The following is a 57002-nucleotide window of genomic DNA, read 5'->3' as shown; positions in this document are numbered from 1 at the left end:
CGCCGCCAAGCGGCAGATCCAGAACCAGGCCTCGCGCTATGGTTTTTTCGCCGGGCGCTTCACCCGCCAACGCCTGAGTATCGATCCGCGTGCCGGGTTCGCCGACATCGAACTGATCTACGCCAGCGGCCCGCGCTACCAGTTGGGAACCGTGAGTTTCGCAGGCGACGCGCCGTTTGAGACGCAACTGCTGCAACGCATGGTGCCGTTTGCCGGCGACACGCCCTATGACTCCGAGCTGATCGCCGAGCTGTACCAGGCGCTGCGTTCCAGTGGTTATTTCGAGTCGGTGAGCGTCGATGCCAATCCGAACGCCGCCGAGCAACAGCGGATTCCGGTGAATGTTCAACTGCAAACGCGCAAGCCACGCAGCATGGGGCTGGGCCTGGGGTTTTCCACCGATGTCGGCCCGCGTGGTCGCGCCAACTGGACCCGTCATTGGGTCAACCCGCAGGGCCACAGCTACGGCGCCGAGATGGAGTTGTCGGCGCCGCGGCAGAACGTCGGCCTGTGGTACGACGTGCCCGGCGACCCGCCCCTGACCGACAAGCTGCGTTACGCCGGCGGTTACCAATATCAAGAGTTGGCCGACACCGACAGCCTCAGCCGCTTGCTGACCCTGGGGCCGGAGTGGCACAGCAAGCTGGACAGTGGCTGGCAGCGGGTTATCTCGCTGAAGTGGCAGCATGAGCAATACCAGCTCGGCGATGACTCCGGGCTGAGCACCTTGCTGATGCCCGGCATCAGTTATGCGTACCTGCACAGCGACAATCAGGTCGATCCGCAGCATGGCTATCGCCTGCAATTCGATCTGTCGGCGGCCAAACGCGGCTTACTCTCCGATGCCGACGTGCTGCACGGCAATGTCCTGCTCAAAGGCTTGACCACCCTGGCGGACAAGCATCGCTTGCTCGGGCGGGTGCAGTTCGGTGGTACCGAATCCGGTGGGTTTGCCGCGGTGCCGCCATCGCTCAGATTCTTCGCTGGCGGCGATCAGAGCGTGCGCGGTTACGACTACCAGAGCCTGTCACCGGAAAACGCCCAGGGCGACAAAATCGGCGGCCGCTATCTGTTCGCCGCCAGCGCCGAGTACCAGTACAGCGTGGCCGAGCGCTGGCGCGTGGCGACCTTTGTCGACCAGGGCAACACCTTCAACTCACTGGATTTTCCCTCCTTGAAAAGCGCTGTGGGCATCGGCCTGCGTTGGGTCTCGCCGGTCGGTCCGCTGCGCCTCGACCTGGCGCATCCGCTGGATGACCCGGGCGGTGTGCGGGTGCATTTCTCCATGGGGCCGGAACTGTGAGGCGCGGGCTCAAATACAGCCTCTATGGCCTGCTTGGCGCCTTGTTGATACTGGTGTTGACGCTGACCTGGATACTCGCCAGCACTACCGGCAGCCGCTGGGCGTTGGCCCGGGTTGCGGGTTTGCAGGTGAGCAATTTCAGCGGCCAGTTGGGCGGACAGTGGCGCGCCGAGCAGTTGCGCTGGCAGCAAGGCGAGCGGCTGGTGGAGATCCGCCTGGCCGAGGTGGCTTGGTCGCCGCTCTGCCTGCTGCGTATGACCCTGTGCGTCGAGCGCCTGCAGGTCGAGCGCATCGAGCTGCTCTTGCCGCCTGGCGAGGAGGAGGGCGACGCGCCCTTGGATTTGCCGCAGTTGCAGCTGCCTTTGGCCCTGGAGTTGGGTGAGGTGCAGATCGGCAGCGTGCAACTCAATGGCGATGAACAGCTGCAAGGCCTGCACCTGGCGGCACGCTGGACCAGCACCGGTGTGCAGTTCGACAGTCTGCGCCTGCAGCGCGGCGACTTTGCCCTGGATCTCAGCGGCCAACTGCAGCCCAGCGGTGACTGGCCATTGCGTATCGTCGGCAAGGTGAAACTACCGGCGCCCGAGCAACAGGACTGGCAGCTTGCCGTACAGATTGACGGTGATCTGCAGCAAAGCCTGCAGGTCAGCGCCGATAGCACGGGCTACCTGAATGGACGTTTGCGCGGCGACGTGCAGGCGCTGGCGGATAACCTCCCGGCCAACCTGCAGTTGCACGCCGACGGCTTCAAGGCCAGCAGCGAGCTGGCGGATACCCTGCGCCTGAACAAGATAACGCTGAATGCCAGCGGCGATCTGGCCGACGGCTACCACGTCAGCGGCAACGCCGAGTTTCCGGGTGAGGGCGGGCCACTGGCGCTGACCCTGCAAGGGCTGCTGAAGGCCGATGGGGCCGAGATTGCTCACTTGACTCTAGGCGCCAGCGCCGAGCAACAGCTGCGCCTCAGCGGCCAGTTGGACTGGCGCGAGGGGTTTGGTCTGGACAGTCGTTTCGACTGGCAGGACTTTCCCTGGCGCCGGCTGTATCCCGATCTTGCACCACCTGCGGTGGCATTGCACCGGCTGAACGGTGAACTGAGCTATCGCGACGGCAACTACCTGGGCCACTTCGCCGCCGAGCTGGATGGCCCGGCCGGGGCTTTCACTCTGGCGAGTCCGCTCAGTGGTGATGTGCAGCAGCTACACCTGGCCGATCTGCAGCTGCGCGCAGGTCAGGGCCGGGCCGATGGCCAGCTGACCCTGGGTTTTGCCGATGGCCTGCGCTGGGATGCGCGCCTGCAACTGCATGAGTTGGATCCGGCCTACTGGCTGGCGGAACTGCCGGGCACTCTGGACGGGCCGCTGGATAGCCAGGGCGAGCTGAAGGATCAGCAACTGAGCCTGAGTGCGCAGATCGACCTCGACGGCCGGTTGCGTGGCCAGCCGGCGCAGTTGCAGGCTCAGGTCACAGGGGCCGGGCAGCGCTGGGGGCTGCAGCGATTGGCGCTGCGCCTGGGCGACAATCGCATCGACGGCAGTGCTGAGCTGGATCAGCGCCTGAGCGGGCAATTGCGCCTGAAGCTACCGCACCTGGTCCAGCTATGGCCGCAGTTGCAGGGGCAACTCGAGGGCCAACTCGACCTGGCGGGCAGCCTGCAGGCGCCCCAAGGCCAGCTGACCCTGCAGGGTCAGCGCCTGGCATACAGCGACCAGCGCCTGCAGCGCCTGCAGCTCGATGCCAGTCTCGATAGCGGCCAGCACGCGCGGGTCGAACTGGACGCTCAAGGCATTGCCCTAGGCGAGACCGAACTGGGCCGGCTGACGGCCAGTGGGCAGGGTGATCAGCGTCAGCAACGCCTGCAGCTCAAGCTCGCGGGCCCCTTGCTGCAGAGCGCCTTGGCCCTCGATGGCCGTCTGGATCAAGGTGCCTGGCGCGGACGCCTGAGCAGCGGCGAGGTACAAAGCGGCGGTCAGGATTGGCGCTTGCAGCAACCCGCCGCCCTGGTGCGCTTGGCCAACGGCCAGCTCAGCCTCGCGGCGCACTGCTGGCGTTCCGGCGCGGCCAGCCTGTGTGGCGAGGATCAACGTCTGCAGCCTGAGCCCAAGCTGCGCTATCGTCTGCGCGATTTCCCCCTCGACAGCCTGGCCCAATGGTTTCCCAAGGACTTCGCCTGGCAAGGCAAGCTGAATGCCGAAGTGCAGCTCGACATGCCGGCGGCAGGGCCGAGCGGGCAGGTCGTGCTGGATGCCGGCAGCGGCACCTGGCGCATCCGTGACCGGGGCCAATGGCTGGACTTTGCCTATGACAGCCTGCGTCTGGAGAGCCAGTTGCGGGCGCAGCAAATCGATACGCGGCTGAATTTGCGGGGGCCGAAAATCGGTGAATTGTCCCTGCAAGCCCGTCTCGATCCGCGTCCGGCGAGTAAACCATTGACCGGCGATTTCCGCCTGACGGGCCTTGATCTGGCTCTGGCGCGGCCGTTCCTGCCGATGGTCGAGCATCTGGCTGGGCGGCTCGACGGTAGTGGCAGCCTGTCCGGCAGCTTGCTGGCGCCGCAAATCGATGGTCGCTTGCAACTCAGTGGCGGCGAACTGTCCGGCGGTCAATTGCCCGTGACGGTCGAGGCGTTGCAGGTGGACGCGCGGATTGCCGGGGAAAGCCTGCAACTCAGCGGTGGCTGGCGCAGTGGCGAACGTGGGCAGGCCAGTCTGGCCGGCGAGCTGTCCTGGCGCGATGGGCTGCTCGGGGAATTGCGCCTGCGTGGTAGTGGTCTGCCGGTCAATATCGAGCCCTATGCGCAGCTGCAGGTCGAACCGGATCTCACCCTGCGCATCGCTGCCGAGCAACTGTCCATCGCCGGCAAGGTGCTGATCCCGCGCGGCAAGATTGTCATCCGCGAGTTGCCGCCGTCGACGGTCAAGGTTTCGGAGGATGCGGTGATCGTCGGCAGTGCAAGCAATAAGCAGCAGCCGGTGGCGATCGCCATGGATATCGATGTCGAGGTGGGGCAGGAACGCCTGAGCTTCAGTGGTTTCGGTCTCAATGCCGATCTGGCCGGACGCGTGCATGTCGGCAATGACCTCGACACCCGCGGCGAGCTGAGCCTGAACAACGGCCGTTATCGTGCTTATGGCCAGCGCTTGACCATTCGCCGCGCACGTTTGCTGTTCGCCGGGCCGATCGACCAGCCCTATCTGGATGTCGAGGCGATTCGTCGGGTCGATTCGGTGGTCGCCGGTTTGCGCCTGAGCGGCAATGCCGAACAGCCCACCACCGAGGTGTTTTCCGAGCCGGCCATGAGTCAGCAGCAGGCGCTGTCGTACCTGGTGCTCGGCCGGCCGCTGGGGCAAAGCAGCGGCGATAACAACATGCTGGCCCAGGCGGCGCTCGCCATGGGTTTAGCCGGTAGCGCCTCGGTGACCGGCAGCGTGGCGCAGGTGCTGGGTATCACTGATTTCCAACTGGACAGCCAGGGCAGTGGCATCAGCACCAGTGTGGTGGCCAGCGGCAGCCTGTCGGAGCGCCTGAGCTTGCGCTATGGGATCGGCGTGTTCGAACCGGCAAATACCATCGCATTGCGCTATGAACTGAGCAAGCGCCTCTATCTTGAGGCTGCCAGCGGCCTGGCCAGTTCTCTTGACCTGTTCTATCGGCGCGATTTTTAGTCACGTTGGGGCGTGTCGAGTGGTCGCTGGCGCTTGATGGACAAGGTTGATCGCGGAATATGCGGTGTCTTTTCGGTACACGGCTATCTATCTCTGGTTTATTCGCCTGTTAACGGTAAATACAGCTAAGTATTAGCTTCTAAACAGTTAAATAGACTGCAATTCTCTTCTTATACTGGCGCCCGCTATAGCTAAGCGCATGCATCTTCATGCATGCGCCCTTGCTGAATCTGTAGCTGATGGCGTCAGTCGGTCAAACAGCACTGCCTACCCGGCGGTCGAGCATGCGAAGGGTACCCAACCTCGCGACTACTACAAGAATAAGGAATCTTAGATGGAAACCCTCAACAGTTTGGTCAATCAACTCAATGGTCTCGTCTGGGGCCCGCCGATGCTGGTGATGATCCTCGGCACCGGCCTGTTCCTGATGCTGCGCCTGAAATTCATGCCGCTGAGCAAGGTTGGCGCCGGTTTCAAATTGATGTGGCAAGGCCGCAAGAAAGGCGATAGCGAAAGCGGCGAGATCACCCCGTTCCAGGCACTGATGACCTGCCTGGCGGCGACGGTCGGTACCGGTAATATCGCCGGCGTAGCCACTGCAATCTTCCTCGGTGGCCCCGGCGCGCTGTTCTGGATGTGGTGTACCGCATTGGTTGGCATGGCCACCAAGTACGCCGAAGTCGTACTGGCGGTGCATTACCGCGAGAAAGACGAACGCGGCGAGCACGTCGGCGGGCCGATGTATGCGATCAAGAATGGCCTGGGCAAGAAGTGGCTGTGGCTGGGTACTGCGTTCGCCATCTTCGGCGGCTTCGCAGGCTTCGGCATCGGCAACATGGTGCAGGTCAACAGCATGGCCGCGGCCCTCGAGGCGACATTCGCCGTGCCGTTGTGGCTGACCGGTCTGGTCACCATGTTCTTCGTCGGCCTGGTCATCCTCGGTGGTATCAAGCGTATCGGTAAGGTCGCCGCAACCCTGGTTCCCTTCATGTGCGTGGCCTATGTCATCGCCGCCATCGTGGTGCTGGTGGTCAATTCGGCACAGATCCCGGCTGCGTTCGAGATGATCTTCACCTACGCCTTCACCCCGGTTGCCGCGACTGGCGGTTTCGCCGGTGCGGCGGTCATGGCGGCGATCCGCTTCGGTGTGGCGCGCGGTATCTTCTCCAACGAAGCGGGCCTCGGCACCGCCGGTATCGCTCAGGCGGCCGGTACCACCAACAGTTCGGTGCGCTCGGGCATGATCGGCATGCTCGGTACCTTTATCGACACCATCGTCATCTGCACCCTGACCGGCCTGGCGATCATCTGCTCCGGCGTCTGGACCAGTGGCCTCAGCGGTGCGGCACTCTCGGCCGCAGCCTTCGAATCGGCCATGCCGGGAGTCGGTGGTTATATTCTGACCGTTGCCCTGGTGGTGTTCGCCTTCACCACCATCCTCGGCTGGAGCTACTTCGGCGAGAAATGCTGGGAATACATGGTCGGCACCAAGGCTATCCTGCCGTTCCGCATTCTCTGGGTCCTGGCTGTGCCGTTCGGCGCAGTTGCCCACCTGGACTTTGCCTGGTTGGTCGCAGACACCCTCAACGGTCTGATGGCCATCCCCAACCTGTTGTCCCTGCTGCTGCTCAGCCCGGTGGTGGTCAAGCTGACCCGCGAGCACTTTGCCCGTGAGGCTAGCGTGGGTGGCATCGCAAGCCAGCAGCGCTAGGTCGCTCATGGCCAGGTTCTGAATAGACGCTGGTTATCCGCTGAAATGAAAAAGCCCTGCACTGCAGGGCTTTTTTGTGGGTGTCCCGTCCTGAACAAGGTTGCCACCTGCTGACCTGACTAGCAGGAGGATGCGCTGGGTTTGAAGAATAGGCGCAGTTGGGCGATTACCCGCAGGTCTTTATTGGCCGGTCGTCGATCCGGTCGATAAAGACTTACGGGGGCCTGCACCGCTCTAGACCGCGGCGTAGGAGGCGAGCCCCGGTCTGGGCGTTGGCCTGTCCTCCCAATACCAGTCCGACTTCCTCCCAAAGTACCATTCTGTCGCGCGCTGTTTGGGTGCATAACTAGCACTACCGGAATTTGCCGGCTTGATGAGAAGAGGACCGCGCCATGTGGACTAAACCCGCCTTCACCGATATGCGTATTGGTTTCGAAGTCACCATGTACTTCGCCAATCGTTGATTGGCTTTGCCCCGGCACTGTCGGGGCATATCACCCGGAATTCGCCATGCATATCCAGATTCTCGGTTCCGCCGCCGGCGGCGGCTTTCCCCAGTGGAACTGCAATTGTCGCAACTGCAGTGGCGTGCGCAGCGGTAGCCTGCGCGCGCAGCCGCGCACCCAGTCCTCGATTGCCCTGAGTGACAACGGCAAGGACTGGATCCTGTGCAACGCTTCACCGGATATCCGCGCGCAGATCGAGGCGTTCCCGGCCCTGCAGCCCGCGCGCAAGCCGCGGGACACGGCGATCGGCGCGATCATGCTGATGGACAGTCAGATTGATCACTGTACGGGTTTGCTGACCCTGCGCGAGGGTTGTCCGCATCAAGTCTGGTGTACCGAGATGGTGCATCAGGATCTGACTACGGGCTTTCCTCTGTTCAACATGCTCGAGCACTGGAACGGTGGCTTGCGGCACAACCTGATCGAGCTGGATGGCGTGCCGTTCAGCATTCCCGTCTGCCCGGATTTGCAGATCACCGCGATTGCCTTGCGCAGCAGCGCGCCGCCGTATTCGCCGCACCGCGGCAACCCGCACCCAGGCGACAACATTGGCCTGTTCGTCGAAGACCTGCGCACGGGTGGCAGCTTGTTCTACGCTCCCGGTCTGGGCCAGATCGATGATCGGCTGCTGGCCTGGATGCGCCGCGCCGATTGCCTGCTGGTCGACGGCACCTTGTGGCGCGACGACGAAATGCGCCAGTGTGAGGTCGGCGACAAGCTCGGCAGCGCAATGGGCCATCTGCCGCAAAGCGGTCCTGGCGGCATGATCGAAGTGCTCGACGGCCTGCCGGCCAAACAGAAAATTCTGATTCATATCAACAACACCAACCCGATCCTTGATGTCGATTCACCAGAGCGCGCCGAGCTGAATGCGCACGCCATCGACGTTGCTTGGGACGGCATGAGCATCCAGCTGTAAGGAGCCAGGCATATGAGCCAACCCGCGATGAGCCCTGCCGAGTTCGAGCAGGCATTGCGCGCCAAGGGCGCCTACTACCATATCCATCATCCATTTCATCGGGCGATGTACGCCGGCCAATCCAGTCGCGAGCAAATCCAGGGTTGGGTGGCGAATCGGTTCTATTACCAGGTGAACATCCCGTTGAAGGACGCCGCGATCATGGCCAACTGCCCGGATCGCGACACCCGACGTGAATGGGTGCAGCGCATCCTCGACCATGACGGCGCGCCCGGCGAGGAGGGTGGTATCGAAGCCTGGCTGCGGCTGGCCGAGGCCGTGGGCCTGGAGCGTGAGCAGGTGCTGTCGCAGGAACTGGTGTTGCCGGGGGTGCGCTTCGCCGTCGATGCTTACGTTAATTTCGCCCGTCGCGCCAACTGGCAGGAAGCAGCCAGCAGTTCGTTGACCGAACTGTTCGCACCGACTATTCACCAATCGCGTCTGGATGCCTGGCCGCAGCATTACCCCTGGATCGACGCCAGCGGGTACGACTACTTCCGCAAGCGCTTGAGCGAGGCGCGCCGCGATGTCGAGCACGGGTTGCGCATCACCTTGCAGCACTACACGACCTACGAGGGTCAGCAACGCATGCTGGAGATCCTGCAATTCAAGCTGGATGTACTGTGGAGCATGCTCGATGCCATGAGCATGGCCTACGAGCTGGAGCGTGCGCCTTACCACACGGTCACCAGCGCGCGGGTCTGGCACCGAGGTATTACCCTATGAATCAGTTGAACATGCAGCAAGTGCCCAAGTTGCGCCGCGGCTTTCGCCTGCAATGGGAGCCCGTGCAGAACTGCCATGTGCTGCTTTATCCGGAAGGCATGATCAAACTCAACGACAGTGCCGGGGAAATTCTCCAGCAGGTCAATGGTGCGCAAAGCGTCGGCCAGATCATCGACACCTTGAGTGAGCGCTTCCCGGACGTGCCGGGACTCGATGAGGACATCCTGGCCTTTATGGAGGTAGCCAATGCTCAGTTCTGGATCGAGTTACAGTAAACCGGGGCATGAGCCGGGCCCGCCACTGTGGTTGCTGGCCGAACTGACCTACCGCTGCCCGCTGCAGTGCCCGTATTGTTCAAACCCGTTGGATTTTTCCCAGCAAGGTCAGGAACTGACGACTGCCGAATGGATCGAGGTGTTTCGCCAGGCCCGCGTGTTGGGTGCGGCGCAGCTGGGATTTTCCGGCGGCGAACCGCTGGTTCGCCAAGATCTCGCCGAGCTGATCAAGGCCGCGCGGGATCTTGGCTATTACACCAACCTGATCACTTCCGGCATCGGTCTAACTGAAGAGCGCATTGCCAGTTTCAGCGAAGCCGGCCTGGATCATATCCAGATCAGCTTTCAGGCCGCCGATGAGGAAGTGAACAACATGCTGGCCGGCTCGAAGAAGGCCTTCGCCCACAAGCTGGCGATGGCCCGGGCGGTCAAGGCGGCCGGTTATCCCATGGTGCTGAATTTCGTCACCCACCGGCACAATATCGACAATATCGAGAAAATCATCGAGCTGTGCCTGGAACTGGAGGCCGATTTCGTCGAGTTGGCCACCTGCCAGTTCTATGGCTGGGCCGAGCTCAACCGCGCCGGCCTGCTGCCGACCCGCGCCCAACTCGAGCGTGCCGAGCGCATCACCAACGAGTGGCGCGCCAAACTGGCGGCCGAGAATCACCCGTGCAAGCTGATCTTCGTCACCCCGGATTACTACGAAGAACGGCCGAAGGCCTGCATGAACGGTTGGGGCAATCTGTTCCTCGACATCACCCCGGACGGCACCGCGCTGCCATGCCACAGCGCCCGCCAGTTGCCGGTGCAGTTTCCCAATGTGCGCGAGCACAGCATCGAGCACATCTGGCGACACTCCTTCGGTTTCAACCGTTTTCGCGGCGACGACTGGATGCTCGAACCGTGCCGCTCCTGCGACGAGAAGGCCAAGGATTTCGGTGGTTGCCGCTGCCAGGCTTTCATGCTCACGGGAGATGCCAGCAACGCCGATCCGGTGTGCAGCAAGTCGGCGCACCATGAGGTGATTGTGCAAGCCCGCCTGGAAGCCGAAGAGGCGCCAGGGGCATTGGATACGTTGCAGTTCCGCAACGAGAAAGCCTCTAAGCTGATCTGCAAGGTCTGAGGGAGTAACTATCGCCTTGAGCAGCACTAGCGCCGCTTATGGATTTTGGCACAGCGCCTGGTCGAGCGATCAGGCGGCTGCGGCCGGTCGCGACTTCGCCGAGCTGCGCGCCGGGCTGGGTGGTGTGGTATGGCTGCAATATGACCCGGCCGATGCTCGTTCGACGCTGTGGCACTGCACACCGCAGCAGCGTGAGTGTCTGACGCCAGCCACGATGTCGGTGCGCAGCCGGGTGTATGAATACGGCGGCGGCGCGTTCTGTTTGACCGATGATGGCCTGGCGTTCGTCAACGAGGCCGATCAGCAGATTTATTGGCAGCGTCTGGGGGCCGTCCCCGAGGCGCTGAGCCGGCAAGTCGACTGCCGCTTCGGTGATCTGCAATTCGACCCGGTGGCCCAGGCGATAGTCGCCGTCGAGGAAAACCACGGAGCAGGGCAGGTCACCCATCGCTTGGTCAGCATCGCCCTGGCCGATGGGGCGCGGCAGGTGGTGGCCGAGGGTGGTGATTTCTATGCCGGGCCGGCAGTCAGCGGCGATGGACAACGCCTGGCCTGGATCGAGTGGGATCGCCCACACCAGCCCTGGATCGCCACACGCCTGTGCAGCGCCCGGCGCGATGCCACGGGTGCTTGGCGCGATGCACGGGTAGTCGCCGGGCAAACGGCTGAAGAATCACTGCAGCAACCCTGTTTCGACATGCAGGGACGCCTGCTGGTGCTCAGCGATCGCCACGGTTATTGGCAACCCTGGCGTGAAGCGGCCGAGGGCCAGCTGATGCCATTGCCCTGCGCAGTCGCCGACCACGCCAGTGCACCCTGGCAGCTGGGCAATCGCAATTACCTGGCGCTGGATGGCGACAGTCTGCTGCTGAGCTGGTTCGAGGAGGGTTTCGCGCTGCTGGCCGAGCGCGAACTCAGCGGTGCCGGCGGGCCGCGCCTGGCTCAGGGCTATAGCCGCTTTCGCCAACTGGCTGCCGATGAGACGAATTTCTACCTGATCGCCGCCTCGTCTGAACGTGGCAGTGCGGTGCTGGCGATCGACCGCAGCAACCGCCAGTGCCGGGTGCTGGCCGGTGCCGAGGTCGCCTTGCCCCAGGCCGAGGTCTCACACCCGCAGCCGCTGCTGTTCGCCAGTGGCAGTGAGGAACCCTGCCGTGGGTTCTTCTACCCGCCGCATAACAGTGGCTTTCGTGGGCCGGTTGGGGAAAAGCCGCCGCTGCTGGTGTTCCTGCATGGCGGGCCGACCTCGGCGTGTTACCCGGTGTTCGATCCGCGCATCCAGTTCTGGACTCAACGCGGCTTTGCCGTGGCCGACCTGAACTATCGCGGCAGCACCGGCTTTGGCCGTGCCTATCGGATGCGTCTGCATGAGCAATGGGGCGCGCTGGATGTCGAGGATGCCTGCGCGTTGGTCGAGCACCTGGCCGGCCTCGCTCTGATCGATCCGGCCAAGGCCTTTATCCGTGGCGCCAGCGCCGGCGGCTACACGGCCCTGTGCGCCTTGGCCTTCAGTCGGACTTTCCGCGGCGGCGCGAGTCTCTACGGCGTAAGTGATCCCTTGGCCCTGCGCCAGGTGACGCACAAGTTCGAGGCCGATTATCTCGATTGGCTGATCGGCGATCCGCTACGGGATGCGCAGCGCTATGCCGCGCGCACGCCGTTGCTGCATGCCGAGCAAATCGAGGCGCCCGTGATCTTCTTCCAGGGCGGCCAGGATGCGGTGGTGCTACCGGCGCAAACCGAGGCCATGGTTGCCGCCCTGCGCGCGCGCGGCATGGTGGTGGACTACCACTTGTATCCGCAGGAAGGACACGGCTTTCGCCAGGCCCGCAACCAGGCCCATGCTCTGGAGCAGGAGTGGCGCTTCTACCAGCGGCTGCTGCAACAGCCTGCTTGAGCCGCCCGCAATTTCGTCTGCATTTGCAGTGTTTTGCAGTCCGCGGCCAACACCGCTCCCACCTGAACAGCACTACTGCGCAACGACAGCCAGCCGGCTCAGGTGGCATTGCATTGGCAGGTGAATCCAGTACGCTGAGCGGTAGTCAGAACAACAAGCAGTAGGCAGTGGCATGAGCGCCGATATCAGTTTTCATCGTAAATTCGTCTCGCCGGAAATCGTCTTTGGTGCGGGCTGCCGGCATAGCGTGGGCAACTACGCGGCCAACTATGGCGCGCGCAAGGTGTTGCTGGTTTCGGATCCGGGCGTCTTGGCCGCCGGCTGGGTCGCCGATGTGCAGGCCAGTCTGCAGCGTCAAGGCATCGAGCACTGCCTGTACACCCAGGTATCGCCCAATCCGCGCAGCGAAGAGGTGATGCTCGGCGCCGAGACCTACCTCAGCCAGGGCTGCAACGTGATAGTGGCAGTGGGTGGTGGCAGCCCGATGGATTGCGCCAAGGGCATCGGCATCGCCGTGGCCCATGGCCGCAATATTATCGAGTTCGAGGGTGTCGATACCCTGCGCGTGCCGAGTCCGCCGCTGATCCTGATCCCTACCACCGCCGGTACCTCGGCCGACGTGTCGCAGTTCGTGATCATCTCCAATCAGGACGCACGGATGAAATTCTCCATCGTCAGCAAGGGCGCGGTGCCCGATGTGTCGCTGATCGATCCGGAAACCACCCTGAGCATGGATCCGTTCCTCTCCGCCTGCACCGGTATCGATGCGCTGGTGCATGCTATCGAGGCCTTCGTCTCCACCGGTTCGGGACCGCTGACCGATGCCCACGCCCTGGAAGCCATGCGCCTGATCAACGGCAACCTGGTAGCGATGATCGCCAATCCCGCGGATATTGAGCTGCGCGCGAAAATCATGCTCGGCAGCATGCAGGCCGGCCTGGCGTTTTCCAATGCCATCCTCGGGGCGGTGCATGCTATGTCGCACAGCCTCGGCGGCTTCCTCGACCTGCCGCACGGCCTGTGCAACGCGGTGCTGGTCGAACATGTGGTGGCGTTCAACTACAACGCCTCGCCGGATCGCTTCAAAATGGTCGCCGAGACCTTGGGCATCGACAGTCGTGGCCTCAGTCACCGGCAGATCCGTCAGCGCCTGGTCGAGCACCTGATCCAGTTCAAGCACGCGGTCGGCTTTCATGAAACCCTGGGGCTGCATGGGGTTGGCAGTTCCGACATTCCATTCCTGTCACGCAATGCCATGCAGGATCCGTGCATCCTCACCAATCCGCGGGATTCAACTCAGGGCGATGTCGAGGTCGTCTATGCCGAAGCCCTCTGACCAGCAGCGACAGGCGCTCACCGCCCTGCTCGGGCTGGGCACCCATTCGGTGCGCAAGAGTCATTACCCGGAGTTGCTGGCGCGCCTGGAAGACCTGGAAACCGAGCGCAACCGCTACAAATGGCTGTTCGAGCACGCGGTACACGGCATCTTCCAGGCCAGTTTGCAGGAGGGCTTGCGCGCGGCCAATCCGGCCCTGGCGCGAATGCTCGGTTATGACGACCCGGAAGAAGTGCTCTGGTCGCTGACCGACCTGGCCACCTACCTGTTCGTTGGCGGTGCCGAGGAAATGCAGCACATTCGTCAAGCGCTGGAAACTGAGCGCGGCCTGATTGGCTACGAAACCCAACTGCGGCGCAAGGACGGCCGGGTCATCGACGTGGTGATGAACCTGCTGCTCAAACCGGACGAGCAGGGCCTGTTCGAGGGCTTCGTCGCCGATATTAGCGAGCGCAAGCAGGCCCAGCAGCGCTTGCAGCAGCTCAATGAAGAGCTGGAGCAACGGGTCAGCGCACGGACTGCCGAGTTGCAGGAAGCCAATCGCAACCTGCTGCAGCAGATCGTCGAGCGCAAACGGATCGAGCAAGAGTTACGCGAGGCGCGCGATGCCGCGCAAGCAGCCAACCACAGCAAGGACAAGTACCTGGCAACCGCCAGCCATGATCTGTTGCAGCCACTCAACGCGGCGCGTCTGTTGATCTCCACCCTGCGCGAGCGCAGCTTGCCAGCGGCCGAACACCATCTGGTCGAGCGCAGCCACCAGGCACTGGAGGGGGCCGAGGATCTACTCACCGATTTACTGGATATTTCCAAGCTCGACCAGGCGGCGATCAAACCGGATATTGATGCATATCGTTTGCAGGATTTGCTGGCGCCTCTGGCGTCTGAGTTTCAATCGGTAGCCGCCGCCGAGGGGGTGCACCTGAAGGTGCACATACCCGACTTTACGATCAGCACGGATTTCCGCCTGCTGACACGCATCCTGCGTAATTTCCTGAGTAATGCCTGTCGCTATACCGAGCAGGGCCGCATCCTCTTGGGCGTACGAAAACGCGGCGAGTTTCTCGAACTTCAGGTGTGGGATACCGGCCGCGGTATCTCCGAAGATCAGTTGGGCAACATCTTTCTCGAATTCAACCAGCTGAATGTCGGCCGCGCCGCCGAACGCAGGGGAGTTGGTCTGGGGCTGGCGATAGTCGAGCGAATTGCGCGGATGTTGGGTTATCCGGTCGAGGTGCGCTCGCAGCCTGGACGCGGGTCGGTGTTTGCCATTCGGGTGCCCTTGGCCCAGCAGGTTATTAGCGCGACCCCCGCTACTGTATCGATTCAGCCGTTAGTCGGTGATCCGCTGCCGGGACGGCGCCTGTTGGTGCTGGATAACGAGTTGAGCATCCTCCATAGCATGGCGGCGTTGCTCGAGCAGTGGGGTTGCGTGGTGGTGACTGCGGTCGATCAGGAGGCCGCCGTGCAGGCGCTTGATGGGCGGGCTCCGGATTTGATTCTGGCGGACTTCCATCTTGACCATGATGTGCAGGGTTGCGCTGTGGTGGCGTATTTGCGTCAGCACTTTGACTCATCGATTCCAGCGGTGATGATCACTGCGGACCGAAGTGATCAGTGTCGCCGCGAGTTGCAGCGCATGGGCATGCCGCTGCTCAATAAACCGGTCAAGCCCGGCAAGCTGCGCGCGGTAGTCAGTCAGATGCTGCACGACTCGACCATCTTGTGAGTAAGAGGGCTATATGTGTGCTGTCAGACAGTCGAGTAGTTTTTATTGACTATGCTGGGATGGAGTCCTTTCAAACCGTTCAGGTTTAGGGACATGGTTCTTCAAGGAGATAACCCTTATGCACAATCACTCGTTCTTCCGGCGTATGGCTGCAATGTTGGCGGTGTTTCACGTTCTGATGATTGTCCAGATCCCCCTGGCTAATGCGGCCATGATAGGCACTGGTGAGGTGTTGGCCGAGCAACAACAGCAGGTCGATCGCCAACAATTGCTGAGCATGCTTGATGAGCAGGGTGTTCAGGAAAAGTTGTTGAGTATGGGGGTTGACCGTTCCCAGGTTGAAGGGCGCATCAACAGCCTGACCAGTGCCGAGTTGGCACAGTTCAATCAGCAACTATCGCAAGCCCCCGCAGGTGCCGGTGGTGTTGTAGGGATCATCGTGCTGTTCCTGGTGATCTTTATCATTACCGATTTGCTCTGCGCCACTAACATCTTCAATTTCGTCAAATGCATAAATCGTTGATTGGCAGGAACCTCCTTCCACTCGTTCTGATTGTTCTGCTTGCCGCCTGCGCGAAGTCTCCGGTGTTGCCACCGGAGACTTCGCGTTTGCCTGAACGAGTAGAGCTGAGCGATGTGCCGTTTTTTCCGCAGAGTGCCTATCAATGCGGACCGGCAGCGTTGGCGACCATGCTCAACCAGCGCGGCGTAGTGACCAGTCCCGGCCTGCTCAAGGATAGGGTGTTCATTCCTGCGCGTGACGGTAGCCTGCAAGTAGAAATGGTGGCGGCCGCCCGGGCCCACGATATGCTGGTGTACCCGCTGCAGCCGCGTCTGCAAGCATTGATTGCCGAAGTGGCCGCGGGTAATCCGGTGTTGGTGCTGCAAAACCTGGCCTTCGACTGGTACCCGCGCTGGCACTTTGCCGTGGTGGTTGGCTATGACCAGCGAGAGCGCAGCTTGATTTTGCGTTCGGGCACCACGCGGCGCTGGCTGACCAGCTTCAGTAGCTTCGACAAGACCTGGGCGCGGGGTGGCCGTTGGGCTGTCTTGACCTTGCCGGCAGATACTCTTCCGGCTCAGGCAGAACTGCGGCCCTGGCTCAAGGCCGCCAGCGATCTGGAAGAAACCGGGCGGGTCGCTGCGGCGCAGCGCGCCTATCGCACTGCCACTCAACAGTGGCCGAATGAGTCATTGGGTTGGTTTGCCTTGGCCAACAGCCGCTATGCCAGTGGGGATGCGCTTGGGGCTGAAACGGCTTTACGTAAAAGCCTGGCACAGCAGCCGGACTTTGCCGCGGGTTGGTTCAACCTGTCGCAGGTATTGACCGATCGCGGCTGCCAGCAGGCAGCCGAGCAGGCGAGGGTCTGCGCCCGGCGGCTGGCTCCAGATGATCAGCGATTTACCGCGGGAGTGACTCCCACGGCCGGTGGATCGGCGCATCAGTGCTTATCTCCGCCGGTCTGCCCACAAGCTAACTGACAGGCTGAAAAACCAACGGCGCCATAAGGCGCCGTTGGTTTGTCTGGACGAGTAGTTAGAATCCGAACTTGTCGCGCAGGCTGTAGTACCAGGCACCCATTGCGGTGAAGGGGATGCGCAACAGTTCGCCACCCGGGAAGGGGTAGTGCGGCAGTTCGGCGAAGGCGTCGAAACGCTCGGCCTGGCCGCGTAGGGCTTCGGCCAGCACCTTTCCAGCCACGTGGGTGTAGGTCACGCCATGCCCGCTGCAGCCCTGCGAGTAGTAGATGTTGTCGCCGAGGCGACCGACCTGGGGTAGGCGCGACAGGGTTAGCAGGAAGTTACCGGTCCAGGCGTAATCAATCTTGACGTCTTTGAGTTGAGGGAAGGCCTTGAGCATGTTCGGCCGAATTATCGCCTCGATATTGGCCGGGTCGCGCGCGCCATAAACCACGCCGCCGCCAAAGATCAGACGCTTGTCACCGCTGAGGCGGTAGTAGTCGAGCAGGTAGTTGCAGTCTTCGACGCAGTAGTCCTGCGGTAACAGGCTCTTTGCCAGCTCATCTGATAGCGGTTCGGTGGTGATGACCTGGGTACCGCAGGGCATCGACTTGGCCGACAACTCGGGAATCAGATTGCCGAGGTAAGCGTTGCCGGCAACTACCACAAACTTGGCTTTAACCCGACCCTGGGGGGTATGCACGATCGGATTGGCGCCACGCTCGATCCGGATAGCCGGGGATTGCTCGTAAATTACTCCGCCCAGAGATTCGACTGCCGCGGCTTCGCCCAGCGCCAGATTGAGCGGGTGGATATGTCCGCCGCTCATGTCGAGCATGCCGCCGATATAGTTTTCGCTCGCCACCACTTCGCGAATGCGCTTGGCGTCCAGCAGCTCTAGTTGAGTATGGCCATAGCGTTCCCACAACTTCTTCTGTGCTTCCAGGTGTCCCATCTGCTTGGGCGTGATCGCGGCGAACACGCCACCATCCTTGAGGTCGCACTGGATGTTGTACTTGGCTATGCGCTCACGAATGATCCGGCCGCCTTCGAATGCCATCTGGCCCAGCAGTTGCGCATGCTTGGGGCCGACGGTGCGCTCTATGGTGTCGATGTCGCGGCTGTAACTGTTGACGATTTGACCGCCGTTACGACCCGAGGCGCCGAAACCTACTTTGGCAGCCTCGACAATGCTTACCTTGAAGCCGCTTTCTAGCAGAGCTATGGCCGTGGACAAGCCGGTGTAGCCCGCACCGACAATGCAGACGTCTGTTTCCACCTCGCCATTCAGTTCCGGGCGTGGCGGAGCCAGGTTGGCAGAAGCGGCATAGTAGGATTGTGGATAAGCGCTGTGCGCCATATTGCAACCTCTGTTCTTTATTCTTTACGGATGTACTGATGCTACCCGAGTTGAAAATGTCCGGCTAGTGCCCTGTGCGAAATATTAAACGCTGCGCTGAACAGTAAAAAATTCATTTATTCAGGCAGTTAGAGAAAAAAGTGTTGACTCTTTTTAGCGCCTCCGTAGAATGTGCACCCATCGGAGGCACATAGCTCAGTTGGTTAGAGCACCACCTTGACATGGTGGGGGTCGTTGGTTCGAATCCAATTGTGCCTACCAATTCGATAAAAAGGGTCGCCCAGGCGACCCTTTTTTATTGGGCGGCTTGCCAGTGCTTAGGCTTTCTGGAAGCATCCAGCCGTTGCTAAATGCGTATAAACCTCCAGTGACTCTGGTTCGGTTCAGGTTGGCTCGCAAGCTCCTGCCACTGTAAGGCAGACATACCGCCGAATCGCTTACTGGCTCATCCCAACCCATGTGGCCTTTGGTAGAGGTCACCACTAGGAGAGGAGGCGCCATGCCCATCATTACTCTTCCCGACGGCAGTCAACGTCCATTCGATCATCCGGTATCCGTGCTCGAAGTGGCGCAGTCCATTGGCGCTGGCTTGGCTAAAGCCACGGTAGCCGGCAAGGTCAATGGCAAGCTGGTCGATGCCTGTGATTTGATCGACAGCGACGCGACCCTGCAAATCATTACGCCAAAAGATCAGGAAGGGCTGGAGATTATCCGCCACTCTTGCGCGCATTTGATCGGTCATGCGGTCAAGCAGTTGTTTCCCGCTGCCAAGATGGTGATCGGTCCAGTCATCGAAGAAGGTTTCTACTACGACATTGCTTCTGAGCGGCCCTTTACGCTTGAGGATGTGGCGGCGATCGAACAGCGCATGCAGCAGCTGATCGAAAAAGACTACGACGTGATCAAGAAGGTAACCCCGCGCGCCGAGGTGATCGATGTGTTTGCCTCGCGTGGCGAGGACTACAAGCTGCGCCTGGTCGAAGACATGCCGGACGAGCAGGCCCTGGGCCTGTATTACCACGAAGAATACGTCGACATGTGTCGTGGTCCGCACGTGCCTAATACCCGCTTCCTTAAAGCCTTCAAGCTGACCAAGCTGTCCGGCGCCTATTGGCGCGGCGACGCGAAGAACGAGCAGTTACAGCGCGTCTATGGCACCGCCTGGGCCGACAAGAAGCAGCTGGCGGCCTATATCCAGCGTATCGAAGAAGCTGAGAAGCGCGATCACCGCAAGATCGGCAAGCGCCTGAATCTATTTCATACCCAGGAAGAAGCGCCGGGCATGGTGTTCTGGCATCCCAATGGCTGGACCCTGTACCAGGTGCTTGAGCAGTACATGCGCAAAGTGCAACACGAGCATGGCTACCTGGAAATCAAGACGCCGCAGTTGGTGGATCGCTCTTTGTGGGAGAAATCCGGGCATTGGGCCAACTATGCCGAAAACATGTTCACTACCGAGTCGGAAAGCCGCGATTACGCGATCAAGCCGATGAATTGCCCGTGCCACGTGCAGGTGTTCAATCAGGGCTTGAAGAGCTACCGCGAGCTGCCGATGCGCTTGGCCGAGTTCGGCGCCTGTCACCGTAATGAACCGTCCGGTGCGCTGCACGGCATCATGCGTGTGCGTGGTTTTACTCAGGACGATGCGCATATCTTCTGTACCGAAGAGCAGATGCAGGCGGAGTCCGCTGATTTCATCAAGCTGACGCTGGCGGTCTATGCTGATTTCGGCTTTACCGATATCCAGCTCAAGCTTTCGACCCGCCCGGACAAGCGCGTGGGTTCCGATGAGTTGTGGGATCGTGCCGAAGCGGCGCTGGCCTCGGCGCTGGACAGTGCTGGCCTGACTTATGATCTGCAGCCGGGAGAAGGCGCCTTCTACGGGCCGAAGATCGAATTCTCGCTGAAGGATTGTCTGGGTCGTGTCTGGCAGTGTGGTACCCTGCAGCTCGATTTCAATCTGCCGGTACGTTTGGGCGCCGAATACGTCAGTGAGGACAACAGCCGTAAGCATCCGGTGATGTTGCACCGCGCGATTCTCGGTTCCTTCGAGCGCTTTATCGGGATTCTGATCGAGCACTACGAGGGGGCATTCCCCGCGTGGTTGGCGCCAACTCAGGTCATGGTGATGAATATCACCGACAAACAGGCCGAATTTGCCTTGGAAGTGGAAAAAACACTCAACCAAAGCGGTTTTCGTGCCAAGTCTGACTTGAGAAACGAAAAAATTGGCTTTAAAATCCGCGAGCATACTTTGCTCAAGGTTCCCTATCTCTTGGTTATCGGAGATCGGGAGGTAGAGATGCAAACTGTCGCCGTGCGTACCCGTGAAGGTGCTGATCTGGGCTCGATGCCCATCGCTCAATTCGCTGAATTTCTCGCGCAGGCGGTTTCCCGGCGTGGTCGCCAAGATGTGGAGTAATCATTATTAAGCGTGAAATGAGACAAGATAAACGAGCTGCCCCGAAAGCCCCGATCAACGAGAATATCTCGGCACGCGAGGTTCGGTTAATTGGCGCTGAAGGCGAGCAAATTGGCATCGTCTCGATTGATGAAGCGCTTAGAATTGCCGAAGAGTCCAAACTGGATTTGGTGGAAATTTCTGCTGATGCGATTCCTCCGGTTTGCCGAGTCATGGACTACGGCAAGTCGATCTTCGAAAAGAAGAAGCAGGTCGCTGCTGCAAAGAAAAACCAGAAGCAAGTCCAGGTTAAAGAAATCAAGTTTCGTCCAGGGACGGAGGAAGGGGATTACCAGGTAAAACTGCGCAACCTGGTACGTTTCCTGAGTGAAGGGGACAGGGCCAAGGTATCCTTGCGATTCCGTGGCCGTGAGATGGCGCATCAGGAGCTGGGAATGGAGCTGTTGAAGCGGGTTGAAGCTGACCTGCTTGAATATGGCTCGGTTGAACAGCATCCAAAGATGGAAGGACGCCAACTGATAATGGTCATCGCCCCCAAAAAGAAGAAGTAACCACCAGGGCACGGCAGGCCTTGCGGTTATGTTTATCAACTGAATGCGGAGTACCGAACATGCCAAAGATGAAAACCAAGAGTGGTGCAGCCAAGCGTTTTCTTAAAACCGCTAATGGCTTCAAGCACAAGCACGCTTTCAAGAGCCACATCCTGACCAAGATGTCCACTAAGCGTAAGCGTCAACTTCGCGGTAGCACCATGGTGCATCCGTCTGACGTGGCAAAAGTGGCGCGCATGCTGCGCGTTCGTTAATCGGTCAAGATAGAGGAAATTACTCATGGCTCGTGTTAAGCGCGGCGTTATTGCTCGCAAGCGTCACAAAAAAATTCTGAAACTCGCTAAAGGCTACTACGGTGCGCGTTCGCGCGTATTCCGCGTTGCCAAGCAGGCAGTGATCAAGGCAGGCCAATACGCCTACCGCGACCGCCGTCAGAGGAAGCGTCAGTTCCGCGCCCTGTGGATCGCTCGTATCAATGCTGGTGCTCGTGTTAACGGTCTGTCTTACAGCCGTTTCATTGCCGGTCTGAAAAAAGCGTCCATCGAGATCGACCGTAAGGTTTTGGCTGATCTGGCAGTGAACGAAAAAGCGGCGTTTGCTGCGATTGTCGAAAAAGCGAAAGCCACTCTGGCTTAAGTCCCCGGCAATCACCGGGTTCGCCCGGTGCTAAACGTCACCAATAGGGGAAGAGCTTTCAAGCTCTTCCCCTATTTCGTATCTGGAGTCTGTAAATGGAAAATCTGGATGTGCTGGTCTCGCAAGCGCTTGAGGCCGTTAGCCACACCGACGATGTGAATGCCCTCGAGCAATTGCGGGTTCACTATCTAGGCAAGAAAGGCGAGCTGACCCAGGTGATGAAGACCCTGGGCAACCTGTCGGCAGAAGAGCGTCCGCAAGCCGGCGCCTTGATCAATGCCGCCAAGGACAAGGTTCAGGAAGCCCTGAACAGCCGCAAGGCAACTCTTGAGCAGGTGGCGCTGAGTGCCAAGCTGGCGGCCGAGCGCATAGACGTGACTCTGCCTGGGCGCGGCCAGACCTCTGGCGGTCTGCATCCGGTTACCCGGACTCTGGAGCGAGTCGAGCAGTTCTTCACTCGGATTGGCTACGGCATCGCCGAAGGCCCCGAAGTGGAAAACGACTACCACAATTTCGAGGCGCTCAATATCCCCGGCCACCACCCGGCCCGGGCGATGCATGACACCTTCTATTTCAACGCGAATATGTTGCTGCGTACCCACACCTCGCCGGTTCAGGTGCGCACCATGGAATCGCAGCAGCCGCCGATCCGCATTATTTGCCCAGGCCGCGTATACCGCTGCGACTCCGATATCACTCACTCGCCGATGTTCCACCAGGTCGAAGGCCTGCTGGTCGACGAGAATGTGAGCTTTGCCGACCTCAAGGGCACCATTGAAGAGTTCCTTCGCGTGTTCTTCGAGAAGCCATTGGGTGTGCGCTTCCGTCCGTCCTTCTTTCCGTTCACCGAGCCCTCGGCTGAAGTCGATATGCAGTGTGTGATGTGCAGCGGCAAAGGTTGCCGTGTATGCAAGCAGACTGGCTGGCTGGAAGTGATGGGTTGCGGCATGGTGCATCCGAACGTGCTGCGTATGTCCGGTATCGACCCCGAAAAATATTCCGGCTTCGCCTTCGGCATGGGCGTCGAGCGTCTGGCCATGTTGCGTTACGGCGTCAACGACTTACGTCTGTTCTTCGATAACGACCTGCGATTCCTGGCGCAATTTCGCTAGGGCCGCACGACCGTAACCGATCAGTTTTAGGAGAGCAGGATGAAATTCAGTGAACAGTGGCTGCGTAGCTGGGTAAACCCGCAGGTTTCCCGTGACGAGCTGGTGGCGCGCCTGTCCATGGCGGGCCTTGAAGTAGATAGCGTGACCCCGGCTGCCGGGGTGTTCAGCGGCGTGGTGGTGGGTGAGGTGCTCAGCACTGAGCAGCATCCGGATGCCGACAAGCTGCGTGTGTGCCAGATTAGCAATGGCGCGGAAACCTTTCAGGTGGTGTGTGGCGCGCCTAACGTGCGCCCCGGCCTGAAGATCCCCTTCGCCATGATCGGTGCCGAGCTGCCGGGCGACTTCAAGATCAAGAAGGCCAAGCTGCGTGGCGTCGAGTCCAATGGCATGCTCTGCTCGGCCTCCGAGCTGCAGATCAGTGAAGAAAACGATGGCCTGATGGAGCTGCCGAGCGACGCGCCGGCGGGGCAGGATATTCGTGTTTATCTCGAACTGGACGATGCCAGCATCGAGGTCGACCTGACGCCGAACCGCGGTGACTGTCTGTCCTTGGTGGGCCTGGCCCGTGAAGTCGGTGCCTTGTACGACGCGCCTGTTGCTCGTCCGCCGATTGCTGCGGTTGCGCCGAGTCATGATGAGGTACGCCCGGTCGAGGTGTTGGCCGCGCAAGCCTGCCCGCGCTACCTCGGGCGCGTGGTGCGTAACGTCGATCTGTCCAAGCCAACGCCGTTGTGGATGGTCGAACGTCTGCGCCGCGCCGATGTGCGCAGCATCGATGCCGCGGTGGATATCACCAACTACGTCATGCTTGAGCTGGGTCAGCCGATGCATGCCTTCGATCTCGCCGAGATCAATGGCGGCATCCGTGTGCGCATGGCCGAGGAGGGTGAGCAGCTGGTGCTGCTCGACGGCCAGGAAGTCAGTCTGCGTGCCGACACCCTGGTCATCGCCGACCACAATCGTGCACTGGCGATTGCCGGCGTGATGGGGGGTGAGCATAGCGGCGTGAGCGCAAAAACTTGCGACCTGTTCCTGGAAAGCGCCTTTTTCGACACCATCGCGATTGCCGGCAAGGCACGTTCCTATGGCCTGCACACCGACTCTTCGCACCGTTTCGAACGTGGCGTAGATTGGCAGCTCGCGCGTGAAGCCATGGAGCGGGCCACTGGATTATTGCTGGCAATTGTCGGTGGTGAGGCCGGTCCGATCATTGAGGTCGTTGATCAGCAGCAATTGCCGAGCATCGCCCCGGTTACCCTGCGTGCTGAGCGCATCGAGCAAATGCTCGGATTGAAAATGGACGATGCAGAGATCGTCCGTTTGCTGGCAGCGTTGGGGCTGGGTGTCAGTGCTAGTGGTGAGGGGCAGTGGCAAGTGGCAGTTCCCAGTCACCGCTTCGATATCAGCATCGAGGTCGATCTGATTGAAGAGCTGGCGCGCTTGTACGGCTACAACCGTTTGCCGGTGCGTTATCCGCAAGCGCGCCTAGCGCCGCAGCCAAAGGCGGAGGCGGCTGTCGAGTTGCCGGCTCTGCGTCGTTTGTTGGTGGCACGGGGTTACCAGGAAGCCATCAACTACAGCTTTATCGATCCCAAGCTGTTCGAACTGTTTCACCCTGGTGTTGAGCCGTTGATGTTGGCCAACCCAATATCGGCCGACATGGCTGCTATGCGCTCATCGCTATGGCCAGGCTTGGTCAAGGCGCTGAAGCATAACCTCAATCGTCAACAGTCACGTGTGCGTCTGTTTGAAAGCGGCTTGCGCTTTGTCGGTCAGCTGGAAGGGCTCAAGCAGGAGCCGATGCTCGCCGGGGTGATTTGCGGTAGTCGGCTGTCGGAAAACTGGGCCCATGGCCGCGAGGATGTCGACTTCTATGATGTGAAGGCCGATGTTGAGGCGTTGTTAGCCAGTGCAGGGGCGGGTGACCGCTTCAATTTCACTCCCGCCGAGCATGCGGCTTTGCATCCAGGGCAAACCGCGCGTATTGAGCGTGATGGTCAATTGGTCGGCTTCTTGGGTGCTATGCATCCTGAGCTGGGCAAGACGCTGGGGTTTGATCAGCCGGTGTATATGTTCGAGGTGGTATTGGCGGAAATCGCTCACGGCCATATGCCGAAGTTCCAGGAGCTGTCGCGCTTTCCTGAGGTGCGCCGAGACTTGGCTTTGCTGGTGGATCGTGATGTGCCGGCTGCAACATTGCTCGCGGAAATTCGTGAAGCGGCGGGCGAGTGGTTGACTGACCTCAAGCTATTTGACGTGTATCACGGTAAAGGTATTGATCCACATAGAAAAAGCCTTGCCGTCGGCTTGACCTGGCAGCATCCATCGCGCACTCTTAATGACGATGAGGTGAGCGCGGCGGCACAAAATGTCCTCACCTCCCTGGAACAAAGGTTTAACGCCACGTTAAGGAAGTAGCGTATGGGGGCTCTGACGAAAGCTGAAATGGCGGAACGTCTGTATGAAGAGTTAGGCCTGAATAAACGGGAAGCCAAGGAATTGGTAGAACTGTTCTTCGAAGAGATCCGGCAAGCGCTTGAGCTCAACGAACAGGTCAAGCTCTCGGGGTTCGGCAACTTTGATCTGCGTGATAAGCGTCAGCGCCCCGGTCGTAATCCAAAAACGGGAGAGGAAATCCCAATCACGGCGCGCCGTGTGGTGACTTTCCGTCCAGGCCAGAAACTAAAAGCCAGGGTTGAAGCGTATGCTGGAACCAAGTCATAACGACGAATTACCCGCCATACCAGGCAAGCGGTATTTCACGATCGGCGAGGTAAGCGAACTCTGTGCAGTCAAACCGCATGTATTGCGGTATTGGGAGCAGGAATTTCCCCAGCTCAACCCGGTCAAGCGTCGCGGTAATCGGCGATATTATCAACGCCAGGATGTGTTGATGATTCGTCAAATCCGCGCATTGTTATATGAGCAAGGCTTTACCATCGGCGGAGCTCGTCAGCGTCTTTCTGGTGATGAGGCCAAAGATGACACCACGCAGTACAAGCAGCTCATTAGGCAGACGATTGCCGAGTTGGAAGATGTCCTGCATGTACTCAAAAAATAGCGTAGCTATTCAAAAAAGTTTCCATATTTCAGAAGCTTATAGTATAGTTTGCGTCGTTTTAGGGTGTACGAAAACAGTTTCACGCCTAGTCGGGGCGTAGCGCAGTCCGGTAGCGCACTAGCATGGGGTGCTAGGGGTCGAGTGTTCGAATCACTCCGTCCCGACCATATTTTTCCTACATTAGAACCTGGTCAGTGATGATCAGGTTTTTTTGTGTCAGGGGCTTTTGCTGGGCTTTTTTCATCCTGCTCTCCTCCTCAGTATTGTCAGCGCCGGCCCTCGAGAGTCGGTAGCCGAAATCTTGTTGGCTTCATCAATCAGCTTGCCCAGTTCTGCGGCCGAATAGGGACTGGTGATGCTGCCGTTCTTGTGGCCTAGAAGAGCCTTCCTGTCCTCCTCAGTCACCCCGGCTGCCCGGAGCCTTCGACCGAAGGTGTGCTTCAGATCGTGGACACGTATCGAGGCGAAGCCAACTGGAGCAGGGCGCAGAAACTGCTCCTGAAATCTCTTTGCCGCTCGCACTCTGGCTTTCTTCCATGCCGAATCGTTCATTCGATGAACTGGATTCGCCTTGCCATCTCGGTCGGGTTTTCCATAAGGGAATAGGGAGCGTTCCTTGTTGTAAAGCCTCGTATCCCACACGTCAATCACGGTTTGGAATAGCGCTTTCCCCGTCATTCCAGTAGGTCCTGGATTGCTCGCAAGGCCAGTCATGGGGAAGTGATGAAAAAGACCATGACAATCCGGCATGATGTTCCCGTCTCAATTCAATAACCGTGTTGCACTCAGCTCCTGCAGCCGCCAACTTGTGTGCAGCGGGCAAGCTTGTTCAGGAGGTGCTCGTCCATATACTTCGCAGCTTCACGCCGTACAGTCAGGATGGCGGCATCACTATGCGAGCCTGTTGCTTGCCCACATTCAATTCAGAATAGAAGTCATGCACGCATTGTTCAAAACGTATACAGAGTCGTCTCTGATACTCCGTATCACCATTGCATTGATACTGGGTATCGTCGTCGGGTTGTTTGCCGGGCAATCGGTCGTTGACTGGTTTGCTCCCTTTGGTGAGCTTCTACTGAGGCTGCTGAAATTCCTGATCGTCCCCATTGTGCTGTTTACCCTGATTGTGGGTGTCAACCAGGGAGATGCCGGTGGGGTGGGACGCCTGGGCAGGAAAACCATTGTCTGGTATCTGCTGACGACAGCCATTGCCATGATTGTGGGCATTGCCGTAGCGTCGGTGCTGTCTCCGGGCACCGGTATGCAGATTGCTAGCGAGGCCATGGTCGATGTGAAGAATCAGGCAAGTATCGTCCAGGTCGTTCTCAGTATCGTTCCGGACAATCTGTTTACAGCCTTTATTCAGATGAACATGCTTGGCATCATATTTACGGCCGTGACCTTTGGCCTTGCACTGCTAAAGCTACGCGAATCCCCGGATTATGGAGATGCCGCCAGACAGGTGCTCAAGGTTGTCGAGGGGCTCAACGAAGCTACCATGATGATCATGCGCGGCGTGCTGCACTACTTGCCTATCGGAATATTCGCTATCGTGGCCGGTACTGTTGCAGAGCAGGGGGCCGCCACCATTACATCATTGGCAGGCATGATACTGGTGCTGTATGTCGCCTTGTTCGTGCACGCGGGTCTCTATTGCTTGGCCATGCTTGTATCGGGCGTCAAAGTCGGCAATTTCATTCGGTACGCGAGGACACCCATCGTTACAGCCTTCGCCACTCAGAGTAGTTCCGGTACATTGCCGATTACCATGAATGCTGCCAGCAACATGGGACTCTCCCACCGGGCGTATAGCTTCATTCTGCCTCTGGGGGCTACGATCAACATGGATGGGGCGGCAATCAGGATAGCGATATCGGCCGTCTTTGCAGCCAACGTGATCGGTGTACCGCTGGATCTGATGCAGATGGTACAAATCGTAATCGTCGGAACTCTGGCAACTATAGGTACGGCAGGTGTGCCAGGGGCCGGGATTATCATGATCGCCACCGTATTCACTCAAGTGGGTTTGCCGATCGAGACGGTTGCCCTGCTCGCAGCGATTGACTCACTGGTTGGCATGGGGGCTACCGCCTTGAATGTAACCGGTGACTTGGTGGGCGCTGCGATTATCAGTCGCAGTGAAAAAGACGAAGCCATTGAATAAGTAGTTGGCCTGACAGTAGAGGCCTGATAGTCAGGGCTTCAGGCTACTGTCCAGTGCTTCGAGTTCTGTCAGAAGATCAATCAGGTTGTCATACTTGTCTTCACTCAATGTGAATCGCCCCGGGTTTCGTAGGAACATTTGAGTGACTGCTATTGGCCGAGGCGGTGTAAAGCTTTTTTGAGCAGGCTTGTGGGGTAGAGTCAGAACGCAAATCGCGCCTCTACGCAAATTCCGAGTCTGCTGATTAGCCACACGCTGGCAGATTTCAAGTAGCAGCCCAGACCTCAACACAGCGGCGGCGTTTTTACACAGTCTGGGCCGCTTCTGCCGGTTGTCACAGGCAGCGGTGGGTTGTGGATTCAACCAGTCGATGCAACACACTACTGCACTGGAGAAGCCTCGGAATCTAACCCCATTGATCGCCGGGGGCGCCGAGATCGCCGGGGCGCTGCCGGCGGGTGCAGATTCTCTATATCGAACGCACTCTTCATGAACTGGTGCCGCTCGCCTACCTGCCGGCTGCGCCCGAACTGTCCGGCGGCCAGCTCGCCCAACTGCAGCGGCGCGGGTGCTGGGGTGGATGACTAGAGTGTATCCCTGCACCAGACGCTCAATGCCCTGCGCGGCCTTGCCTGCCGCTGCGCAATGGCGAGAAGGCGCGGGCTGAACTGCTGCGCCTGACCGACACGCCCCAGGCCATCGAAATTGTGGTTTCGGACATCGGAATGCCTGGGATGGACGGCTACCAACTGACCCGCGAAGTGCGCGCCAATGCGACCTTGCGCGGCATCTATGTGTTGCTGCACACCTCGCTGGGCAGCAGCATGAACCGACAATGCCCATCAAGTTCTCCGCCAGCTCACTGCGTAAGACCCTGCTACGCGCCGTCCAGGACGTCGAGGAACAAAGTCCGGCAGGTGAATAATACTTGACTAAATTGCTTGGTTATTACATGGTACAGGCCTGTCCGGCCGGCTTGGAGCCGTTAATGAGACTGACTACTAAAGGCCGCTATGCGGTAACGGCGATGCTTGATCTAGCCTTTCATGAGGATCAAGGCCCCATCACTCTTGCGCAAATTTCCCAGCGCCAGGGGGTGTCTGTCTCCTACCTGGAGCAACTGTTTGCCAAGTTGCGTCGTTGCAAGCTGGTGACCAGTGTTCGCGGGCCCGGCGGCGGCTACCGCTTGGCGAGCAGTCCCGCACAGATCAGCGTGGAGCAGATCGTCGAAGCGGTGGATGACTCCATGGATGCCACGCGCTGCCTCGGCCGGGCCGACTGCCAGCAGGGTGAGGTGTGCCTTACCCATCACTTATGGTCGGACCTGAGTGAACGCCTGCAGCAGTTTTTAAACAATATCAGCCTGGCAGATCTGATCTGCCGCGAGGATATCAGAAGGGTGCATACGCGCCAGAACGAGTCCGACTGCGCCCCTGGCCAGTCAACTGCAAGCCCGGAACACATTATTTACAGCGGCCGTTAGAGCCGCCTGATTCGTGCAGTACGCCAACCGGGTGCCATCGGCACAAGGCAGTGTGACTGCAAGCCTGAACTGACTTTGCCGCCAAGGGCCTTCGCCGATTGGCTGCATGACTGAGGTGATACCGTGACTGAGCAAGTCAAAAGCCTTATCAAGCAGGACTACGCGGCTGGATTTCATTCCAATATCGCGTCTGACACCCTGCCGCCTGGCCTGAATGAAGATACCGTGCGCTTTATTTCGGCGAAAAAAGGCGAACCACAATGGATGCTGGACTGGCGCCTGAAAGCGTTCCGCGCTTGGCTGGAAATGGACGAGCCAACCTGGGCCCATGTGCATTACCCCGAAATCGACTTCCAGGCCATTTCCTACTTTTCCGCCCCGAAAAGCATGGCCGACAAACCCAAGAGCCTGGATGAAGTTGATCCCGAGCTGATCGCCACCTACAAAAAACTCGGCATTCCGCTGCATGAGCAAGAAATGCTCGCCGGGGTAGCGGTGGATGCGGTGTTTGACTCGGTTTCGGTGGTCACCACCTACCGCGCCAAACTGGAAGAAGCCGGGGTGATTTTCTGCCCGATCAGCGAAGCCGTACATCGCTGCCCTGAGCTGATCCAGAAGTACCTGGGCAGTGTGGTGCCGCAAAAGGACAACTATTACGCCGCGCTCAATTCGGCGGTGTTCTCCGACGGCTCCTTTGTCTACATCCCCAAGGGCGTGCGCTGCCCCATGGAGCTGTCGACCTACTTTCGCATCAACGAGATGAATACCGGGCAGTTCGAACGGACCCTGATCATTGCTGAGGACGGCGCCCACGTCAGCTACCTCGAAGGCTGTACCGCGCCGATGCGCGATGAGAATCAGCTGCACGCGGCGGTGGTCGAGCTGGTCGCGCTGGATAACGCGACCATCAAATACTCGACGGTACAGAACTGGTATCCGGGTAATGCCGAGGGCAAGGGCGGCATCTACAACTTCGTGACCAAACGCGGCATTTGCCACACCAACGCGAAGATTTCCTGGACCCAGGTGGAGACCGGTTCAGCAGTCACCTGGAAGTACCCCAGCTGCATCCTCAAGGGTGACAACAGCGTGGGCGAGTTCTACTCGGTGGCCCTGACCAATAATTTCCAGCAGGCCGACACTGGCACCAAGATGATCCACCTGGGCAAGAACACCCGTTCTACCATCATCGCCAAGGGGATTTCCGCGGGCCGCAGCAACAGCGCCTATCGCGGCTTGGTGCGGATCAATCCGGGGGCCGATGGGGCGCGCAACTACACCCAGTGCGATTCGCTGCTGATCGGCGATCGCTGTGGCGCGCACACCTTTCCCTATATCGAAAGTAAAAACCCCACGGCCGTGGTCGAGCACGAAGCGACCACGTCCAAGGTCAGCGATGACCAGATGTTCCTCTGTCAGCAACGCGGACTGGACGCCGAGAAGGCCATTTCGATGATCGTCAACGGCTTTTGCCGCGACGTGTTCAAGGAGTTGCCGATGGAGTTCGCGGTCGAGGCAGGCAAGTTGCTGGAAGTCAGCCTCGAAGGTTCAGTGGGTTGACCTGAACACCTCAGAACGACCTTGAATGCCCCCAATTTATACAGATATCAGGCATTAAATATGTTATCAGTCAAAGACTTATGCGCAAAAGTTGAAGGCCTTGAAATTCTCAAAGGTCTTGCTATCGAGATCAAACCCGGCGAAGTACACGCCATCATGGGCCCCAATGGTTCCGGCAAAAGCACCCTGGGCAATGTCCTCTCGGGCCGCCCAGGCTATGAAGCCACCGCCGGCGTCATCACCTTCAAGGGCCGTGACTTACTGGCCATGAGCACCGAAGAACGGGCCCGTGAAGGTTTGTTTCTGGCCTTCCAGTACCCGGTGGAAATTCCCGGCGTGAGCAATATGGAATTTCTCAAGGTGTCGGTGGATGCCAAGCGCAAGCACACCGGTCAGCCGCCGCTGTCGGCAGTCGAGTTTATGAAACTGGCCCGGGCCACCAGCAAGCGTGTGGATCTGGATGCGAGCTTTTTAAAACGCGGGGTTAACGAAGGTTTTTCCGGCGGTGAGAAGAAGCGCAACGAGATCATGCAGATGATGCTGCTTGAGCCTGATCTGTGCATCCTCGATGAAACCGACTCCGGGCTGGATATCGACGCCCTGCAACTGGTGGCCGAAGGCGTCAACAGCATGCGTGACGGCAAGCGCAGCTTTATCGTGGTAACCCACTACCAGCGCCTGCTGGACTACATAGTGCCGGATTACGTGCATGTGCTGGCCGATGGCCGCATCGTCAAATCCGGCGACAAGAGCCTGGCCCTCGAGTTGGAAGCCAAAGGCTACAGCTGGTTGGAAAACGGGGTCGCCTGAAACCATGACTGACTTTCAAAAAAACGCCATCACCCTGGCCGCCGCACAGAACAATCCGGCCTGGCTTGCCACCTTGCGTCAACAGGGCGCAGCAGACTGGTCGGCAGCCACCTGGCCGGGGCGCAAAACCGAATTATGGCAGCACACCACGCTGGCCCCCCTGCAAACCAGCGGTCCGATTCGCTGGGCCTCGGCGGGCGCTAGCGACTGGCAGGCCAGCGTCGATGCCATGCCGCTGGACGCCACCCGCCTGGTGTTTATCAACGGCCAGTTTGCCGCTGAGCATTCCAGCCCATTGCCGCAAGGGGTGGTGCGCTTTGCCGATGCCGACACGGCGCAGCAGCAGCTGATCAAGCAGCACCTGGGCCAGGTGGTCGATGTTCAGCGACACCTGTTTGCCGCGCTAAGCAACGCCTGGCTGGCCGATGGTATTCTGGTGCAGGTGGGCAAGGGTCAGACGCTCGACAAGCCGGTGTATATCCTCAATGTCTCGACCCCCGAGGCGCAACCGGCGGTGAGCAATCAGCGCGTGCTGCTGGTGCTGGAAGAAGGCAGCCAGGCTGAGTTGATCGAGCACTACGCCTCCAGCGCAGCTACGCAGAACGGTTTCGTCAATTGCCTGACCGAGGCCGTGGTAGGCGCCAATGCCCAACTGCAGCATTACCGCATCAACCTGGAGCAGGAAGACCTGCTGCATGTGGGCGGCGTGCATGTGGACCTGCAGCGCGACGCGCGCTTTTACGGTTTCACCCTGGCCCAGGGCAGCCGCCTGAAGCGCATCGACTACCAGGTCAATCATCGCGGCCCGGGCGCGCACCTGGAGTTGCATGGCGTGTACCTACCGCGCAACAAACAGCTGATCGATTACCACACCAATGTCGAGCACTGCGTGCCGCACTGCAGCACCAATGAAATTTTCCGCGGCATTATTGGCGACTCGGCCAAGGCGGTGTTCAACGGGCGCATTCATATTCATCCCCAGGCCCAGAAGACCCTGGCCGAGCTCAGCAACAAGAACCTGCTGACCTCGCGCAACGCCGAGGTCTACACCAAGCCCGAACTGGAAATCTACGCCGACGATGTGCGCTGCGCTCATGGTGCAACCATTACCCAGCTCGATCAGACCTCGCTGTTTTACCTGCAGAGCCGCGGGCTGTCCCATGCCGAGGCCATGAGCATGCTCAGTTTCGGGTTTATCAACGAGCTGCTCAATCAGGTGCCGGAACCGGCAGTGCAGGCCTATCTGCGCCCGCGTATCGCCGCTCTGCTCGGCCGTGAAACAGCCCACCTGGAGCAACTGGACGATGACTGAGCACGCATTGCACTCGCCCCCGGCCTTTGATGTCGAACACATTCGCCAGGATTTTCCGATTCTGCACCAGGAGGTTAATGGTCATCCGCTGGTGTACCTGGACAACGCCGCCACCACGCAAAAGCCCGAGGCGGTGATTCAGGCCATTGTCGATTACTACCGCCAGGACAACAGCAATGTGCACCGCGGTGCCCATGCCCTGGCCGAGCGCGCCACCGAGAAATTCGAGGCAGCGCGCGGCAAGGTTGCCGGCTTGATTAATGCGCCACACAACCGGCAGGTCATCTGGACCCGCGGCACCACCGAAGGCATCAATCTGGTGGCCGCCTGCTGGGGCCGCAGTCAGCTGCAGGCCGGCGACCGGATTCTGGTCTCGGCCATGGAGCATCACTCCAATATCGTGCCCTGGCAGATGATTGCCGCCGAGAAGGGCGCCACAGTCGAGGCGATTCCGGTGGACGCCAGCGGCACGCTGAACATGGCCGCCTTTGCCGACATGCTCGACGAGCGCGTGCGCATGGTCGCCTGCGCGCAGGTGTCCAACGCCCTGGGCAGCATCAATCCGGTCGAAGACATCGTGCGCATGGCGCATGCCGTCGGCGCCTTGTGCCTGATCGACGGCGCCCAGGCCATGAGCCACTGGTCGGTGGATGTGCAGGCGCTGGACTGCGATTTTTACGTGTTTTCCGCCCACAAGCTGTTTGGCCCCACCGGGCTGGGCGTGCTGTATGGCAAGGCCGAACTACTGGAAAGCATGCCGCCCTATCAGGGCGGCGGCGAGATGATCGAGTCGGTGAGTTTTGCCGGCACCACCTACAACCAGCTGCCTTACAAGTTTGAAGCAGGCACGCCGGATATTGCCGGGGTGATTGGTTTCGGTGCGGCGGTGGATTACCTGCAGCGCCTTGACCGCGTGGCCGCGGCGGCGCACGAACAGGCCTTGCTGACCTATGCCGAAGCACGCGCCAAAGCCACTCCAGGGATGCGCTTGATCGGCACGGCGGCGCAGAAGACCGCGGTACTGAGCTTTTTGCTGGACGGTGCCCACCCGCATGACGTGGGCATGTTGCTGGATCAGCAGGGCGTAGCCGTGCGTTCCGGTAACCACTGCGCGCAACCGATCATGGATCAGTTCGGCATTCCCGGCACCGTGCGCGCCAGCTTCAGCATCTACAACACCTTTGCCGAGGTTGATCGGCTGTTCGAGGCGCTGGCCAAGGTCAGAGAGTTTCTATAAAGAGTCACACAGTTTTTTTGGAGTCATGGCATGAGCGTTGAACCCTTCGATCCGAGCCAGCAGGTGGTCACCGTCACCCCGGCCGCTCTGGAATATCTGCGTCGCCAGCTGAATAGCCAGGCGGGCAAGGCGGTGCGCGTTAGCGTCAAGAAAAGCGGCTGCACCGGTTTTATGTATGTGCTCGATATGGTCGAGCAGGCCGGCGAGAATGACCTGCATTACCGCCTGGATGAGCAGATCGAATTGTTCATCGAGCGCGACAGCTTAGCGGTGCTGTCCGGCACGCAAATCGATCTGGTCAAGGAAGGCATCAACCACCAGATCAGGTTCATCAACCCCAACGTCAAAGACCAATGTGGTTGCGGCGAAAGCTTCAGTGTGAGTTAAAAAATGGAACGACGTATGGTAGTTGCGCAGGCCGATTGCCCCGCGCGCCGGGTCCCCGATGGCACACCGCTGACCATTCCCAAAGATACTTTTGTAACTATCACCCAGTCCCTGGGGGGTAATTACACCGTGACCTATAACGGTCAGATGGTGCGGGTCGATGGCACCGATGCGGCCAATATCGGCCTGGAGCCGGAGCTGCTGAGCTTCCCCGCGCCGACCGATGAGCTGATCCACGAATCCCAGGTGTGGGAAGCGTTGCGCACGGTGTTCGACCCGGAAATTCCGGTGGACCTGGTCAATCTCGGGCTGATCTATGCGGTTGAAATCGATCAGCACGCCAAGCGTGTGGATATCCGCATGACCCTGACCGCGCCAAGCTGTGGCATGGGCCCGGTGCTGGTGGGGGACGTGGAGTATCGGCTGCGCCTGGTACCCAACGTGGCAGCGGTCAAGGTCGACCTGGTCTTCGATCCCGCCTGGAGCCGTGAAATGATGAGCGAAGAAGCGCAGCTCGAAACTGGGATGTTCTTTTGAAGGGACCGGGGTTGAACCAGTACAGTTTGCGAGGGCTAAAGGTATGAGTCAGGTCGGCACGCAGATCAGCAGCGACGACATCATCGAGACGCTGTCTTTTTTCGATGACTGGGAAGAACGCTACAAATACATCATCGACCTGGGCCGCGAACTGCCGCCGCTGGATGACGCCCAGCGCACCGATGAGCATCTGGTGCGCGGTTGCCAGAGCCAGGTCTGGTTGGTCAGCCAGCAGCGCGACGACCGCTTGTTCTTCGACGCGGACAGCGATGCCTTTATCGTCAAGGGCCTGCTGGCCGTGGTATTGGCCGCTTATAACGGCAAACGCCCGGCCGACATCCGCGACTTCGATATCGAGCAGTATTTCGAGCAGCTCAACCTGATCAAACACCTGAGCGTCACCCGCGGCAACGGTTTGCGGGCCATGGTCCAACGCATTCAGGCGACCGCCGCCGCGGCCCTCTAGCCACGCGCCGAGGCTGGCGCGCGGTTAAAAGACTCAGCGCCGGCCTACGCTGGCTTGGCCGTGGACCACGGTCCAGTCCAGCAGCCGCGCGGCCAACTGATCGCTGGCCAGGCCGAAGGCTTTCACCATCTGCGTAAGCCGCTCGGCATGAAAGGCCAGCCCGATATCATCGGAGCCCGGGGCTGGTCAGGCTGACAAAATCGGGGAGGAAGGTTTCTGAATATGCAGGGGTAGCGAAGAAAATCCGCTGGCAGGGAAAAACGCCTTCACCGGTTCCTTATCCGGCGCCAGTGCAATCCGGCTGGTGCGTGCAAGCAGCTCTTCCATCACGACCCGCAATTCCAGCCTGGCAAGCAGCGCACCAGGGCAAATATGAATGCCAGCACCGTATAGCAGATTCAGTTTTGGATCGCGATCGAGGCGAAATTCATCGGGATCGCCAAAGACCGCCTCATCCCGATTGGCTGACGCCCAGATAAGGGCAATACGCGAACCCGTGGCGAGTGCGCGTCCGCCCAGCGTGACCTGTTTCGTGGTAACCCGGCGATTCATGATCAGTGGCGCATGAATGCGCAGTATTTCATCGATGGCTGCAGGTAGCAGTGAGGGTTGCTCGCGCAATTGCTGCTGAAGCTCGGAGTTGACTGCCAGGTAATGCACAAGAATGCCGATTGAGGCGGAAATGGTTCCGAGTTCGCCGACCGTCCAGTTACGTAGAATGCTGACGATTTCGTCGTCTGTCAGAGGCCTGCCCAGGGATTGATTGCGTAGCAGGCTGGTGGTGATGTCGTCCGGCGCAGCATTGCCGGCAGTACGGCGCACGGCCAGCAGATTCTTGATGTAACCGTCAAACTCAAGGGCCACGGCGCTCAGGGCGACGTCGTCTCTGGCCAGGGTGGCCGCGTGATTCTTCAGCGTCCATAGGCGCAGCGGCTCATACAGATCGGCTGGCCAGCCCAGCCAGACACACTGGATCTGCAACGCAAAGATCTGGGCAAATTCACCCATCAGTTCAGTTGTGCCTTCACCCGGTAACACCTGCACCAGACGAACTGCTACATCACGGCACTCCGGTGCAAAGGCGTCCATTTGTTCCGGGCTGAAATAAGGCTCGATGAGGCGCCGGTACACCGTATGCTCGGGCGGGTCCATGCCATTGGGCACCGAGGGGAAACGCGAGACGGCACTACTGAAGGTTTCATGATCCTTCAGAACGCGCATTACATCCTCATGCCTGAACAAAGAGGTATAGCCATACCGACTGTGTGCGACCGGACAACGGTGGCGCATGTCGTCGTAGGTTGCCATTTGATCTTTGAGTACGGCCTCAGACCTCGGGTCCCAATCAGGGGGTGAATTCTTCTCCATAGCTACTCCTGTTGTGATCTTGTCGATTATTGATTGATCCAAAAATCGTCCAAACTCACTCTCTGGTACGTGTTACGTGCGAAGCACGCAGGCCCTCAACCGACTGCAGTGGGCACGAAGAAAGCCCCAAGCGTTGTTGAGGGTCTTAATCCGCCATGTTCCAACCCGGGAGGTTGAACTCCTCGCGCAGCAACTGCACTTCCTCCTGGTGCAAAGCGGCGATACGAGCCAGCAACTCCTCCCCGGCAGGTAACAGGTACACCTCGACCTGGCGTCTGTCTTCCCGACCAGGCCTTCGCTCAACCAGGCCCAAGTTTTGGCAACGGTCGATCAACGCCACCACGCTGTGGTGCTTCGATTGCAGGTGTTCTGCGAGTTCTCCAACCGTGGCCCAATCGCGCGCCGAAGCACCGCGAATCTGGAGCAGAAGCTGGTACTGCAGTGCCGTCGCGCCATTGGTCTGGCACAGCAACTCGCTGTTGCGCAGGAAGCGTCGCAATCGATGGCGAAAATGTGCCAGCCGCTGGTAATCGGATTTGTCCAAGGTGGCGAATTCCTTCATTGACCTTTGCTGGTTATTGTGCACGATATATATCGTGTTGTGATATATATTTCACAGTCTGCCGAGTTCGTCATGTCATTGATTCGCTCGCTTCTCTGGAGGAGTCGCATGAACATTCTTGTCCTGCTGCGAATGCTTTTTTGCAGTACATCTGTCTCGGTTGAGCTGGCATATCATGGCTGGGCGATGCGAAGCGTGTTCTGGGCAGTGATCGCACTGCTCTCGCTGTTGCCGCCGATCATGATAGTGCTGCTGGACGGCCCCCTAAGCACGTTCCTGCCCGTACTTCAGATCAGGCCGTCGGTATTTATGGCCAGTCTGTTTTTCGGTTGCGAGGTGCTTTCGGTCTTCCTGATGGGATGGCTGATAAAGCAAGTTGCCAGCACCCTGGGCTATGCAGTGACCTATGCGGATGCTTACCTGGTTGCCGCTATCGCAGCGATCCCGCTGTGGCTGTCCTCACTTGGCTTGCTGGTGAATAACCCGCTTTTGAACACCGCGTTGCCTCTGAGCGCGCTGGTTTCATGTTGCGCATTGATCTACCAGGGTGCGTACTCGCTGTGCCACGTCGAGAACCAACTCAAGGCCGCAGCCGTTACCCAGGTGGTATTTGGAGCCGGCCTCATCCTGTGGGTCATGTTCCTGCCGCTTTTCTGGTCTGTCACGGGATAAGAGGATCCAACCGACCCAAACCAGGCATTCGTGACAGGCAGCAAGCGGCCAGTCAGCGAGGGTTCACCGTTCCCTCCGTCAGCCCGCGCCCGATGCCGGCTCGCCCCCCTTCATCAATGTCTAAGCTTCATGCAAGAGAGTTTTCCTGGTCGACCGGATGCGGTCGCCGCACGCTTGCCGGGTCGAGGCATTATCCACTCTCGCCGTAATGACCGCAGGAGTAACAAGTCATGATTGATGTACAGGTCTATCGCTATCACCCGGAACAGGAGCGGCAGCCCTGGATGCAGTCGTTGTCGTTGCCCGAGGAGTTCCGGGTGCGAATGGTGCTGGATGCGCTGGAGTACCTGCACGAGGCAGATCAGACGCTGGTCTACCGACGCTCCTGTCGGGAGGGTGTCTGCGGCTCGGATGGCATGAACATCAACGGCAAGAACAGGTTGGCTTGCATCACGCCGGTTTCGGAGGCGCTGGGCACGGCCAGCATACTGATCATCAGACCGTTGCCCGGCATGCCGGTCATCCGCGATCTGGTAGTCGACCAGAGTCTCTTCTTTCAGCAGTACGAGAGCATCAAGCCATGGCTGATCAATCACGAGCCGGCACCGGCCATTGAGCGCCTCCAGTCCCCCGAGGAGCGCGCCAAGCTCGACGGGTTGTATGAGTGCATTCTCTGCGGCTGCTGTTCCTCGCAATGTCCGTCTTGGTGGTGGAATCCGGAAAAGTACGTCGGTCCAGCCGGACTCCTGCAGGCCTGGCGTTTCATCACCGACAGCCGCGACCAGGCCACGACGGAGCGACTCGAGCGGCTGGAAGACCCGTTCAGCCTGTTCCGTTGCCGCAGCATCGGCAACTGCTCATGGGTCTGTCCCAAGGGACTCAATCCAATGGGGGCCATCGGGAAAATTCGCCAGGAGTTGTTGCGAAAATCCACCTAGCCCGGATGTTCCATAAAAACGGCAGCCTGCTCAAACTTTGAGCAGGCTGCCGTTTTTTGCTCGCGCGTTCGAAGGTCGAGCCAGGCGCGGTCAGGCCGAAATTGATGGGCTGCACATAAAAACCAAGACCACGGCGCGCATTATTCGAGCGCCGCGCCCTGAATCGCTGAGCTCAGGCGTATGAGTGCCTCCAGCCTTGGCCAGATCAAATCATTGCGGTTGGTGACGCGGCGTTGCGCGTCAGCTGCGCAGCGGTGGCGGATGAACCAGGTAGAGCAATTCGCTGACGCGCTGCAGCAGGCCTTTGACCGGGCAGGCGCTCGGCAGGTGCAACTTGATCCGATCCTTGTATTGCACGACCCGCACGGCCAGCTTGAACAGCTTCAGGATGATCGACATCGGCTGCGCCCTGGCCAACTCGGTTATGGCACAGCGTGTTCTCGCACAGGCTGTGGATCAGGCTGTAGGCGGCGCAGGCATCGAACAGGCGCAGGTGATTGGCCAGGATCGCGTGATCGGAGGTGCGGTCACTGGCCAGGTCGTTCTTCAACGCCTTGATGACGTTCTCGTCCTGACCGCGGGCGCAATACAGGTCACGGTACAGCGCCTCCGGGCTCGGATCGCCGAGCGAGGTGACTACGACGCGTGGGTTGCTACCGAGCGCCATCACCTCGGCCTTGAGTACCTCCCGGTAGGTTTTGGCCCAGGAGCGTGCCTTGTAGTCGAGGTCGTCATACAGCCGTACGGCGCCGCCGCGCCCGTTCTGGCGCAGCGCGCGCCTTCCCTGCGTTCGCCGCTCAACCAGCCGCGCCGGTAAACAACGTTGCCGAGGCGACCGCGGCTCTGAGCGAGGGCGAAGTGCGCAAGATCGACCTGGCCGGGCAAAAGATCACCCTGCGCCACGGGCCGCTCAAGAGTGTCGGCATGCCGCCAATGACCATGGTTTTCGGTGTGCGCAATGCTGGCTTGCTGGAAGGTGTCAGCGTCGGCGCCAAGGTGCGCTCCAGGTTGAACAGCAAGGCAGCCAAGTTGTCGTGACCGAGTTGCAGGCGGCCGAGTAACAGCCGCAGGAGCCAGCTTGCTGGCTCCTGCAAGTCTGTCCGAGAGTACGAATCAGGGTGTCGGTCGCCCACGAGCGTAGCGAGCAGTCCAGCATTCTTGGCTGTAACGGCGTACTGCTCCGCGAGTACGCCCTACGCTCCAACATGGAGTGAGCTTGTTGGGCGGCGTTCCTCGGCCTGCGCCGCCGAGGGCCTGTTAATCTACGCCTGGATCTGTGCCCACATCTGGAGTAACCCATGAATATCGTCAATGCCCGTCTGCGTGGCCGCAGCGGCCTGTTTCGCATCGAGCTGGCGCAGACGCGCATCGCCGCCATAGCCGCGCAGGCGCAGGAACTGGTCGCCGCGGCAGACGAGCTGGACGCCGCCGGCAATCTGGTGGTGCCACCCTTCGTCGAGCCGCATATCCACCTCGATGCGGCTCTCACCGCCGGCGAGCCGAGCTGGAACCTCAGTGGCACGCTGTTCGAAGGCATCGAGCGCTGGGCCGAACGCAAGGCCCTGGTCACCCACGAGGACAGCAAGCAGCGGGCGCGCAAGGCCATCGACATGCTGGTCGACCATGGTATCCAGCACGTGCGCAGCCATGTCGACGTCACCGATCCGACCCTGGCCGCGCTCAAGACGTTGCTCGAGGTGCGCGAGGAAACCCGTCACCTGATCGACCTGCAGCTCGTTGCCTTTCCCCAGGAGGGCATCGAGTCTTACGCCAATGGCCGCGCGCTGATGGAACAGGCGGTAGCGCTGGGCGTCGACGTGGTTGGCGGTATTCCGCATTTCGAGAACACCCGCGAGCAGGGCGTCAGCTCGATCAAGTTCCTCATGGACCTGGCCGAGCGCAGCGGCTGCCTGGTGGATGTGCACTGCGACGAGACCGACGATCCGCACTCGCGCTTTCTCGAGGTGCTGGCCGAAGAGGCGCGCGTGCGCGGCATGGGCGCGCGGGTCACGGCCAGCCATACGACTGCCATGGGCTCCTATGACAACGCCTACTGCTCCAAGCTGTTCCGTCTGCTCAAACAGTCACAGATCAACTTCGTCTCCTGCCCGACCGAGAGCATCCATCTGCAGGGCCGTTTCGACGTATATCCCAAGCGCCGCGGACTGACCCGCGTCGCCGAGCTCGACCGCGCCGGGATGAATGTCTGCTTCGGCCAGGACTCCATCGTCGACCCCTGGTATCCGCTGGGCAACGGCAATATCTTGCGCATCCTCGAGGCCGGCCTGCACATCTGCCACATGCTCGGTTTCGAGGATCTGCAGCGGGCGCTGGATCTGGTCACCGACAACAGTGCGAAAACCCTCAACCTGGGCGAGGGTTACGGTATCGAAGTGGGGCGACCGGCCAACCTGCTGATCCTGTCCGCGGCCAGCGACTACGAGATGCTGCGCAGCCAGGGCCATGCCCAGGTGTCGATTCGCGCCGGCCAGGTGCTGATGCGCCGCACACCGGCGCAGGTGGTGCGCGTCACCGAGCCCGGGGGAGGGCGATAGCTGCATGGCAGGGGATTGCCGCGACTAAACATTCGCTCCCGGATTGCGCTAAGGCATATTCGGCTACATAGCGACTTGCACGGTGATTTCAGGCCTCAGGCCGCCGCGAAGCGCTCGTTCAGATAGGCAATGATCGCCTTGGACTCATACAGCCAAGTGCTCTGGCCGTTGTCCTCGATGCGCAGGCACGGCACCTTGATCTTGCCGCCTTGCTCCAGCAGGGTTTGCCGATGCTGGTCGTCGTTCTTAGCGTCGCGCAGGGTGATCGGTACGTTGAGTTTGTGCAAGGTACGGCGGGTTTTTACGCAGAATGGGCAGGCATGAAACTGGTACAGCGCCAGGCCTGCGGCGGCCTGCTCGACTGCCGCCTGCGCGGCAGGCGCACGCTTGAGCTTGCGCGGGCGGGTGATGAAGTCGAGAAATACGATCAACTGGCCGAGACCGATTCTGAGTGCCTTGATGAGCATTGCGTGACAACCCTGGGTAGCAAATGGCGGGGGCAAAGCTTACCCGAGTTTGCCGGCGCCGGCCTGTGCGTTGGTCGCCTGCCGGGGCTTTCGCGCCGACTAGGGCCAAGGTTAGGCATAATTGCGCACATGATCCGCATGGCCGAGCCACGTTGTCCATGATCACCCATGAACCCGAGCGCCCAATGAAACCCGAAGACCTGCAACTGCTGGTGACCCGCGAAATGCCTTTTGGCAAATACAAAGGTCGCTTGATCGCCGACCTGCCAGGCCGCTACCTCAACTGGTTCGCCCGCGAGGGCTTCCCCAAAGGAGAAGTTGGTCGCCTGCTGGAGTTGATGCAGGAAATCGATCATAACGGCCTGTCATCGTTACTCGATCCATTGCGCAGCAAACCGCGCAGTTAGTGGCCTGTTTGGTCGGTTCGATTAGTCAATTTCGGCGCATGAGGCCTTGATCCTGCGTTGCTGCTCATCGCCATAGCGGGCGATGACTCGTCGTAGCGACTTGGATCAGAACCTCATGCATCCGAACGTTAACCGTACAGGCCGCTAGTCCCAGACGCCGCGCCATGATTGGACAGCCTCCGGCGCACTCGACTACCTTGAGGGTTCATCCTCCATTGGTGATAGCCGATCATGGCCTTGAAGCACGCAGCATCGGGAGAAGTGGTCAATCTGCTGTCTGCCGCAGCGTCGCCTGATTTCATCTCCCAGGCAATTGTCAGCGCCCCGCGCATCGAGGTCATGCGCCTGGTGTTGCAGGCCGGCAAAGTCATTCCCGGGCACGCCGTGGCCGGCCCTCTGACCTTGCATTGCCTGCAGGGCTGCGTTGACGTGCAGGCCCAGGGCACATGGCATGAAATGCGTGACAACGATCTGATGTACCTGGCCGAAGAGGCCGAGCATGCCCTGCGGGCCAAGGCTGACTCGATCATGCTGGTCACGCTCTTTCGCCCGTCTCATGCATCCATCGACAGCTGAAAATCCGCGAATGACCTCCGTTCAGCCGACCACTGTACTAGCGCCATTAGCTCTGCCCGTTCCGTCGATAGGCTCCTAAGCAACTATTCGCTGATCTGCGTCAGGCCCCATTCCAGAGCTGTTGAGTAGCCTTGGCGTAGTGCTCGCAATGCAGTCGAGCGCACATTAGGGGCTGTGGGAAATGAGTTATCTGGCTTGGCAAGACGATCTGAATACAGGCATTCAAGTCATTGATGACCAGCACAAGCGCATCGTCGATATGATCAATTCCCTGCACCAGGCCAAGGTTAGCGGGGGCAGTGGCGGTGAGGTAGGGGATGTATTGAATGGCTTGGTGGATTACACCCTGTCACATTTCGCCTTCGAGGAGTCGCTGTTGGAGGAGGCCGGCTACGCGTTCACGCGTCCGCACAAGCGAGTCCATGAAATCTTCATCGGTCGGGTCAAGGACTTCAACCTGCGCTTCCAGGCCGGCGAGGACATCACCGATGAGTTACTCGGTTTGCTCTCGCGCTGGTTGTTCAACCATATCCGCAGCGACGATGCCGGCTATGTGCAGGCGGTCAAAGACAACATGAATAGTTTGGTCAGCAATCAACAGGTCGACGGCTGGTTCTCGCGCTCGATGAAGAAATTCTTCAACTGAGGGATTGGCCATCCTGGCGGGGTGGCTCGGCGCAAGACCGCAGTGGCTAACGCTGGCTATCACTCGAGCACCTCCGCGCACGTACAGGCTGACATCCTCGGCTGCAGCAACCCATAAGCGCGGCACCCGCAGCCAGAAGGCTGCGCGCTAAAGCCTTAGCGACAAAATTTTCACATCGTACTTGGCAGACTTCCCGGCGTTTTCTCTGGGTTGGCTGTGGAGTGGTGTCGATGCAATTATCTTTGCGCTACAGGCGGTGGCTGCTGTGCGGCCTGGTACTGGTTGTGCCTGGCTTGGCTTACCCCGCCTGGCGGCATTTCTACCCGGTAACTGCTTCTTCCGATTGGCAATATCAGGTTTTTAAAGCGGATATTGACCGCGTCAGTGCCTTAGCTCTCGATGCTCAGGGCAGACTTTATATCAGTCAGGAATTTTCCGACGGCAAGGGCACGATCCTCAGGCAGAACCGTGACGGTAGCCTGAAAACGGTCTTGCATGGCTTGTCCAAACCAGACGGATTGGCCGCATTTGGCCATGGGGTGGCGGTCAGCCAGGAGGCGGACAAACTACCGCTGTTGCTGTTGCAGGGCGACACGACCGAGCCGCTGTTCTCCAGCGATAGTGTCGAAGGCATCGCCAGCGACGGCCATTACCTGTATGTCATCCAGGACAAGCAACGTGGCCGGCTGTTGCGTTACGACCCAAGCAACGGTGACGTCGTCACCTTGCGTGAGGGGCTGAGTGAGGGCGAAGCGGTCACGGTCTGTGCCGATGGGCGGCTGTTCTATAGCGAGAAGAAAAAGGGCTGGATCAAGCAGTGGCAAGCCACGGGTGAAGACGTTCTGGTGCAGGCCGGTCTCAATCAGCCGGGTTTTTTACTGTGCACCGCCGACGGCCTGTGGATCACTGAAGACAGTACCCATATGGCTCGCTTGCTGCTGCTCGATTCTTCTGGAGAGTTGCAGGTAGTCTTACAACATTTGCGCTCCGCACAAACCATCATCGCCGTGGCACCCGGTCGCTACTTGCTGGCCGAGCAAGGCCGCAAGCGTATTCTCGAACTCAAGCGTCGACCCCACGGAATCTGAACCTATGGTCTCCACTCCGGCCCTCAATCATCCCGCGTGTGCATCTCATCCCACGCGTCCGACCCTGAAAAGTCACCTGGCCTTCACCCTCTTGAGTGCGATGGCGCTGCTGTTGATGTATGCCCTGCTGCGTGTCGCCCTGCTGGTCTACAACCGCGAGTTGATCGGCGTGACGCCGGCGGCTAGCTTTGCCGAAGCCTTTCTCAACGGCCTGCGTTTCGATCTGCGGGTGGTGGTTTATGCCTGCATCCCGTTGCTGCTGTCGTTGCTCAGCGTGCGCGCCATGGCTGCCCGAGGCTTGCAGCGCCTCTGGTTGACGGTATTCGCCAGCATCACCCTGTTTCTCGGTCTGTCCGAACTGGACTTCTACCGCGAGTTTCATCAACGCCTCAACAGCCTGGTGTTCCAGTACTTTCAGGAAGATCCCAAGACTGTCTTGAGCATGCTCTGGAACGGCTTCCCGGTCGGCCGCTATCTGCTGGCCTGGGCCGTGGCGACCTGGTTGCTGAGCAAACTGTTCAAGCGCCTGGACCTGCTCAGCCGGCCAGCGGCCAAGGCGTCATCCGCAACGGGTGCGCCGGCCTGGTATTGGCGTATCGCTACCTTCGGCGTCTGCCTGCTGGTGGCCGTGATTGCGGCCCGTGGCCACATCAGCTCGGGTCCGCCGCTGCGCTGGGGCGATGCCTATACCACCGAGTCGATGTTCGCCAATCAGCTCGGCCTGAATGGCACCTTGACCCTGATCTCGGCTGCCCAAGCCAGTTTTTCCTCGCACCGTGATAACGCCTGGCAGTCGACCATGACCGACCAGCAGGCCCAGGAAACCGTGCGCGAACTGCTACTGACTCCGTACGATCAGCTGGTCGATGCCGACACTGCGGCGATCCGCCGTGACTTCACGCCGCCTGCCGACGCCACCTTACCGATTCGCAATGTGGTGGTGATTTTGATGGAAAGCTTTGCCGGCCACTTCGTCGGCGCCATGGGCTACCCGGGTAATATCACGCCGCACTTCGACAAGCTGGCGCAAGAGGGCCTGTTGTTCGATCGCTTCTTCTCCAACGGCACCCATACCCACCAGGGCATGTTTGCCAGCATGGCCTGCTTCCCCAACCTGCCGAGTTTCGAGTACCTGATGCGCACCCCTGAAGGCGCGAACAAGTTCTCCGGCCTGCCGCAACTGCTCGGCGCTCGTGGTTACGACAACCTGTACGTCTACAACGGCAACTTCCAATGGGACAACCAGTCGGGTTTCTTCAGCAACCAGGGCATGAGCAATTTCATCGGCCGTGAGGACTTCGTCGATCCGGTATTCATGGACCCGACCTGGGGTGTGTCCGACCAGGACATGTTCGACCGAGGGCCAGCGAGTTGGCCAACAACTTCGGCAGCAAACCGTTCTATGCCTTGCTGCAAACCCTGTCCAACCACACCCCCTATGCGCTGCCGGAGAACCTGCCGGTCGAGCCGGTGACCGGTCACGGCTCGGCCGATGAACACCTCACCGCCATGCGCTATGCCGACTGGGCGCTCGGTCAGTTCTTCGACAAGGCGCGCAAGGCGCCATATTTCAAGGACACCCTGTTCGTGGTGGTCGGCGATCATGGTTTCGGCAGCACCGAGCAGCTGACCGAGATGGATCTGTTTCGCTTTAACGTGCCGCTGTTGCTGATCGGCCCGGGCATTCAGGATAAATTCGGCGCCGTCAGCCATACGGTCGGCACCCAGGTCGACATCGTGCCGACCATCATGGGCCGCCTGGGCGGTGAGGTGCGCCACCAGTGCTGGGGCGCGACCTGCTCAATCTGCCCCAAGGTGATCTGGGCATCGGCGTGATCAAGCCCTCGGGCGGCGATCAGACCGTGGCCCTAGTGACCTCGAAGCGCATTCTGATTCAGCCCAAGGGCTTCGAGCCGCGGCTGTATGACTATCGCCTGGGGGCCGAGCCGAGCGCCGAGCGGGTACACAGCGATCTCGATCCTGAACTGCAGCAGAATCTCGAGGCTTTCCTGCAGACGGCCACCAAGAGCTTGCTGGATAACAGTGCTGGTGTGGAGGATGGGCTGCCGGAGCGGCAGTGAGGCGGCTGTAGATACTGCAAAAACGCCGGATTAGCTGCTGTTTTTCGGCTGTTTTGTCGCTTCGCAAACCTTCCGATGGCAAGAGCATCGCGCCGCCTCGACCCTCTCACAAAAGCAGTCAGTGCCCACGATTCACGACCCGACCTCGGGCGATGCTTAGACTGGCGGAGTGCCCCGTAAGCTGTCTGGCAGCGCGGGCAATCGCTGAGTCCGCTACCGGATCGGTCAGAGCCTGTGCCATGCTTTGCAGAGCATCGTTTACAGTGACCAGCGCATTAAGCGATAAGCACTGGGACGCTGGGGCCTGCGTGCTAGATCGAGGTTGCTGACACATGTATCACGGGGAAAGATTCAACGCCTGGACTCACCTGGTCGGTGCCGTGCTGGCGTGCATCGGGGCGCTCTGGCTGCTGGTGCTGGCGAGCCTGGATGGCGAGCCGATGAAGATCGTCAGTGTCGCCATCTACGGCGTCACTTTGCTGCTGCTCTACAGCGTTTCGACCATCTATCACAGCGTGCAGGGGCGGGCGAAGGTGATCATGCGCAAGCTCGATCACCTGTCGATCTACCTGCTGATCGCCGGCAGCTACACGCCGTTCTGTCTGGTGACCTTGCGCGGCCCATGGGGCTGGTCGCTGTTCGCGGTGGTCTGGCTGCTGGCGCTGATTGGCATGCTGCAGGAGATCAAGCCACGCTCCGAGGCACGGGTGTTGTCGATCGTGATCTATGCAGTGATGGGCTGGATCGTCCTGGTGGCGGTCCAGCCGCTACTCGCCACCCTGGGCACTGCGGGCTTCGCCTGGTTGGCGGCGGGTGGCGTTTGCTACACGGTCGGGATTATTTTTTTCGCCTACGACAGCCGCTTTCGTCATTGGCATGGCATCTGGCACCTGTTCGTTATGGCTGGCAGCTTGCTGCACTTTATCGCGATCCTGTTCTACGTCCTCTGACTCACCGCGCGAGCAACGAGAGTGCCCGCGGTTGTTCGCGTCGCCAGCTATACCCGTCGATCAAGGTTATCAGGCCGTGGCGGCAGGTTTGTCGAAGAGTGCCACGCCTTGATCCAGGCATTGGTCAACCAACCATTTGCCGTGCGCTATGGATGCACGCTGGGCACTTTCCAGCTCGGCGAAAAAGGCCTGGTCGAAGGGCAGCGGTAGCCGTCTGGTGATGCGCCCGTCCGGAGTGGTGATATGGCAGCCGCCAGCCCAGGGTGTCGGAATGCCCGGGTGTTCGACAACGTCAGAGCTAATGATGTGGTCGCGGTGGGTGCATTGCATCGTAGTCATGAGATCAACCTCTATGGTTGAAGGCCTCTGACAGATCCGCACGGCTGAAATCGAATCGGTCAACGAGCCTGATGGGCGGCATGGATATCCGTGCTGGGTATAGGCACTGCGCGTTCCTCGCTGCTTTTTCCTACTCTCGATGTATAGCACATGCCGATTCCCTCAAGTCACCGGCGGCCATCCTCGCCTGCGCGGCCTTGCGCTGCTGCCGTGAGCAGACTTGCGCTGAAGGCCGGGTGGCGATCGAACGGCCGCTTTATCGGCCTGATCAGCAAGAGCGGCGTACTCAATCTCGGGTGTCGCACCCTGCGCTGCGGAGGACTTGGCGTAATAGTTCGGCCAGTCCCCACTTGTCAGGTAAACCGAGATCCTCGAATGCTCCTTTAGCAGTATTTACAGTGAAGTAATTTCACCCGGTTCCACAGATTGCAATGCCGGGCTGGCATCGGCGGCATCAAAGGCCAGGCTCAATTGCTGGCCGCGGCCTTCCACCACCGGCCGGTAGTGGGGGTGGGTAAACACATACAGTTCGTTATTCAACACCGCTTCGAGCAACCGATCGGCCACGATAAACGTCTCGATACCCGTGGTTACCGCTTCTTTCGCCTTGGCCGCGACCTCCAGGGTGCGAGGGCTCGGCTTTGCATTAAGCCCAGGAACACCGCCGTATTCCGCCTGACGGTTACGCTCACTGCAATAAATACGGGACTGGGCAAACGCCGGGCAGAGCACTGAAACGCCAATGTCGGCGGATTTGAGCTCCCCTTGCCAACTCTCCGAGAGCGATACCACCGCCGCTTTAGTCGCACAATAAGGACCGGCAAAGGGTATGCCGAGCGTTCCAGCCACCGACGCCACATTGATCACATGGCCACCTTCACCGTGCTCCTTGATCAGCGGAACAAAAACCTGTGCGCCGTAAACCACGCCCATCAGGTTTACATCGATAATCCAGCGCCAGTTGTTTTCCGAAATCCGATCCTGCGGCCCCGCCACCGATACGCCGGCATTGTTCACCAGCACATGTACCTTGCCGAAACATTCCAGGGTAGCCTTGGCCGCTGCTTCCAGCGCATCGCGTTGCGCCACATCGCAGACAACGGCGGCCACACTATGGCCCTCATCTTTCAGCGTTTTCCGCGCCTGCTCCAGCATAACGGCGTCTATGTCCGCCAGCATCACGTTCATGCCCTGCTGCGCAAACGTGCGGGCGATGTGAAAACCGATGCCTTCGGCGGCGCCGGTGATGAATGCGGTTTTGCCAATAAGCGTTTGCATAAAAAATCTTCTACCCCACCTGAATTCCTGGAATTATGTGCGCCGTTTTAAACGACGCACGGGTGTTTTCGCTCAGGCGCTGTCGGTAAGCAGTCGCTCGTCAGAGAGCATGGATATCTAGCCTGGAGTTCGCCTGTCTACCAACAGAATCTGTTGCCTGTATAGGTCGGCATCTTCGGCGTGTATAAGTGCGACAAGACCGCTAGCAGCCTGTCGGACTTGACCGTTCAGCGAGGTAAAGTCCGGCAGCCCGGCTTTTGCGCAGTAGCACAGTGCTAAGTCCGACAGGCGGCTAGACCTTCACCTGTCGTCGCCTGACCCACGCCCCGGAGTTGACCGCCTATGAATGCAGCCGCTGAGTTCACCGCGCCCGCCGCCGACCAAGCCGTTTTGCGCCGCCTGCTGCGTGGCGCGCTGCGGGTTCTGTTCCGTGGCCTGGTGCGCCCGCCGATGCCGATTGCCGGGCAGCGTGCGCTGCTTAGCCTGCTGACGGCAGCAAGTCCGCCGCAGCCTGGGGTCAAACGCAGCGTTGCAACCCTCGGCGGACGGCCCTGCGAGTGGCATCGTCCGCTGCAGGCCAATGGCTGCGTGTTGCTGTATCTGCATGGTGGCGCCTACCTGATCGGCGGGCCGCATACCCATAGAGCGATTTGCACCAGTCTGGCCAAGCGTGGCCAGATCGAGGTGTGTGCTCTGGATTACCGCCTGGCCCCGGAGTTTCCGTATCCGGCGGCACGTGACGATGCGCTGGCGGCCTATCAGGCGCTGTTGGCGGCCGGGTACACCGCCGAGCAGATCGTCATCGGCGGCGATTCCGCGGGCGGCAACCTGAGTCTGATTACCAGCCTGCATCTGCGCGATCTGGGGCAGGCTCAGCCGGCGGCGCTGGTGTGCTTTTCGCCGGTCACCGACTACACCTGCCAGCAGTTGCACAGCCCGGCGGCGGGTGACCCGTTGCTCCATCCCGAGTGGATCGAGCAGGCGATCGGTTTGTATTGTCCGGCGCATATCCCGCGCAACGATCCGGGACTGTCGCCGCTGTTCGCCGACCTGGTCGGCCTGGCGCCGCTGTTGATTCAGGTAGGTGAGGATGAATTGTTGCTCAATGACAGCCTGCGCTTCGCCGAACAGGCTGAGGCGGCGGGGGTGAGCGTGCGTCTGGAGCGTTACCCGGGGCTGTGGCATGTGTTCCAGGCCCACGCCGGCCTGCTCAATGCGGCGGATTTCGCCCTCGATCAGGTCGTACACTTCTTGCGGGAACGAGGCTGCTGAATGAACAACACCCTGCTTGCCGGCATCGTATTGATGCCGCCTTACGTCAACACGGCCATGCTGAGCGGCCAGCGTTTGGTCGTGGCGGTCCTCAAATGTCTGGGCGTCAGGCTCAAGGCCGAAGACCTCGCCGAGGCTGGCTCGTCATGGCACAGCGCAGCGTGATGCTCCGCACAGCCCGTAGCCAGCCTGAATCCGGGATGCGCTTGCAATGCTGCGCCGATGACCGCAAAACCCGGCAACCTGTTGGCGGTCGCCGGTTTTGTCACAAGTTGTCATTTGGTCCTGCAAATCTTTCTGCTTCGCGCTACTCTGCAAGCGACAGCTTCGCGCTATTCGCTCTGAATGGCGCATCGTCGACCAGCCCTGTCTTCAGGTCTGGCTTATGACACATCAAGCAGCTCCTTGCTTGAATCTCGGGCGGCATGGTTACAGGTGTCGCAACACCGTCGCGGTTATGGCGGTTGCAATGGGAAAGCAGTTAATCCTTCCATCGCTGAGGAGATCACTTCATGAGCACAGCCTTGCACGATGATGTCAGTAACGGAGTTTTGCGGCGGATGAAAGAAGGTGGTTTCGACTTCACCAGCTTCCATCCCATCGAGTTCTACGCCATTTTCCCGGATGAGGAGCGGGCTCGCATGGCGACCAGAAACTTTCGTGGTGAGTCCTTGCATGCCTTGGTCACCGAGCGTGATGACGGCGCCTGGCACCTGCAAGTGAGCAAAGTGATGTATGCGACCTACCACGGCATTGGCGACTTCGAACATGACCTGGAGTCGGTCGTGGCCCCGCTTGGCGGCAAGCTGGACGGTTGGGGTGTGACGCAGGAGGTCAAAGGCCTGCAACCTTGATAGCCAGTTAGCTTCCGCCATGAGCATCGGCCGGTTCCTGACTGGCCGATGCGCCTATCTTTCGCTATTGGCCTCTCGACCCGAGCAGCCGCTTTGCTGCAGACTTGGCGGCGGAGGCTGTTAATGAGCGATATCCTGATTCTGACCCACATCGATTATTGTCCGCCGGGCCATTTAGCCAAGGTGCTGGATGAGGCGCGGCTGGATTTTCATACGCTACGGGTCGATCTTGGCGAACTGGAAGGCATTGACCTGGATCGCCCCAAGGCCGTGGCGATCATGGGTGGACCCATGAGCGTCAACGACCCCTTGCCCTGGCTGGCTAGCGAAATAGCGGCGCTGCAGCATTTCATCCGGCGCGATATTCCCCTGATCGGCCACTGCCTGGGTGGTCAGTTGCTGGCCAAGGCGTTGGGCGCCGAAATCAGCCGTATGCCATACACCGAGAGCGGCTGGCAGTTGCTCGAGCAGGTACACGGGGCCGCAGCGAGTCCCTGGTTGGCCCATGTGCCGCAGCAGTTTCCGGTCTTCCAGTGGCACGGTGACACCTTCGGCCTGCCGCAGGGCGCCCAGCCGTTGTTGAGTAGCCCCTGGTGTGACAATCAGGCGTTCAGCTGGGGTGAGAAGATCTTCGCTATGCAGGGGCACCCGGAAATGACCGAGGCGTTGGTGCGGCAATGGCTCGGCGACTGGCTGCATCTGCTCGATGAGCATCAGCCCAGCCAGCAAAGCCAGGCGCAGATGCTCGATGATTTGCCGGGCAAAATAGCCGCCCTCAATCAGGTGGCCGAAGGTTTCTATCGGCATTGGTTGAAGCTGGCGTTGGCTTGAGATGCACGGCACTGCCGCATGGCAGTGCGTGACGCCCGGCGAGCGTTTGATCGTCCTGCAAAACGCCGGCAACCTGGCCACTTCGCAGTCGGTGATCAGCCTGCTGCGCCATCGTCTGGAGGGGCGGCGAAGATTTGCACAATGTATCGAACCTGTTTTCCGCTGCGACCTTGGTGGGCGATACCCTGCGCGAAGTGCTGGCCCACGATGGCGGCGCCACCCTGACTCAGGGCATCGAACTGGGCTGCTCGATTTTGCTCGGTGGGCAGATCCACGGTGAAGTCCCCGGCGCTGTACAACCTAACTTCATCGCCTCTACCGAGGACACCTCGTACTTCCAGGCTGGCGAAAGCAAATACGGCAAGCCGATCCTCGACCGCGCACTGAGTTACCCAACGCCTCTGCAGCTGGCGCTGCGTTGTGCCTTGATTTGCTTCAACTCGACCATCCGCAGCAACCGGTCGGTCGGTATGCCGCTGAATTTGCGGGTCTACCAAGCGGACAGCTTTGAGGTGCCGAGCGGTTTGCGCGTCCGTGAAGGCGATGCCTATTTCGAAGAAATTCGTCAGCAGTGCTGCGGCAGCCTGAGCACACGGCTCGGCCAACTAGCGGAAGCGCCAGGCGATTACTGGGAGTAGCCGCTGGCAGATTTGCTGCGCAGAACGTAATCCTGGCGCATGGGCTGGTGTTTCATTTGCTCGGGTGGGGGCGTCGTGCCCACCGCCGGCATCGGCTGTTGTGCTTTTAACCAGGAGCAGTAGCCTTCACGTTACCCTTCGGCACCTTGCGCCCGGCCATATGCCGCAGGTAATCGAGTAGCTGCGCCAGTTCGGCATCGCTCAATACCGCCGCTGCGAATCCCGGCATCCGGCCTTGCGGCCAGCGCCGCAGGTGCTGCGGGTTGCGGATATAGGTGTGGAGGAAATCAGCCGCGAAATACTCAGTCGGGTTATGCGGCACATTCAAGTCGGGGCCGAATTGCGAGTCACCGGCAGTATTCAGGCGATGGCAGGCCATGCAGTGCTTCTGGTACTGCACGAAGCCGGCCTGCACCTGCGCAGGAGCATCGGTGGCGGGCAGTAATTGTGGAAAGCGTTCGGTTACAGCCGCCAGCTTGCGGATGCGTGCGACCTGAAACGGCCACTGCTCCGGGCCGATATGACTGGCCGCAGGGTGTTGCCAGACCAGATAAAACGGCCCGGCACTGGGTTTTCCGGTCGCCAGGGGTGGCCAGGGCATAGCCGGATCTTCCACCGCCAGCCAGGCCTGCGCGCCGCTTTGGTTGAGCACGGCGGCCGCCGGCAGTTCTGCGGCAAAACCATCGAGTGCCACTACTTGTAGATGGTCGCCAGGTTGCACGCCGTCGAGCAGCGCCGCCAGCGGCACCGCGCGGTAGCTCATGACGCGCTTGTAGCTGACGTCATCGGCAATCTCAATGTGCTGGGCCTGAGGGTGGGCGAGTAATTCGGCGCTGCTCCAGATCTGGCTGGCGTTGCCGAGTTGCAGTCGCAACTCGGCGCTCTGCGTGGCGCTACTCAGCGTCAGCAAGGCAAGCAGCACTACCCGCAGATTCAATTTTGCTGGGCCAGTGCCTGCTTCAGCTGGTCGTAGCCGCCAGCGTTGATCACGTTGCGATAACCCAGTTGCACCAGGCTGTCCTGGGCGAGTGCCGAGCGCCTGCCGCTGCGGCAATAGAGCACGATGGGCGTGTTTTTATCGGGGGCCAAGGCGGCAATCTGCGTAGCGATCTGCTCATGGCCAATACGGCTGGCTCCGGGCAGGGCGCCGGCGGAGAATTCTTCTGCAGTGCGTACATCAATCAGCACCGCGTCAGGTGTTTGCAGTGCAATAACCGCGCGCTGTAGCGAGATTTCATCTGCGGCAAGCGGCAAGCTGAGTAACAGTGCCAGAACGGTAGCCAAGACACGCATGCAGAACTCCTCGGGGAAATATCGATCATCGAGGCCTTAGCATAATTGAAAATGCCCGAGCGCAAGCGCCGGCGTTGCCAGTGGTTGACCTAGCCATGGCTGCCACTCTTGCCAGTGCCGTGCTGCGTTGCCGCGTTTCATGCGGCACACAGCAACTGGACGGGGAAGGGGTCAGCCGACCAGACGGGTCAGGTTGGGAAGAATCAGGATCAAGGCCGTGGCGAATACGATCAGACTCGCTTGCCGGATTTTTGGCTGTTTGAACATGGCCATCTGCCTTTTGTTTTTGTTGGTGTGGCGTCGAATACCCGCTCTAAAGGCCTGTCGGGCTGCAGCGTCACGCCTGGGCGTGGACGGAACAACCACCCCGGAAAAACCCGGCGGCGGCACCTACTTTTGTAACTCTATTTCCGTGTAGTCATGCTAACTCTAGGGTGCATGTCACAGATCGCTTAGATGACTTGGTTGCTAGCCGCCTAAAATTTGAAACATTCAGTTATGCCTGGTTCGGCAAAGAGCCTGAGCAACCCTTGAACCAGAGCCATTAGACCGGCCTGTGCCTGCATAACGCCAGCAGGTGACCGTTCGTCTGAGCAGAGTGGTCAATGTGCCTGAGCACTTCGGTCATTGAGCTTGGTTAGGCTGAGGGTATGGTAGAGCCACTCATCAATAACTGGCGCAATCTGGTTCCGGGAGTCTGCCGGACCCAGGGTCGCTCTACTTGCCGAAGCCCGACAGCCGCCTGTCAGCTAACGACGCGCCAGTAACTATCCCTCCGCTGGAAATTCGAGGACGTCATGACCGAAGCATTTATTTTCGATGCGGTGCGCACGCCCCGCGGAAAAGGCAAGAAAGACGGCGCGCTCTACAGCGTTAAACCAGTCAACCTGGTCGCTGGTCTGCTCAACGCCCTGCAAGTGCGCAACAACCTGGATACCAGTCAGGTCGATGACATCGTGCTCGGCTGTGTGACCCCCGTGGGTGACCAGGGCGCCGATATCGCCAAGACCGCCGCCATGGTCGCCGACTGGGACGTCAGTGTCTCGGGCATGCAGCTCAATCGCTTCTGCGCATCGGGCCTGGAGGCGGTGAACCTGGGCGCGATGAAAGTGCGCTCCGGTTTCGAGGACCTGGTGGTAGTGGGCGGCGTCGAGTCGATGTCGCGCGTGCCCATGGGCTCCGATGGCGGCGCTTGGGTCATGGACCCGGCGACCAATCTGCACAGCCATTTCACCCCCCAGGGCATCGGTGCCGATCTGATCGCCACCCTAGAGGGCTTCAGTCGTGCCGATGTCGACGCCTATGCCCTGCGCTCGCAGCAGAAGGCGGCGCGCGCGCGCGCCGATGGCTCGTTCGACAAGACGCTGATCCCGGTGACCGACCAGAACGGTGTCGTGCTGCTCGATCACGATGAGCTCATTCGCGGCGACAGCACCCTGGAGGGCCTGGGCAAGCTCAAGCCGAGCTTCGAAGTGATGGGGCAGATGGGCTTCGACAGCACCGCGCTGCGGGTCTACAGCCATGTCGAGCAGATCAACCACGTGCACACCCCGGGCAACAGCTCCGGCATAGTCGACGGCTCGGCGTTGATGCTGATCGGCAGCGCGGCCAAGGGCAAGGAGTTGGGTTTGCAGCCGCGGGCGCGCATCGTCGCTACGGCAGTGATCGGTACCGACCCGACCATCATGCTCACCGGCCCGGCACCGGCTACGCGCAAGGCGCTGGCCAAGGCCGGCTTGACTGTCAGCGACATCGATCTGTTCGAGGTCAACGAAGCTTTTGCCTCGGTGGTGATGAAGTTCATGAAGGACATGGGCGTGAGCGAAGACAAGGTCAACGTCAACGGCGGCTCCATCGCCATGGGCCACCCGCTAGGGGCTACCGGCTGCGCGATCCTCGGCACCCTGCTCGATGAACTGGAGAAGCGCCAGTTGCGCTATGGCCTGGCCACCCTCTGCGTGGGCGGTGGGATGGGTATCGCGACGATTATCGAGCGTATCTGACCCGTAGGATGGGTGGAGCGAAGGGATACCCATCGATGGGTATTGCAGGCTCACCCCATCCTACGCCGCTGATGATCGCGGGCATGAACTGGGCGTCCCCGCCGCTCCTACGGTTTCTGCGTTGCCCTCCAGTCGAGCGCAACTGCCTGCAAGAAAGGAATTAAGTAATGACTGACGCCATCCGTTACGAAAAGGGCCAGGACAATATTGTCGTCCTGACCATGGACATGCCTGGCCAGAGTGCCAACACCATGAACGCGGTGTACCGCGAGTCCATGGGTAAAACCGTTGCGCGCCTGGAAGCCGAAAAGGATTCCATCGCCGGGGTGATTGTGACCTCGGCGAAGAAGACCTTCTTCGCTGGCGGCGACCTGGGTGAACTGATCAAGGTCA

General features: G+C 60.0%; 53 protein-coding genes, 2 tRNA genes and 4 pseudogenes (2 of these 59 only partly in view). 49 read left to right on the top strand and 10 right to left on the bottom strand.

Annotation, left to right across the window (positions count from 1 at the left end):
- From B2D37_RS07815 to B2D37_RS07755, 13 genes and pseudogenes are all read left to right on the top strand, one after another.
- A pseudogene (locus tag B2D37_RS07815) lies at positions 1–1303 on the top strand (autotransporter assembly complex family protein) (it extends 424 nt beyond the left edge of the window).
- Positions 1300–4968: a translocation/assembly module TamB domain-containing protein gene (locus B2D37_RS07810; RefSeq protein ID WP_079202170.1), complete on the top strand. Its 3669-nt coding sequence runs from the start codon at positions 1300–1302 to the stop codon at positions 4966–4968. The pseudogene B2D37_RS07815 and the gene B2D37_RS07810 overlap by 4 nt, the downstream one beginning before the upstream one ends.
- 334 nt (positions 4969–5302) lie before the next feature.
- Entirely contained in the window at positions 5303–6679 is a 1377-nt protein-coding gene (locus B2D37_RS07805) for a sodium:alanine symporter family protein (protein ID WP_079202169.1), read from the top strand.
- Between the two features lie 392 nt (positions 6680–7071).
- Entirely contained in the window at positions 7072–7143 is a 72-nt protein-coding gene (gene pqqA / locus B2D37_RS07800; RefSeq protein ID WP_003284930.1) for a pyrroloquinoline quinone precursor peptide PqqA, read from the top strand.
- A gap of 46 nt (positions 7144–7189) precedes the next feature.
- Positions 7190–8104, top strand: a complete 915-nt coding sequence (gene pqqB, locus B2D37_RS07795; RefSeq protein ID WP_079202168.1) for a pyrroloquinoline quinone biosynthesis protein PqqB — start codon at positions 7190–7192, stop codon at positions 8102–8104.
- A gap of 12 nt (positions 8105–8116) precedes the next feature.
- A complete protein-coding gene (pqqC, locus tag B2D37_RS07790; protein WP_079202167.1) occupies positions 8117–8869 on the top strand; it encodes a pyrroloquinoline-quinone synthase PqqC in 753 nt (250 codons plus the stop codon).
- Positions 8866–9144 (top strand): pyrroloquinoline quinone biosynthesis peptide chaperone PqqD, encoded by a 279-nt coding sequence (pqqD, locus tag B2D37_RS07785; protein ID WP_079202166.1) that lies wholly within the window; start codon positions 8866–8868, stop codon positions 9142–9144. Before pqqC ends, pqqD begins: the two co-directional genes overlap by 4 nt.
- On the top strand, positions 9116–10270 hold the full coding sequence (gene pqqE, locus B2D37_RS07780) for a pyrroloquinoline quinone biosynthesis protein PqqE (RefSeq protein WP_079202165.1): 1155 nt from the start codon (positions 9116–9118) through the stop codon (positions 10268–10270). The genes pqqD and pqqE overlap by 29 nt, the downstream gene beginning before the upstream one ends.
- Positions 10271–10286: 16 nt before the next feature.
- Positions 10287–12167, top strand: a complete 1881-nt coding sequence (locus B2D37_RS07775) for a S9 family peptidase (RefSeq protein WP_079202164.1) — start codon at positions 10287–10289, stop codon at positions 12165–12167.
- Between the two features lie 172 nt (positions 12168–12339).
- A complete protein-coding gene (ercA, locus tag B2D37_RS07770) occupies positions 12340–13503 on the top strand; it encodes an alcohol dehydrogenase-like regulatory protein ErcA (protein WP_079202163.1) in 1164 nt (387 codons plus the stop codon).
- Entirely contained in the window at positions 13487–15232 is a 1746-nt protein-coding gene (locus tag B2D37_RS07765; protein WP_079202162.1) for a NahK/ErcS family hybrid sensor histidine kinase/response regulator, read from the top strand. Before ercA ends, B2D37_RS07765 begins: the two co-directional genes overlap by 17 nt.
- A gap of 118 nt (positions 15233–15350) precedes the next feature.
- Complete coding sequence (locus tag B2D37_RS07760; protein WP_079202161.1) at positions 15351–15755, top strand: PA2779 family protein; 405 nt, start codon at positions 15351–15353, stop codon at positions 15753–15755.
- Positions 15740–16714: a PA2778 family cysteine peptidase gene (locus B2D37_RS07755; RefSeq protein ID WP_079202160.1), complete on the top strand. Its 975-nt coding sequence runs from the start codon at positions 15740–15742 to the stop codon at positions 16712–16714. Before B2D37_RS07760 ends, B2D37_RS07755 begins: the two co-directional genes overlap by 16 nt.
- Before the next feature lie 55 nt (positions 16715–16769).
- Here B2D37_RS07755 and B2D37_RS07750 read toward each other — a convergent pair whose 3' ends face one another.
- Positions 16770–18053 (bottom strand): FAD-binding oxidoreductase, encoded by a 1284-nt coding sequence (locus B2D37_RS07750; protein ID WP_079202159.1) that lies wholly within the window; start codon positions 18051–18053, stop codon positions 16770–16772.
- Positions 18054–18237: 184 nt separating this feature from the next.
- On the opposite strand from B2D37_RS07750, the gene B2D37_RS07745 reads away from it, so the two are divergent.
- From B2D37_RS07745 to B2D37_RS07695, 10 genes are all read left to right on the top strand, one after another.
- Positions 18238–18314: transfer RNA gene (locus tag B2D37_RS07745), tRNA-Val, on the top strand.
- Positions 18315–18552: 238 nt separating this feature from the next.
- On the top strand, positions 18553–20475 hold the full coding sequence (gene thrS / locus B2D37_RS07735; RefSeq protein WP_079202158.1) for a threonine--tRNA ligase: 1923 nt from the start codon (positions 18553–18555) through the stop codon (positions 20473–20475).
- Positions 20475–21026, top strand: a complete 552-nt coding sequence (infC, locus tag B2D37_RS07730) for a translation initiation factor IF-3 (protein WP_177345268.1) — start codon at positions 20475–20477, stop codon at positions 21024–21026. Before thrS ends, infC begins: the two co-directional genes overlap by 1 nt.
- 59 nt (positions 21027–21085) lie before the next feature.
- Positions 21086–21280, top strand: coding sequence for a 50S ribosomal protein L35 (gene rpmI, locus B2D37_RS07725; RefSeq protein ID WP_079202156.1), 195 nt, complete (start codon positions 21086–21088; stop codon positions 21278–21280).
- A gap of 25 nt (positions 21281–21305) precedes the next feature.
- On the top strand, positions 21306–21662 hold the full coding sequence (gene rplT, locus B2D37_RS07720) for a 50S ribosomal protein L20 (RefSeq protein ID WP_079202155.1): 357 nt from the start codon (positions 21306–21308) through the stop codon (positions 21660–21662).
- Between the two features lie 95 nt (positions 21663–21757).
- Complete coding sequence (pheS, locus tag B2D37_RS07715) at positions 21758–22774, top strand: phenylalanine--tRNA ligase subunit alpha (RefSeq protein WP_079202154.1); 1017 nt, start codon at positions 21758–21760, stop codon at positions 22772–22774.
- Positions 22775–22813: 39 nt separating this feature from the next.
- On the top strand, positions 22814–25192 hold the full coding sequence (pheT, locus tag B2D37_RS07710; protein WP_079202153.1) for a phenylalanine--tRNA ligase subunit beta: 2379 nt from the start codon (positions 22814–22816) through the stop codon (positions 25190–25192).
- A gap of 3 nt (positions 25193–25195) precedes the next feature.
- Positions 25196–25498, top strand: coding sequence for an integration host factor subunit alpha (gene ihfA / locus B2D37_RS07705; protein WP_003243414.1), 303 nt, complete (start codon positions 25196–25198; stop codon positions 25496–25498).
- Entirely contained in the window at positions 25479–25835 is a 357-nt protein-coding gene (locus B2D37_RS07700; protein WP_079202152.1) for a MerR family transcriptional regulator, read from the top strand. Before ihfA ends, B2D37_RS07700 begins: the two co-directional genes overlap by 20 nt.
- A 90-nt stretch (positions 25836–25925) precedes the next feature.
- Positions 25926–26002 (top strand) — tRNA-Pro (locus B2D37_RS07695).
- A 73-nt stretch (positions 26003–26075) separates the two neighbouring features.
- Here B2D37_RS07695 and B2D37_RS07690 read toward each other — a convergent pair.
- Positions 26076–26441: pseudogene (locus B2D37_RS07690) on the bottom strand (site-specific integrase); the annotation flags it as partial.
- 331 nt (positions 26442–26772) lie between these two features.
- Between B2D37_RS07690 and B2D37_RS07685 the strand changes: the two are divergent.
- From B2D37_RS07685 to B2D37_RS07640, 9 genes are all read left to right on the top strand, one after another.
- On the top strand, positions 26773–27999 hold the full coding sequence (locus B2D37_RS07685) for a dicarboxylate/amino acid:cation symporter (protein WP_079202151.1): 1227 nt from the start codon (positions 26773–26775) through the stop codon (positions 27997–27999).
- A 988-nt stretch (positions 28000–28987) separates the two neighbouring features.
- Positions 28988–29482, top strand: a complete 495-nt coding sequence (locus tag B2D37_RS07675; RefSeq protein WP_079202149.1) for an Rrf2 family transcriptional regulator — start codon at positions 28988–28990, stop codon at positions 29480–29482.
- Positions 29483–29605: 123 nt separating this feature from the next.
- On the top strand, positions 29606–31042 hold the full coding sequence (gene sufB / locus B2D37_RS07670) for a Fe-S cluster assembly protein SufB (protein WP_079202148.1): 1437 nt from the start codon (positions 29606–29608) through the stop codon (positions 31040–31042).
- 60 nt (positions 31043–31102) lie between these two features.
- Positions 31103–31852, top strand: coding sequence for a Fe-S cluster assembly ATPase SufC (gene sufC, locus B2D37_RS07665; protein WP_079202147.1), 750 nt, complete (start codon positions 31103–31105; stop codon positions 31850–31852).
- A 4-nt stretch (positions 31853–31856) separates the two neighbouring features.
- The gene (gene sufD, locus B2D37_RS07660; RefSeq protein WP_079202146.1) at positions 31857–33164 is read left to right on the top strand and encodes a Fe-S cluster assembly protein SufD; all 1308 of its coding nucleotides are present in this window, start codon (positions 31857–31859) and stop codon (positions 33162–33164) included.
- Positions 33157–34401: an aminotransferase class V-fold PLP-dependent enzyme gene (locus B2D37_RS07655; protein WP_079202145.1), complete on the top strand. Its 1245-nt coding sequence runs from the start codon at positions 33157–33159 to the stop codon at positions 34399–34401. Before sufD ends, B2D37_RS07655 begins: the two co-directional genes overlap by 8 nt.
- Positions 34402–34431: 30 nt before the next feature.
- On the top strand, positions 34432–34788 hold the full coding sequence (locus B2D37_RS07650; protein WP_079202144.1) for an iron-sulfur cluster assembly accessory protein: 357 nt from the start codon (positions 34432–34434) through the stop codon (positions 34786–34788).
- Positions 34789–34803: 15 nt separating this feature from the next.
- Positions 34804–35325 (top strand): putative Fe-S cluster assembly protein SufT, encoded by a 522-nt coding sequence (sufT, locus tag B2D37_RS07645; RefSeq protein WP_079202143.1) that lies wholly within the window; start codon positions 34804–34806, stop codon positions 35323–35325.
- A gap of 43 nt (positions 35326–35368) precedes the next feature.
- Complete coding sequence (locus B2D37_RS07640) at positions 35369–35791, top strand: SufE family protein (protein WP_079202142.1); 423 nt, start codon at positions 35369–35371, stop codon at positions 35789–35791.
- Between the two features lie 186 nt (positions 35792–35977).
- On the opposite strand, the gene B2D37_RS07635 is transcribed toward B2D37_RS07640, so the two are convergent.
- Both B2D37_RS07635 and B2D37_RS07630 read right to left on the bottom strand, forming a co-directional pair.
- Positions 35978–37159 (bottom strand): cytochrome P450, encoded by a 1182-nt coding sequence (locus B2D37_RS07635; RefSeq protein WP_079202141.1) that lies wholly within the window; start codon positions 37157–37159, stop codon positions 35978–35980.
- 145 nt (positions 37160–37304) lie between these two features.
- Complete coding sequence (locus tag B2D37_RS07630; RefSeq protein WP_218190378.1) at positions 37305–37703, bottom strand: MarR family winged helix-turn-helix transcriptional regulator; 399 nt, start codon at positions 37701–37703, stop codon at positions 37305–37307.
- Positions 37704–37829: 126 nt separating this feature from the next.
- Here B2D37_RS07630 and B2D37_RS07625 point away from each other — a divergent pair, with 126 nt between their 5' ends.
- Both B2D37_RS07625 and B2D37_RS07620 read left to right on the top strand, forming a co-directional pair.
- Positions 37830–38393 (top strand): YIP1 family protein, encoded by a 564-nt coding sequence (locus B2D37_RS07625; protein WP_079202139.1) that lies wholly within the window; start codon positions 37830–37832, stop codon positions 38391–38393.
- Positions 38394–38623: 230 nt separating this feature from the next.
- Entirely contained in the window at positions 38624–39331 is a 708-nt protein-coding gene (locus B2D37_RS07620) for a succinate dehydrogenase iron-sulfur subunit (protein WP_079202138.1), read from the top strand.
- 240 nt (positions 39332–39571) lie between these two features.
- Here B2D37_RS07620 and B2D37_RS07615 read toward each other — a convergent pair.
- Positions 39572–40217 (bottom strand): annotated as a pseudogene (locus tag B2D37_RS07615) (transposase); the annotation flags it as partial.
- On the opposite strand from B2D37_RS07615, the gene B2D37_RS07610 reads away from it, so the two are divergent.
- Both B2D37_RS07610 and codA read left to right on the top strand, forming a co-directional pair.
- Positions 40190–40369, top strand: coding sequence for a copper-binding protein (locus tag B2D37_RS07610; RefSeq protein ID WP_256573158.1), 180 nt, complete (start codon positions 40190–40192; stop codon positions 40367–40369). The pseudogene B2D37_RS07615 and the gene B2D37_RS07610 sit on opposite strands and share 28 nt — an antisense overlap.
- Before the next feature lie 260 nt (positions 40370–40629).
- Positions 40630–41886, top strand: coding sequence for a cytosine deaminase (codA, locus tag B2D37_RS07605; protein WP_079202137.1), 1257 nt, complete (start codon positions 40630–40632; stop codon positions 41884–41886).
- Between the two features lie 95 nt (positions 41887–41981).
- Here codA and B2D37_RS07600 read toward each other — a convergent pair whose 3' ends face one another.
- Positions 41982–42353: a glutathione S-transferase N-terminal domain-containing protein gene (locus B2D37_RS07600; RefSeq protein WP_079202136.1), complete on the bottom strand. Its 372-nt coding sequence runs from the start codon at positions 42351–42353 to the stop codon at positions 41982–41984.
- Positions 42354–42538: 185 nt separating this feature from the next.
- On the opposite strand from B2D37_RS07600, the gene B2D37_RS07595 reads away from it, so the two are divergent.
- The 6 genes and pseudogenes from B2D37_RS07595 (at position 42539) to B2D37_RS07570 (ending at position 48101) form a co-directional block, all read left to right on the top strand.
- On the top strand, positions 42539–42760 hold the full coding sequence (locus tag B2D37_RS07595) for a DUF3820 family protein (RefSeq protein WP_079204930.1): 222 nt from the start codon (positions 42539–42541) through the stop codon (positions 42758–42760).
- Between the two features lie 231 nt (positions 42761–42991).
- Positions 42992–43336 (top strand): hypothetical protein, encoded by a 345-nt coding sequence (locus tag B2D37_RS07590; protein WP_079202135.1) that lies wholly within the window; start codon positions 42992–42994, stop codon positions 43334–43336.
- Positions 43337–43517: 181 nt separating this feature from the next.
- The gene (locus B2D37_RS07585) at positions 43518–43982 is read left to right on the top strand and encodes a bacteriohemerythrin (protein ID WP_079202134.1); all 465 of its coding nucleotides are present in this window, start codon (positions 43518–43520) and stop codon (positions 43980–43982) included.
- 230 nt (positions 43983–44212) lie between these two features.
- Entirely contained in the window at positions 44213–45070 is an 858-nt protein-coding gene (locus B2D37_RS07580; RefSeq protein WP_079202133.1) for a hypothetical protein, read from the top strand.
- 4 nt (positions 45071–45074) lie between these two features.
- A pseudogene (locus tag B2D37_RS07575) lies at positions 45075–47151 on the top strand (LTA synthase family protein).
- Between the two features lie 332 nt (positions 47152–47483).
- The gene (locus B2D37_RS07570; RefSeq protein ID WP_079202132.1) at positions 47484–48101 is read left to right on the top strand and encodes a hemolysin III family protein; all 618 of its coding nucleotides are present in this window, start codon (positions 47484–47486) and stop codon (positions 48099–48101) included.
- A 69-nt stretch (positions 48102–48170) separates the two neighbouring features.
- On the opposite strand, the gene B2D37_RS07565 is transcribed toward B2D37_RS07570, so the two are convergent.
- Positions 48171–48440, bottom strand: coding sequence for a hypothetical protein (locus B2D37_RS07565; RefSeq protein WP_079202131.1), 270 nt, complete (start codon positions 48438–48440; stop codon positions 48171–48173).
- 393 nt (positions 48441–48833) lie between these two features.
- Positions 48834–49718: an SDR family NAD(P)-dependent oxidoreductase gene (locus tag B2D37_RS07560; protein WP_079202130.1), complete on the bottom strand. Its 885-nt coding sequence runs from the start codon at positions 49716–49718 to the stop codon at positions 48834–48836.
- Between the two features lie 342 nt (positions 49719–50060).
- Here B2D37_RS07560 and B2D37_RS07555 point away from each other — a divergent pair, with 342 nt between their 5' ends.
- The 5 genes from B2D37_RS07555 to B2D37_RS07540 all read left to right on the top strand — a co-directional run bounded on the left by B2D37_RS07555 (position 50061) and on the right by B2D37_RS07540 (position 53313).
- Complete coding sequence (locus B2D37_RS07555; protein WP_079202129.1) at positions 50061–50990, top strand: alpha/beta hydrolase; 930 nt, start codon at positions 50061–50063, stop codon at positions 50988–50990.
- Entirely contained in the window at positions 50991–51155 is a 165-nt protein-coding gene (locus tag B2D37_RS23050; RefSeq protein WP_154067058.1) for a hypothetical protein, read from the top strand.
- Between the two features lie 347 nt (positions 51156–51502).
- Entirely contained in the window at positions 51503–51844 is a 342-nt protein-coding gene (locus tag B2D37_RS07550) for a ribonuclease E inhibitor RraB (RefSeq protein WP_079202128.1), read from the top strand.
- A 123-nt stretch (positions 51845–51967) separates the two neighbouring features.
- Positions 51968–52675, top strand: a complete 708-nt coding sequence (locus B2D37_RS07545; protein WP_079202127.1) for a type 1 glutamine amidotransferase — start codon at positions 51968–51970, stop codon at positions 52673–52675.
- 134 nt (positions 52676–52809) lie between these two features.
- Positions 52810–53313, top strand: a complete 504-nt coding sequence (locus B2D37_RS07540) for a hypothetical protein (protein WP_079202126.1) — start codon at positions 52810–52812, stop codon at positions 53311–53313.
- 106 nt (positions 53314–53419) lie between these two features.
- Here B2D37_RS07540 and B2D37_RS07535 read toward each other — a convergent pair whose 3' ends face one another.
- Positions 53420–54244, bottom strand: coding sequence for a cytochrome c (locus tag B2D37_RS07535; protein ID WP_079204929.1), 825 nt, complete (start codon positions 54242–54244; stop codon positions 53420–53422).
- 2 nt (positions 54245–54246) lie between these two features.
- Positions 54247–54606: a rhodanese-like domain-containing protein gene (locus B2D37_RS07530; protein WP_079202125.1), complete on the bottom strand. Its 360-nt coding sequence runs from the start codon at positions 54604–54606 to the stop codon at positions 54247–54249.
- 797 nt (positions 54607–55403) lie between these two features.
- Here B2D37_RS07530 and B2D37_RS07525 point away from each other — a divergent pair.
- Together B2D37_RS07525 and B2D37_RS07520 are read left to right on the top strand one after the other, a co-directional pair.
- Entirely contained in the window at positions 55404–56609 is a 1206-nt protein-coding gene (locus B2D37_RS07525; protein ID WP_079202124.1) for an acetyl-CoA C-acetyltransferase, read from the top strand.
- A gap of 167 nt (positions 56610–56776) precedes the next feature.
- Positions 56777–57002 carry the 5' end (the start) of a 3-hydroxyacyl-CoA dehydrogenase NAD-binding domain-containing protein gene (locus B2D37_RS07520; RefSeq protein ID WP_079202123.1) on the top strand. The gene runs 1919 nt beyond the window's last position, so 226 of the gene's 2145 nt are visible here — the first part of the coding sequence; it begins with the start codon at positions 56777–56779; its stop codon lies beyond the right edge, outside the window.

This window comes from Pseudomonas sp. CC6-YY-74, assembly GCF_002025205.1.
Classification (GTDB): Bacteria; Pseudomonadota; Gammaproteobacteria; order Pseudomonadales; family Pseudomonadaceae; genus Aquipseudomonas; species Aquipseudomonas paeninsulae.
Note: the sequence above shows the minus strand (reverse complement) of the source record. Positions and strands in the feature narration are given on the sequence as shown.

Bases quoted from the DNA above. Each gene is read 5' to 3' on its own strand.
- B2D37_RS07805 (WP_079202169.1), top strand. From the start codon at position 5,303: ATGGAAACCCTCAACAGTTTGGTCAATCAACTCAATGGTCTCGTCTGG.
- pqqB (WP_079202168.1), top strand. From the start codon at position 7,190: ATGCATATCCAGATTCTCGGTTCCGCCGCCGGCGGCGGCTTTCCCCAG.
- pqqC (WP_079202167.1), top strand. From the start codon at position 8,117: ATGAGCCAACCCGCGATGAGCCCTGCCGAGTTCGAGCAGGCATTGCGC.
- pqqD (WP_079202166.1), top strand. From the start codon at position 8,866: ATGAATCAGTTGAACATGCAGCAAGTGCCCAAGTTGCGCCGCGGCTTT.
- pqqE (WP_079202165.1), top strand. From the start codon at position 9,116: ATGCTCAGTTCTGGATCGAGTTACAGTAAACCGGGGCATGAGCCGGGC.
- ercA (WP_079202163.1), top strand. From the start codon at position 12,340: ATGAGCGCCGATATCAGTTTTCATCGTAAATTCGTCTCGCCGGAAATC.
- B2D37_RS07765 (WP_079202162.1), top strand. From the start codon at position 13,487: ATGCCGAAGCCCTCTGACCAGCAGCGACAGGCGCTCACCGCCCTGCTC.
- B2D37_RS07760 (WP_079202161.1), top strand. From the start codon at position 15,351: ATGCACAATCACTCGTTCTTCCGGCGTATGGCTGCAATGTTGGCGGTG.
- B2D37_RS07755 (WP_079202160.1), top strand. From the start codon at position 15,740: ATGCATAAATCGTTGATTGGCAGGAACCTCCTTCCACTCGTTCTGATT.
- B2D37_RS07750 (WP_079202159.1), bottom strand. From the start codon at position 18,053: ATGGCGCACAGCGCTTATCCACAATCCTACTATGCCGCTTCTGCCAAC.
- thrS (WP_079202158.1), top strand. From the start codon at position 18,553: ATGCCCATCATTACTCTTCCCGACGGCAGTCAACGTCCATTCGATCAT.
- rpmI (WP_079202156.1), top strand. From the start codon at position 21,086: ATGCCAAAGATGAAAACCAAGAGTGGTGCAGCCAAGCGTTTTCTTAAA.
- rplT (WP_079202155.1), top strand. From the start codon at position 21,306: ATGGCTCGTGTTAAGCGCGGCGTTATTGCTCGCAAGCGTCACAAAAAA.
- pheS (WP_079202154.1), top strand. From the start codon at position 21,758: ATGGAAAATCTGGATGTGCTGGTCTCGCAAGCGCTTGAGGCCGTTAGC.
- pheT (WP_079202153.1), top strand. From the start codon at position 22,814: ATGAAATTCAGTGAACAGTGGCTGCGTAGCTGGGTAAACCCGCAGGTT.
- ihfA (WP_003243414.1), top strand. From the start codon at position 25,196: ATGGGGGCTCTGACGAAAGCTGAAATGGCGGAACGTCTGTATGAAGAG.
- B2D37_RS07700 (WP_079202152.1), top strand. From the start codon at position 25,479: ATGCTGGAACCAAGTCATAACGACGAATTACCCGCCATACCAGGCAAG.
- B2D37_RS07685 (WP_079202151.1), top strand. From the start codon at position 26,773: ATGCACGCATTGTTCAAAACGTATACAGAGTCGTCTCTGATACTCCGT.
- B2D37_RS07675 (WP_079202149.1), top strand. From the start codon at position 28,988: ATGAGACTGACTACTAAAGGCCGCTATGCGGTAACGGCGATGCTTGAT.
- sufC (WP_079202147.1), top strand. From the start codon at position 31,103: ATGTTATCAGTCAAAGACTTATGCGCAAAAGTTGAAGGCCTTGAAATT.
- sufD (WP_079202146.1), top strand. From the start codon at position 31,857: ATGACTGACTTTCAAAAAAACGCCATCACCCTGGCCGCCGCACAGAAC.
- B2D37_RS07655 (WP_079202145.1), top strand. From the start codon at position 33,157: ATGACTGAGCACGCATTGCACTCGCCCCCGGCCTTTGATGTCGAACAC.
- B2D37_RS07650 (WP_079202144.1), top strand. From the start codon at position 34,432: ATGAGCGTTGAACCCTTCGATCCGAGCCAGCAGGTGGTCACCGTCACC.
- sufT (WP_079202143.1), top strand. From the start codon at position 34,804: ATGGTAGTTGCGCAGGCCGATTGCCCCGCGCGCCGGGTCCCCGATGGC.
- B2D37_RS07640 (WP_079202142.1), top strand. From the start codon at position 35,369: ATGAGTCAGGTCGGCACGCAGATCAGCAGCGACGACATCATCGAGACG.
- B2D37_RS07635 (WP_079202141.1), bottom strand. From the start codon at position 37,159: ATGGAGAAGAATTCACCCCCTGATTGGGACCCGAGGTCTGAGGCCGTA.
- B2D37_RS07625 (WP_079202139.1), top strand. From the start codon at position 37,830: ATGAACATTCTTGTCCTGCTGCGAATGCTTTTTTGCAGTACATCTGTC.
- B2D37_RS07620 (WP_079202138.1), top strand. From the start codon at position 38,624: ATGATTGATGTACAGGTCTATCGCTATCACCCGGAACAGGAGCGGCAG.
- codA (WP_079202137.1), top strand. From the start codon at position 40,630: ATGAATATCGTCAATGCCCGTCTGCGTGGCCGCAGCGGCCTGTTTCGC.
- B2D37_RS07600 (WP_079202136.1), bottom strand. From the start codon at position 42,353: ATGCTCATCAAGGCACTCAGAATCGGTCTCGGCCAGTTGATCGTATTT.
- B2D37_RS07595 (WP_079204930.1), top strand. From the start codon at position 42,539: ATGAAACCCGAAGACCTGCAACTGCTGGTGACCCGCGAAATGCCTTTT.
- B2D37_RS07590 (WP_079202135.1), top strand. From the start codon at position 42,992: ATGGCCTTGAAGCACGCAGCATCGGGAGAAGTGGTCAATCTGCTGTCT.
- B2D37_RS07585 (WP_079202134.1), top strand. From the start codon at position 43,518: ATGAGTTATCTGGCTTGGCAAGACGATCTGAATACAGGCATTCAAGTC.
- B2D37_RS07580 (WP_079202133.1), top strand. From the start codon at position 44,213: ATGCAATTATCTTTGCGCTACAGGCGGTGGCTGCTGTGCGGCCTGGTA.
- B2D37_RS07570 (WP_079202132.1), top strand. From the start codon at position 47,484: ATGTATCACGGGGAAAGATTCAACGCCTGGACTCACCTGGTCGGTGCC.
- B2D37_RS07565 (WP_079202131.1), bottom strand. From the start codon at position 48,440: ATGACTACGATGCAATGCACCCACCGCGACCACATCATTAGCTCTGAC.
- B2D37_RS07560 (WP_079202130.1), bottom strand. From the start codon at position 49,718: ATGCAAACGCTTATTGGCAAAACCGCATTCATCACCGGCGCCGCCGAA.
- B2D37_RS07555 (WP_079202129.1), top strand. From the start codon at position 50,061: ATGAATGCAGCCGCTGAGTTCACCGCGCCCGCCGCCGACCAAGCCGTT.
- B2D37_RS23050 (WP_154067058.1), top strand. From the start codon at position 50,991: ATGAACAACACCCTGCTTGCCGGCATCGTATTGATGCCGCCTTACGTC.
- B2D37_RS07550 (WP_079202128.1), top strand. From the start codon at position 51,503: ATGAGCACAGCCTTGCACGATGATGTCAGTAACGGAGTTTTGCGGCGG.
- B2D37_RS07545 (WP_079202127.1), top strand. From the start codon at position 51,968: ATGAGCGATATCCTGATTCTGACCCACATCGATTATTGTCCGCCGGGC.
- B2D37_RS07530 (WP_079202125.1), bottom strand. From the start codon at position 54,606: ATGCGTGTCTTGGCTACCGTTCTGGCACTGTTACTCAGCTTGCCGCTT.
- B2D37_RS07525 (WP_079202124.1), top strand. From the start codon at position 55,404: ATGACCGAAGCATTTATTTTCGATGCGGTGCGCACGCCCCGCGGAAAA.